Annotated in this window: 53 protein-coding genes and 4 pseudogenes (1 of these 57 cut by a window edge); 32 read left to right on the top strand and 25 right to left on the bottom strand. The window is 63.1% G+C overall.

From position 1 onward, the window contains the following. Both copM and IEX88_RS22615 read left to right on the top strand, forming a co-directional pair. On the top strand, window positions 1-1313 hold the 3' portion of the coding sequence (gene copM, locus IEX88_RS22620; RefSeq protein WP_188854758.1) for a CopM family metallochaperone. 175 nt of this gene lie to the left of the window's left edge; only the last 1313 of its 1488 coding nucleotides appear in the window; its start codon lies off the left edge, out of view; its stop codon occupies window positions 1311-1313. 605 nt (window positions 1314-1918) lie between these two features. Beyond that, window positions 1919-2263, top strand: coding sequence for a DUF6968 family protein (locus IEX88_RS22615; protein ID WP_188854757.1), 345 nt, complete (start codon window positions 1919-1921; stop codon window positions 2261-2263). A gap of 132 nt (window positions 2264-2395) precedes the next feature. On the opposite strand, the gene IEX88_RS22610 is transcribed toward IEX88_RS22615, so the two are convergent. The 6 genes and pseudogenes from IEX88_RS22610 to IEX88_RS22585 all read right to left on the bottom strand — a co-directional run bounded on the left by IEX88_RS22610 (window position 2396) and on the right by IEX88_RS22585 (window position 6508). Next, the gene (locus IEX88_RS22610) at window positions 2396-2710 is read right to left on the bottom strand and encodes a Crp/Fnr family transcriptional regulator (protein WP_210319321.1); all 315 of its coding nucleotides are present in this window, start codon (window positions 2708-2710) and stop codon (window positions 2396-2398) included. 150 nt (window positions 2711-2860) lie between these two features. Beyond that, window positions 2861-3784 (bottom strand): annotated as a pseudogene (locus IEX88_RS22605) (integrase core domain-containing protein). A gap of 213 nt (window positions 3785-3997) precedes the next feature. Further along, window positions 3998-4303 (bottom strand): metal-sulfur cluster assembly factor, encoded by a 306-nt coding sequence (locus tag IEX88_RS22600; RefSeq protein ID WP_188854756.1) that lies wholly within the window; start codon window positions 4301-4303, stop codon window positions 3998-4000. Next, the gene (locus tag IEX88_RS22595; RefSeq protein ID WP_188854755.1) at window positions 4296-4826 is read right to left on the bottom strand and encodes a DUF2249 domain-containing protein; all 531 of its coding nucleotides are present in this window, start codon (window positions 4824-4826) and stop codon (window positions 4296-4298) included. Before IEX88_RS22595 ends, IEX88_RS22600 begins: the two co-directional genes overlap by 8 nt. Next, window positions 4823-6187, bottom strand: coding sequence for a hypothetical protein (locus IEX88_RS22590; protein WP_188854754.1), 1365 nt, complete (start codon window positions 6185-6187; stop codon window positions 4823-4825). The genes IEX88_RS22595 and IEX88_RS22590 overlap by 4 nt, the downstream gene beginning before the upstream one ends. Before the next feature lie 33 nt (window positions 6188-6220). Continuing rightward, entirely contained in the window at window positions 6221-6508 is a 288-nt protein-coding gene (locus tag IEX88_RS22585; RefSeq protein ID WP_188854753.1) for a DUF2249 domain-containing protein, read from the bottom strand. Between the two features lie 227 nt (window positions 6509-6735). On the opposite strand from IEX88_RS22585, the gene hemN reads away from it, so the two are divergent. Next, complete coding sequence (gene hemN, locus IEX88_RS22580; RefSeq protein ID WP_188854752.1) at window positions 6736-8088, top strand: oxygen-independent coproporphyrinogen III oxidase; 1353 nt, start codon at window positions 6736-6738, stop codon at window positions 8086-8088. A gap of 166 nt (window positions 8089-8254) precedes the next feature. Next, complete coding sequence (locus IEX88_RS22575; RefSeq protein ID WP_188854751.1) at window positions 8255-8947, top strand: NnrU family protein; 693 nt, start codon at window positions 8255-8257, stop codon at window positions 8945-8947. Between the two features lie 33 nt (window positions 8948-8980). Here the strand turns inward: IEX88_RS22575 and IEX88_RS22570 are convergent, their stop codons facing one another. Continuing rightward, entirely contained in the window at window positions 8981-9832 is an 852-nt protein-coding gene (locus tag IEX88_RS22570; RefSeq protein ID WP_188854750.1) for a ferritin-like domain-containing protein, read from the bottom strand. Window positions 9833-9998: 166 nt separating this feature from the next. On the opposite strand from IEX88_RS22570, the gene IEX88_RS22565 reads away from it, so the two are divergent. The 9 genes from IEX88_RS22565 (at window position 9999) to IEX88_RS22525 (ending at window position 21078) form a co-directional block, all read left to right on the top strand. Beyond that, window positions 9999-12326 (top strand): NosR/NirI family protein, encoded by a 2328-nt coding sequence (locus tag IEX88_RS22565; RefSeq protein WP_188854749.1) that lies wholly within the window; start codon window positions 9999-10001, stop codon window positions 12324-12326. Next, window positions 12319-14232, top strand: a complete 1914-nt coding sequence (gene nosZ, locus IEX88_RS22560; protein ID WP_188854748.1) for a TAT-dependent nitrous-oxide reductase — start codon at window positions 12319-12321, stop codon at window positions 14230-14232. Before IEX88_RS22565 ends, nosZ begins: the two co-directional genes overlap by 8 nt. Beyond that, window positions 14229-15608 carry a nitrous oxide reductase family maturation protein NosD gene (locus IEX88_RS22555; RefSeq protein ID WP_188854839.1) on the top strand — a complete coding sequence of 460 codons (1380 nt, stop codon included), beginning with the start codon at window positions 14229-14231 and terminating at the stop codon, window positions 15606-15608. Before nosZ ends, IEX88_RS22555 begins: the two co-directional genes overlap by 4 nt. Continuing rightward, a complete protein-coding gene (locus IEX88_RS22550; RefSeq protein ID WP_188854747.1) occupies window positions 15605-16522 on the top strand; it encodes an ABC transporter ATP-binding protein in 918 nt (305 codons plus the stop codon). Before IEX88_RS22555 ends, IEX88_RS22550 begins: the two co-directional genes overlap by 4 nt. Next, window positions 16519-17346 (top strand): ABC transporter permease subunit, encoded by an 828-nt coding sequence (locus IEX88_RS22545; RefSeq protein ID WP_188854746.1) that lies wholly within the window; start codon window positions 16519-16521, stop codon window positions 17344-17346. The genes IEX88_RS22550 and IEX88_RS22545 overlap by 4 nt, the downstream gene beginning before the upstream one ends. Continuing rightward, on the top strand, window positions 17343-17912 hold the full coding sequence (locus IEX88_RS22540) for a nitrous oxide reductase accessory protein NosL (protein ID WP_188854745.1): 570 nt from the start codon (window positions 17343-17345) through the stop codon (window positions 17910-17912). The genes IEX88_RS22545 and IEX88_RS22540 overlap by 4 nt, the downstream gene beginning before the upstream one ends. Then, on the top strand, window positions 17905-18909 hold the full coding sequence (locus IEX88_RS22535; RefSeq protein WP_188854744.1) for an FAD:protein FMN transferase: 1005 nt from the start codon (window positions 17905-17907) through the stop codon (window positions 18907-18909). The genes IEX88_RS22540 and IEX88_RS22535 overlap by 8 nt, the downstream gene beginning before the upstream one ends. Before the next feature lie 294 nt (window positions 18910-19203). After that, window positions 19204-19593 carry a hypothetical protein gene (locus tag IEX88_RS22530; RefSeq protein ID WP_188854743.1) on the top strand — a complete coding sequence of 130 codons (390 nt, stop codon included), beginning with the start codon at window positions 19204-19206 and terminating at the stop codon, window positions 19591-19593. A 117-nt stretch (window positions 19594-19710) separates the two neighbouring features. Beyond that, window positions 19711-21078: a PepSY-associated TM helix domain-containing protein gene (locus IEX88_RS22525; protein ID WP_188854742.1), complete on the top strand. Its 1368-nt coding sequence runs from the start codon at window positions 19711-19713 to the stop codon at window positions 21076-21078. 155 nt (window positions 21079-21233) lie between these two features. On the opposite strand, the gene IEX88_RS22520 is transcribed toward IEX88_RS22525, so the two are convergent. Then, window positions 21234-21659 (bottom strand): DUF309 domain-containing protein, encoded by a 426-nt coding sequence (locus IEX88_RS22520; protein WP_244640442.1) that lies wholly within the window; start codon window positions 21657-21659, stop codon window positions 21234-21236. A gap of 565 nt (window positions 21660-22224) precedes the next feature. Here IEX88_RS22520 and IEX88_RS22515 point away from each other — a divergent pair. Next, a complete protein-coding gene (locus IEX88_RS22515; protein ID WP_188854740.1) occupies window positions 22225-22431 on the top strand; it encodes a hypothetical protein in 207 nt (68 codons plus the stop codon). A gap of 246 nt (window positions 22432-22677) precedes the next feature. On the opposite strand, the gene IEX88_RS22510 is transcribed toward IEX88_RS22515, so the two are convergent. Continuing rightward, on the bottom strand, window positions 22678-23364 hold the full coding sequence (locus IEX88_RS22510; protein ID WP_244640441.1) for a Crp/Fnr family transcriptional regulator: 687 nt from the start codon (window positions 23362-23364) through the stop codon (window positions 22678-22680). Window positions 23365-23607: 243 nt separating this feature from the next. Between IEX88_RS22510 and IEX88_RS22505 the strand changes: the two genes are divergently transcribed. From IEX88_RS22505 to IEX88_RS22465, 9 genes are all read left to right on the top strand, one after another. Beyond that, window positions 23608-23844, top strand: a complete 237-nt coding sequence (locus IEX88_RS22505) for a hypothetical protein (RefSeq protein WP_188854738.1) — start codon at window positions 23608-23610, stop codon at window positions 23842-23844. 186 nt (window positions 23845-24030) lie between these two features. Continuing rightward, window positions 24031-24864, top strand: coding sequence for a Crp/Fnr family transcriptional regulator (locus IEX88_RS22500; RefSeq protein ID WP_188854737.1), 834 nt, complete (start codon window positions 24031-24033; stop codon window positions 24862-24864). A 254-nt stretch (window positions 24865-25118) separates the two neighbouring features. Then, window positions 25119-25571, top strand: a complete 453-nt coding sequence (locus tag IEX88_RS22495; protein ID WP_188854736.1) for a c-type cytochrome — start codon at window positions 25119-25121, stop codon at window positions 25569-25571. A gap of 8 nt (window positions 25572-25579) precedes the next feature. Further along, entirely contained in the window at window positions 25580-26929 is a 1350-nt protein-coding gene (locus IEX88_RS22490; RefSeq protein WP_188854735.1) for a cbb3-type cytochrome c oxidase subunit I, read from the top strand. Window positions 26930-27003: 74 nt separating this feature from the next. Continuing rightward, complete coding sequence (locus IEX88_RS22485; protein WP_210319325.1) at window positions 27004-27729, top strand: CbbQ/NirQ/NorQ/GpvN family protein; 726 nt, start codon at window positions 27004-27006, stop codon at window positions 27727-27729. Window positions 27730-27733: 4 nt separating this feature from the next. Continuing rightward, window positions 27734-29620 carry a nitric oxide reductase activation protein NorD gene (locus IEX88_RS22480; RefSeq protein WP_188854733.1) on the top strand — a complete coding sequence of 629 codons (1887 nt, stop codon included), beginning with the start codon at window positions 27734-27736 and terminating at the stop codon, window positions 29618-29620. Window position 29621: 1 nt separating this feature from the next. Beyond that, on the top strand, window positions 29622-29798 hold the full coding sequence (locus IEX88_RS22475; protein ID WP_188854732.1) for a hypothetical protein: 177 nt from the start codon (window positions 29622-29624) through the stop codon (window positions 29796-29798). Next, window positions 29777-30007: an NnrT protein gene (locus tag IEX88_RS22470; RefSeq protein WP_188854731.1), complete on the top strand. Its 231-nt coding sequence runs from the start codon at window positions 29777-29779 to the stop codon at window positions 30005-30007. The genes IEX88_RS22475 and IEX88_RS22470 overlap by 22 nt, the downstream gene beginning before the upstream one ends. Before the next feature lie 643 nt (window positions 30008-30650). Continuing rightward, the gene (locus tag IEX88_RS22465) at window positions 30651-33998 is read left to right on the top strand and encodes a bifunctional diguanylate cyclase/phosphodiesterase (RefSeq protein ID WP_308423865.1); all 3348 of its coding nucleotides are present in this window, start codon (window positions 30651-30653) and stop codon (window positions 33996-33998) included. Window positions 33999-34335: 337 nt separating this feature from the next. Here the strand turns inward: IEX88_RS22465 and IEX88_RS22460 are convergent, their stop codons facing one another. Next, complete coding sequence (locus IEX88_RS22460) at window positions 34336-34587, bottom strand: response regulator (protein ID WP_188854729.1); 252 nt, start codon at window positions 34585-34587, stop codon at window positions 34336-34338. A 158-nt stretch (window positions 34588-34745) separates the two neighbouring features. Here IEX88_RS22460 and IEX88_RS22455 point away from each other — a divergent pair, with 158 nt between their 5' ends. Beyond that, window positions 34746-36314: a PAS domain-containing sensor histidine kinase gene (locus IEX88_RS22455; protein WP_244640440.1), complete on the top strand. Its 1569-nt coding sequence runs from the start codon at window positions 34746-34748 to the stop codon at window positions 36312-36314. Between the two features lie 780 nt (window positions 36315-37094). Here IEX88_RS22455 and IEX88_RS22450 read toward each other — a convergent pair. Further along, a complete protein-coding gene (locus IEX88_RS22450; RefSeq protein ID WP_188854728.1) occupies window positions 37095-37532 on the bottom strand; it encodes a pseudoazurin in 438 nt (145 codons plus the stop codon). Window positions 37533-37651: 119 nt separating this feature from the next. Beyond that, on the bottom strand, window positions 37652-38350 hold the full coding sequence (locus IEX88_RS22445) for a Crp/Fnr family transcriptional regulator (RefSeq protein ID WP_188854727.1): 699 nt from the start codon (window positions 38348-38350) through the stop codon (window positions 37652-37654). Window positions 38351-38610: 260 nt separating this feature from the next. On the opposite strand from IEX88_RS22445, the gene IEX88_RS22440 reads away from it, so the two are divergent. Next, complete coding sequence (locus IEX88_RS22440) at window positions 38611-39867, top strand: NnrS family protein (protein WP_188854726.1); 1257 nt, start codon at window positions 38611-38613, stop codon at window positions 39865-39867. A gap of 278 nt (window positions 39868-40145) precedes the next feature. Here the strand turns inward: IEX88_RS22440 and IEX88_RS22435 are convergent, their stop codons facing one another. Together IEX88_RS22435 and IEX88_RS22430 are read right to left on the bottom strand one after the other, a co-directional pair. After that, window positions 40146-40763 (bottom strand): TetR/AcrR family transcriptional regulator, encoded by a 618-nt coding sequence (locus tag IEX88_RS22435; protein ID WP_188854725.1) that lies wholly within the window; start codon window positions 40761-40763, stop codon window positions 40146-40148. Between the two features lie 179 nt (window positions 40764-40942). Next, window positions 40943-41143, bottom strand: coding sequence for a hypothetical protein (locus IEX88_RS22430; RefSeq protein ID WP_188854724.1), 201 nt, complete (start codon window positions 41141-41143; stop codon window positions 40943-40945). Between IEX88_RS22430 and IEX88_RS22425 the strand changes: the two genes are divergently transcribed. Together IEX88_RS22425 and IEX88_RS22420 are read left to right on the top strand one after the other, a co-directional pair. Further along, window positions 41137-41487 (top strand): hypothetical protein, encoded by a 351-nt coding sequence (locus tag IEX88_RS22425; RefSeq protein ID WP_188854723.1) that lies wholly within the window; start codon window positions 41137-41139, stop codon window positions 41485-41487. The genes IEX88_RS22430 and IEX88_RS22425 overlap by 7 nt on opposite strands. Further along, a pseudogene (locus tag IEX88_RS22420) lies at window positions 41397-41973 on the top strand (IS5 family transposase); the annotation flags it as partial. The gene IEX88_RS22425 and the pseudogene IEX88_RS22420, both read left to right, overlap by 91 nt. Before the next feature lie 113 nt (window positions 41974-42086). Here the strand turns inward: IEX88_RS22420 and lpxK are convergent. The 5 genes from lpxK to IEX88_RS22395 all read right to left on the bottom strand — a co-directional run bounded on the left by lpxK (window position 42087) and on the right by IEX88_RS22395 (window position 47408). After that, the gene (gene lpxK, locus IEX88_RS22415; RefSeq protein WP_188854721.1) at window positions 42087-43100 is read right to left on the bottom strand and encodes a tetraacyldisaccharide 4'-kinase; all 1014 of its coding nucleotides are present in this window, start codon (window positions 43098-43100) and stop codon (window positions 42087-42089) included. Between the two features lie 100 nt (window positions 43101-43200). Continuing rightward, complete coding sequence (locus IEX88_RS22410; protein WP_188854720.1) at window positions 43201-43830, bottom strand: TfuA-like protein; 630 nt, start codon at window positions 43828-43830, stop codon at window positions 43201-43203. A gap of 341 nt (window positions 43831-44171) precedes the next feature. Then, complete coding sequence (locus IEX88_RS26905) at window positions 44172-44600, bottom strand: DUF1127 domain-containing protein (protein ID WP_244640438.1); 429 nt, start codon at window positions 44598-44600, stop codon at window positions 44172-44174. 1046 nt (window positions 44601-45646) lie between these two features. Then, window positions 45647-46654 carry a bile acid:sodium symporter family protein gene (locus tag IEX88_RS22400; protein ID WP_188854719.1) on the bottom strand — a complete coding sequence of 336 codons (1008 nt, stop codon included), beginning with the start codon at window positions 46652-46654 and terminating at the stop codon, window positions 45647-45649. Window positions 46655-46745: 91 nt separating this feature from the next. Next, on the bottom strand, window positions 46746-47408 hold the full coding sequence (locus IEX88_RS22395; RefSeq protein WP_244640449.1) for a FadR/GntR family transcriptional regulator: 663 nt from the start codon (window positions 47406-47408) through the stop codon (window positions 46746-46748). A gap of 372 nt (window positions 47409-47780) precedes the next feature. Between IEX88_RS22395 and rnk the strand changes: the two genes are divergently transcribed. After that, window positions 47781-48206, top strand: coding sequence for a nucleoside diphosphate kinase regulator (rnk, locus tag IEX88_RS22390; RefSeq protein WP_188854717.1), 426 nt, complete (start codon window positions 47781-47783; stop codon window positions 48204-48206). Window positions 48207-48279: 73 nt separating this feature from the next. Here rnk and IEX88_RS22385 read toward each other — a convergent pair whose 3' ends face one another. Then, a complete protein-coding gene (locus IEX88_RS22385) occupies window positions 48280-48816 on the bottom strand; it encodes a GlcG/HbpS family heme-binding protein (RefSeq protein ID WP_188854716.1) in 537 nt (178 codons plus the stop codon). 126 nt (window positions 48817-48942) lie between these two features. Then, window positions 48943-49353 (bottom strand): hydroxyisourate hydrolase, encoded by a 411-nt coding sequence (uraH, locus tag IEX88_RS22380; protein WP_188854715.1) that lies wholly within the window; start codon window positions 49351-49353, stop codon window positions 48943-48945. Between the two features lie 143 nt (window positions 49354-49496). Between uraH and IEX88_RS22375 the strand changes: the two are divergent. Together IEX88_RS22375 and IEX88_RS22370 are read left to right on the top strand one after the other, a co-directional pair. Then, window positions 49497-50389: pseudogene (locus IEX88_RS22375) on the top strand (LysR family transcriptional regulator). 57 nt (window positions 50390-50446) lie between these two features. Then, entirely contained in the window at window positions 50447-51082 is a 636-nt protein-coding gene (locus IEX88_RS22370) for a nucleoside deaminase (protein WP_244640437.1), read from the top strand. A 188-nt stretch (window positions 51083-51270) separates the two neighbouring features. Here IEX88_RS22370 and IEX88_RS22365 read toward each other — a convergent pair whose 3' ends face one another. The 4 genes from IEX88_RS22365 to IEX88_RS22350 form a co-directional block, all read right to left on the bottom strand. After that, window positions 51271-52221 carry a DMT family transporter gene (locus IEX88_RS22365; protein WP_188854714.1) on the bottom strand — a complete coding sequence of 317 codons (951 nt, stop codon included), beginning with the start codon at window positions 52219-52221 and terminating at the stop codon, window positions 51271-51273. Between the two features lie 104 nt (window positions 52222-52325). After that, complete coding sequence (locus tag IEX88_RS22360; RefSeq protein WP_188854713.1) at window positions 52326-52805, bottom strand: NUDIX hydrolase; 480 nt, start codon at window positions 52803-52805, stop codon at window positions 52326-52328. 94 nt (window positions 52806-52899) lie between these two features. Then, complete coding sequence (locus IEX88_RS22355; protein WP_188854712.1) at window positions 52900-53367, bottom strand: transporter substrate-binding domain-containing protein; 468 nt, start codon at window positions 53365-53367, stop codon at window positions 52900-52902. 122 nt (window positions 53368-53489) lie between these two features. After that, window positions 53490-54044: a GreA/GreB family elongation factor gene (locus tag IEX88_RS22350; protein ID WP_188854711.1), complete on the bottom strand. Its 555-nt coding sequence runs from the start codon at window positions 54042-54044 to the stop codon at window positions 53490-53492. A gap of 667 nt (window positions 54045-54711) precedes the next feature. On the opposite strand from IEX88_RS22350, the gene IEX88_RS22345 reads away from it, so the two are divergent. Further along, window positions 54712-55185: a PTS sugar transporter subunit IIA gene (locus IEX88_RS22345; RefSeq protein WP_188854710.1), complete on the top strand. Its 474-nt coding sequence runs from the start codon at window positions 54712-54714 to the stop codon at window positions 55183-55185. A gap of 586 nt (window positions 55186-55771) precedes the next feature. Further along, window positions 55772-56458, top strand: a pseudogene (gene istA / locus IEX88_RS22340) (IS21 family transposase); the annotation flags it as partial. Between the last annotated feature and the right edge of the window lie 102 nt (window positions 56459-56560).

The raw sequence follows: 56560 nt of genomic DNA, 5'->3' as shown, positions 1-56560 counted from the left end.
AGATCGGCATCACGCTTTCGAACATGTGGTTCTGGATGGGCATCGTACTGGTGCTCGTATTCTTCGTTGCCACGCGAGCCGTCGAGCGCAGCCGCGCCGGCACAAGAATTCTCGACGGAATGGACCGGATCTCCGACCCCCTCTGGAACCGCCTCGATGATTTCGTTCGGGTGGTGGTCGGCGCCTTTTTCGTCGCGATCTTCGCCGTCGGTGGCGTCTACCTGACGCCCGACCTCACGACGCCGTCCGAATGGGTGTCCTGGCTCCAGCTTCTGATCGCTTTCGGCGTCTTTTCGAAGAGGACGATGCCGTTCTCGGCGGCGGGCATCATCCTGCTCTGGGTCCTCGCGCTCCAGGACTACGATCTGTTCCACCTTCTCGACTACCTGGCCCTCGGTGTTGCGGTGGCTGCGTATCTGGTGCTTGCATCGTCCAGCAACCCGGACTGGAACAAGCACCGCTTCGAGGTCCTGCGCTGGGGCGTCGCCATCGCGCTGATGTGGTCGAGCCTCGAGAAGTTCGCCTATCCCGACTGGTTCTACCCGCTCGTCGTCGAGAAGCCGTTCCTGACCTTCGGTCTGCCACGCGACGTCTTCATTCCCATGGCGGGCGTCGCCGAGTTCACGATGGGCTTCGGCCTGCTCTGGACGCCGTTGATCCGACGGCTTTCGGCAATCACGCTGTTCATCATCTTCAACGCCGCCGTATATCCGTTCGGCCGGATCGACATGGTTGGCCATGCACTGATCATGGCGATCATCGTGGTCATCGCCGCGGACCACACGAGGGAGCTGCACTTCCTGCCGACCCTCAAGAAGTCGCTCCGGAGCATTCCGATCGGCCTGGCGACAGCGCTCGTGCTGTTCGGGGGGGCCTATTGGGGGCTTCATCTGGCATTCTACGGGGCCACCGGGCGCACCGCCGTTCCGACGGCAGTGGTTGCCACCCACTCGTTCGACCCGCAGCATCCGCACGCAGCACCAGCTTCGGGAGCCGGTGACGCGCCGGCAACTTCGGGCGCGCACTCCGGCCATGCGGCGATGCCGTCCGCGCCGGGTGTGGCGACGGCTGAATTCGAGGCCACCATGAACAAGATGCACCAGCCGATGATGGACGGCATGCGTCACAAGGATCCCGACGTGGCCTTCGTCCTGAGCATGATTCCTCACCACCAGGGGGCGATCGACATGGCCCGGGTTCAGCTGAAGCACGGGACCGATCCGGAAAATCGTGCCTTCGCGGAACATCTGATCGTCGAGCAGGAGCGCGGGATCGTGCAGATGCGCCAGTGGCTCGCTCGACACGGGCAGTGATCAGCAAGCTTCGCCTTCAAGGCGTTGTGCATGTCGATCCAGATCAACCTCTACAAGGACTAAGTCATGCCGAATGGAGCAACAATCCTGCAGGAGCGCTTGCGTTTGCGTGAGATCGCTCTCTCGCGGTGGGGCAACGAGGGTGGTGCCACAATCCGAGTGTCTCGGAACAAGAGGATCGGGAAACCGGAAGGCGCCGCTCGCGATGACCTCGACGAACCGAGATCCATCACCCCTCAAGCGGCTATATGATCGCCTTGGTTGAGCCCCCACAGTGGTAGCTGGCGCGAATCATCGGGCTCGCCACATTGCCACCGCGCTTGCCAGGAAGGAGCCCCGAGTGCCGCCCCCGCCGAAGTGGGGCTGACGCCGACTCTCCTGACACAGAAGCTTCGACGCCTCGATGAAATCGTCGCCATGGACGATGACGATCGGGGACTCGATTGCTGGCAGCGGAAGCCAGTCTTCGTGTATTGCTGGGAAATGTGACGAGGCATGAGCGCAACTCGTCGACCGATTTAGCGGCGTCAGCTATCTAGGTCGTGAACCCATAAGGTTGTTTGTGCTCCCCTCGCATGGCGGACCACTGTGGCAAGGAGAGGCTGATGGACGAAGCACCCTTTGTAGAGCGCAGGTTCGAACTTGATGGCGGCGAGTTGCTCGTCTGCTTTTACCTCCCTGCCAAGGCGCCCGGTGGGGAGTTTCAGTGCCGTTGGTCGATAGCTTGGCCAGAGCGCGAGGTTCGCGGATACGCTTGCGGTGAGGATGGGGTCCAGGCGCTGATGCTCGCGATGCGAGTCGTTCGTTCCGAGCTTGTCGACAGTGATCCCTACAAAGCTGGGCGGCTCACCTTGTGGGATCAAGCCGATCTTGACCTTCCGCCTACGTGGGGCGCCGGACCGCTCTACGACGTCCCGCCGAACGGGGGTGTGCCGCTCGGACCAGCGTAGGGCTTTTCTCCGCGCCCGCTTCTGATGCAGCGCCGGCATGAGCCGATATGATCTGACCGACTTCGAGTGGCGCGTGATCGAGCCGCTTGGCACCAGGTCGTCGCGCCCGACCATCGGTTCTGTCGATTTGCGTCACCTCAGCAGCGGGCCGTCATGATCCAGATAGCTCTTGTCGAAATCCGCCAGCCGCATCAACCCGTCCAGGTCATGGATCTCGACTTGTCCATTCTGGAAGGTGGCGAGGCCGTCCTCTCGCAGGACGCGGTTGACGTGGACGGCACTCAGTCCCAATGCGTCCGCGAGCAGGTACTGCGACAGAGGGCAGGCGTAACCCTGCGTCGATCCGAGCCCGACCAGCTTCAACCGAGCGCCCAACTCCAGCAGAAAATGCGCCGTGCGCTTCTTGGCATCGCGTCGCCCGATGCCCACGAGGTGCTCGACGAGCATGGCCTCGTCCGGGGAGGCCGCCCACAAGACTGCCGTCGCGAGGCGCGGGGTCTTGCTGAAAGTTTCCAAAATAGATCGATGGCGAGCACAGAGGTGGCTCGGTCTGTCTGAACAGGCTCGTCGACCTTCTAAGTGGATAGTCTGCCGGGGTTATGCCGCTGCGAGAAGCGGCTCGTTGAAGTAAGCGTGGTCGGGTGTTTTCCGGCCCAGGCTCGAGTGCGGGCGTCTGCCGTTGTAGAAGTCGAGGTATCGGCCGATCGATGCCCGAGCATGGCTGACGGTCTCGTAGGCCCGGAGATAGACCTCTTCGTATTTGACGGACTTCCATTGCCGTTCGACGAAGACGTTGTCGCGCCAGGCGCCTTGCCGTCCATGATGATCTTGATCTCGCTTGCCAACAGGACCTTCGTGAAGTCGACGCTGGTGAACTGCGAGCCCCGGTCGGTATTGAAGAGTTCGGGCTTTCCGAAACGGGCTAAGGCCTCCTCCACGGCCTCGATGCAGAAGTCCGCCTGCATCGTGATCGAGAGCCGCCGACTAGTGGCGACATGCAGGCGGCCAAGGTGGTGCCTTCCCCGGCCAGGAGGTCGCGCAGCATGCGGCTGCCGGCGAAGGGATACTCCAGATGCAGTTCGTCGATCCGCCGCATCAGCGCGAGATCGGCAGCCGGGACCGGGCGCGGAAGATAGTAGACGCTGCCCCGGCTGATCCCGAGCTCCCGGGCCTGCCGGGCGACCGGCAGATCATGCCAGCGGTCGATCATCGTCTTGCGCTCGGCAACAGTCCGGCCTTGTCGAGCGCGCCTTCCAAAAAATCGTTGGCCAATGTCAGCTCCCCGATATTGGCATGCAGCGTCTTCACGTCAATCACCGGCGCTGCTGCTGCGGCGCTCGTCTCCGAACCGAAAACGCCAGCAACTCCGTCCAGAAGCTGCGACCGCCACTGCGTGATCTGATTGGGATGCACATCGAACTGCTGCGCCAATTCCGCTAGCGTCTTCTCGCCGCGTACTGCCGCCAATGCCACCTTCGCCTTGAAGGCAGGGCTGTGATTGCGCCTGGGTCTCTTCGTCATCGTCTCTCCTGATCGCGGCCATCCTGGCCGTCTTCAGACAGACAATCCACTCAGCCCGTTGTGCAGATTCGCCGAACCACCTCTATCCGTTCGGTAGCTGCTACGTGAGGCGGCAACGATCGCTGATGACGAGCGGATGCGAGTCCTTTTACGAAAGCCTCGGTGGGCAAATCCTTCTGGCTCGCCGGCTCGCTGGCACGAACCGGAGCACGCTCAGAACCGCGCCGCCGTCTCTGCCACCATCATGTCGGGCGTCCACGGCGGGTCGTACACCAGATCGACAATGACGGACGTCACACCCTCCACCGCCAGGACGCATGCTTCGACGCCGTCCCTCAGGAACTCGGTTGCCGGGCAGCCGTTCATGGTCGTCGTCATCGTCACCCGAACTGCGCCGCCCGGCGCCACGGCGATGGCGTAGATCAGGCCGAGGTCGACGACGTTCTCGCCCAGTTCGGGATCGATCACACTACGAAGGCGATCCTCGATGCGGGCGGCGAGATCCTTCGCGTCAGACATCGGTCCCGTCCCCCGCCGTCCCAATGCGGATCAGCATGCGGAACGTGTCGCCGGCCTCGTCGAAATTGCCGGCCCATTCGTGCCCGCGCTTGATCAGTTCGGGAAACAGGAACAGCGGCTCGCGTGCCAGAAGCACGAACATCACCGTCCCGGGCTGCATCTTTTCGGCCGCCGCCAGGACGCGCACCATCGGTTCCGGCGGGTCAAGATCGACGAGATCGAGTTGGCGCTCCGGCTCTGGCCAAGCCTGCGCTGCGCTGGCATTGCTGGAGATGACGGCGCCATCGGCGGACGGGTTCGGAGTGAAAACCACCTCCCAGTCGCCGCCCGCTATCTCGCGCGGCTGATGGGCGAAGCCGCGATTGGTCATGACGTCAAATAAGGGCGTCGGGCAGAAGGGGGCGTAAAGCCGGAGCTCTTGCCCGGGCTCTAGCCTCCCGACGGCCGCCATGATCGCCTGGAACGGCTCGCCGCCGTTCTTCAACAGGGGGCGGACATCGAGTTCGAGGGGCGGCACCATCATGGCGACCTCCTGGTCGGAAAGGGAGGAAGGAAAAGATGGGGGCGCAGGGCGCCGGCGGGCAGCCGCGAAACAAGGGGGACATGCGCCAGCCGACGGGCACGCGCGAACTCGACGATCAGACCAAGCGTCGCGACCATTTGGCAGAACGCCGAAAGGCGGAAGAGTGTCGGCTGATGCGCTAGCAGCGCGGAGGTTGCGACCGCGACCGCCACAAAGAACAGCATGAACCAGCGCATCGCTCTCGCCTCATCGACTAGGTCGTGGACGCGCGGCGTTGGCACCCGCCCGAGGACCGGACCGTAGCATTCCAGCCAGGTTAGGAAGGGGACGATCTTGTAGAGTTGAGCAAGGCCGAGGCCTGTCAGCCAGCCGAAGACCGCCAGGTAGATTAGCGCCGCGACGCCGGACTCGCTGGGATTCGTGAGCGTAACGAAGCCAAGCGCCGCGATCGTTGCGGCGAGCGCCGCAAAGGCGCCGAGACTGACGCGGCTGTTGAGTTCCATCACCCGCCGCTTGCGCCGGCGGTAAATTCGCAGCACGTCGGCGCCGTAGACAGCCACGGCGGCAACGCCGAGGGCGGCCGCCAGGAGCAGCATCTCCAACGCGCCCGCTTCGAGGAAGACGACGACCGGCGCGGCACCTGCCACGACGGCCAGCGCCATGACGCCGACCCACCAAACGAGATTCTGTGTCGCATGCTCGCTTTCCGGGGAGAGCATGAACATCGCCAGCAGACGATAGCTGACGCCCATGGCGGTGAACGTCATCCAGCCGCCGAGCCCGAGACTGGCGTGAAGAGAGAGGCCGTTCGCCAACAGCGCCGCGGCACCGTCGCCAAGCAACCAGCCCGAATGCGTGAAGGCAAAGCTGGAGCCGAGGGCCGCCGTGCCGGCGAGCGAGGCCAGTCCGACGGCGACGAAGCGTGCTGGCAGGGGCAGCGGCCGTGCCCGCCACAGTGTTGCAGCGAAGATGGCGATCAGCAGGGCAAAGCCGGTGCTGAGGAGCACGGCCCCGGCCGGTAACGCATAGGTCGCTCCTTCGCCTCCACCCGCCAGTGCCTGAAATCCGGATAGCAGGCACAAGAGCCCGGCGACGATCAGCGCCAGCACCGGCAAGGCCAGGCGTCCGCCACTTAGGGGGCGTGCCACCAGGACCGGCACGAACTGCAGCAGGGCGCCGCTCATCAAAAGGCCAAGCCAGCCGATGGCGAGGGTGTGGACGATGACGAGGGTTTCGGGTGCGCGCAGACCTGCTACGGGATAGCCGAAACCCAAAACCATCATCGCCTGTCCCCCCACAAGGAATGCGAGGGCGACGGCGAAGTAGGACATCGTCCAGCGGGAAAGCGTGGCACCCGACACCTCAGATGGCCTCCGCCGGCATCAGCGCGGCCATCAGTGTTCCCCGCAGGTACAGACATGCTCCTCGGAAAGGCCGCCGACGGGACGGCCGATCTCCACCCGCCAGACAACCGGGCCTTCCTCGAGATAATTCCAGGAGAATTGACCGGGATAGCGGGCTTCGAGCTGGTGGTGCAGCGGGCGCGGGGCATGATCGACGACGATGACCAGAGAAGCACCCGGGGTCAGGGCATCGATCCTTCCAAAGATGGTCGAGTGGCGCTCGTGCGGCAGGAGGGTCCGCACATCGATCACAGAATTCAGGATGGCAGTATCGGGCATGGCAGCTCTCATTCTGGCCGCAAGTCGTCATTTCCCGACAGGGCGCGGCCGAAATCGGAGCCGGGAAGACGCGACACTAGGCCAGAGCGTCGCTGGTCAATTTGTGGAAGCGCAAACAGTTCTGCGAACCGCGATTTATGACCATCCTCCACGACTTTTCGCAAAGAGCCGGGCGGAAGCGCGAACTAGGTTGGCGCCATCCAACGCAACAGAGATCTGGACGCTCGATGAAAACGGCTATTCTGGAAAAATACGGCGAGGCGCGGCTACCGCGTTATACCAGCTACCCGACCGCGCCGCGCTTCTCGCCCGAGACGGATGCCTCGACCTATGCCGGATGGCTGCGGGCGACCCCTGCAGATGCCGGCGTCTCGCTCTACCTGCACATCCCCTTCTGCCGCTCGATGTGCTGGTATTGCGGCTGTCACACCCTGATCAGCCAAAAGGACCAGCCGATCCTCGACTATCTCGCCGTCCTCAGCGCTGAGATCCGCCTCGTCGCCGACACCGCCGAGAAGGAGCTCGCCATCGAACACGTGCATTTCGGCGGTGGCACGCCCACTATCATGCAGCCGCGGGAGTTCATCGGCCTGATGGCGCTCCTGCGCGAGCATTTCGCCTTCGCCACCCGCTCCGAAATCGCCGTCGAGATCGATCCCCGCACGCTGTCGGCAGAAATGGCGGCAGCGCTCGGCGACAGCGGCGTGCGGCGCACCAGCCTCGGCGTGCAGAGTTTCGATCCCCGCGTGCAGGCGGCGATCAACCGGGTGCAGAGCGTCGAGCAGACGGCGGATGCCGTCGCCAACCTGCGCGCCGCCGGCACGCCCAACATCAACTTCGACCTGATCTACGGCCTGCCGCACCAGTCCGTCGCTTCCTGCGTCGAAACCGCCGAGCAGGCGATCGCGCTGAAGCCCGATCGTCTGGCGGTGTTCGGCTACGCGCACATCCCCTCCTTCAAGAAGCATCAGCGGATGATCGACGAGGCGGCGCTGGCCGGCAGCCGAGAGCGCGACGAGCAGGCGGAGGCGATCGCGGAGACGCTTGCTGCGGCCGGCTACCGCCGCATCGGCCTCGACCACTATGCGCGCCCCGACGACGCCATGGTCGGCGCGCAGGCGGACGGCACGCTCAAGCGTAATTTCCAGGGCTATACGACGGATTCCTGCGAGACGCTGATCGGACTCGGTGCCTCGGCGATCGGCCGCACCCACCACGGCTATGTGCAGAACGAGGTGCCGCCCGGCGGCTATGCCCGGCGGATCAGTGCCGGCACGCTCGCCACCGTCAAGGGCTACCGGTTGACCGTCGAGGACAGGCTGCGCGCCGCGATCATCGAGCGGCTGATGTGCGATTTCGCGGTGGACGTCACCGGCCTCTGCGGTCGTCACGGGTTCGACCCCGGGCTGCTGCTGGACGGCAATGCGGGGCTCTCGATGTTGCAAGAAGACGGCGTCATCGACATCGACGACGGCGTCATCCACGTGCGCCAGGAGCAACGCTTCGTCATCCGGGCGGTCGCGGCCTGCTTCGACGCCTATCTCGACCATTCCGGACGCACCCACAGCCGGGCGGCGTAGCCGGGGTGGGGCGCCGCCCGCGTCTCCGCTTCGATCCTGGCTGCCGCCTTGCCCGACTTCTGCGTCCCTCGGCGATCAGCCGGTCGAGTGCGACAGTCCGGCGAGCCACCGGGTCTTCTCCTCGGAGTGTCGAATCCGTGGTCGCTCATACCAAAGGGATCAGCCGATGGCGCCGTTTCTTATCGCGCTTGGGGTCTTCCTGGTGCTGCACACCGTACCGGCGATGCCTGGCATCCGCGCCGCACTCGTCACCCGCCTCGGCCGCAAGACCTATCTTGCCATCTATTCGCTGGTGTCGGTGGGTGTGCTGGCCTGGATGTTCCAAGCTGCGCTGGCGATGGACTTCGTCGTCCTGTGGGAGCCTGCCGCGTGGCAGGGATGGATCACCTTGGTAACGGCGCCCGTCGGCCTGTTCCTGGTTCTGGCGGGGCTGTTCAGCATCAACCCGCTGTCCGTGACGGTGCGTTCGGGCTCGGGGGAGCCCGGAGCGATCACGGCTGTGACGCGCCATCCGGTGCTCTGGGGTTTCTGGCTATGGGCGGTCGGTCACATGCTGCCGAACGGGGACCTTCGTTCTCTCGTCCTGTTCGGCAGCCTTGCGCTGTTTGCCGCGGGCGGCATTGCCATGACAGAGCGGCGCGGCCGCAGGCGGCTCGGGCGCGCGTGGGCTCAGCTTGCAGCCAGCACCTCGATCGTGCCGTTCGCCGCCGTCGTTTCGGGCCGCGCCCGACTGAGGGTCGATCTCGTGATGGTTGCCGCCGCCGTCTCCACGGTGCTGACGACGCTGTGGCTGCTGGCGGGCGGCCACAGGGTGATGGTCGGTGCCGATCCTCTGCTCCTGGCCCTGCCGCCGCAATAGCAGTGGCGCACCTGTCTGGCCGCGAAGCAACGGTCAGGCCCGGGGAAAGGCGCGCAGAAACGGCAGGGAGGCAATCAGCTCTCCAGCATAGGCCTGGGCCCGCAGGCGCGGCTCTTCCTGCTTCTCGCGCTCGGCCAGATCGAGATAGCAGTCGAGGAGGAATTCGCTCAGCGAGATGGCTTGCCCGGATACCGGCTCGGGAAGGTTATCGAGAAGCGGTGTGCCGATGAACGGAATGCCTATTATTCGATCCGCCCGAGTCCTCGCCCCGGTCGCCAGCGCGTGAAGCCTTTCGGAGGAGTCAGCCTCAGGCGCCGCAGCCATCTGTGCGAGGTGCTCGGCCAGCCGGGACTCGAGTGCCGGCAGGTCGCCTTTCGTCGCTCGCGGCGAGGATTGACGTTCCGCGTGAAAAGCCAACCGCCGTTCTCGGCGCAGCGTGGCGACATGCCCCAATTCCTCTTTCGCCATCCGCTCCGCCGAGACGCGAATCTCCGGCGTTGGCGCGTGCGCGGCGATGTAGGACCAGAAGACGAAGGCCCGTTCCTCGTTGCGGACGGCCATGGAGAAGGCACGGTAGGCACTCAGGAGCTCTGGCGCCACGACGCCGGCACCCTCATCGTCGAAGGACGCTTCGGGCACCAGAACCGGAATGCCGACGGATTCGCCGCCACTTGCGGAACGCCATCGGTCCACGTTGTCCAGATGGCCCATTTCTTCGGCCACCAACAAGTCGAACACGGCGGCAAGGTCCGGGCGGTTCTCCGCCCGCATCCGCGCGGCCAGCGCCCGATATCCGTCAACCGCGTCCTGTTCCATGGCTCTCGCGAGCGCGATCAACTCCGGCATCGATTTCACCAGCCATGGCTCCAGCGTCGTCGTCGGCATCGTTGTTCCTAAAGCTTGAGAAGCGCGATGGCGAATTTGAGCCGGGCCGCTGCTGGACATCGTCACACACAAACGCTCCGCACTTTGTTCCAGATCAAAGAGGTATCCGGATTCGCACTGTACCTTTCCGCCAGATCGCAACGATCTGTCGAACAGACGGAATTTGATGCCCCGAAATTTGCAGTTCCAGAAACGTCGTTGGCTCCTGTCCTTTCTGGCGGTCGTCTGGATTGCCGTGTCGATGGCATCCCCGGCCTTCGCTGCCGGGCAATTGAACGGCTATTTGGAGAAGGTCACTCCCGGCGAGCTGTTCGAGGGCGCGGACCGTTTCGGTGAGCCCGCGGGTGAGCCGCCGATGGCACCGGTCTACCAGGGTGCCGATATGGTCGGCTATGCCTACCTCAATTCCGACGTCACCAGCTCCGTCGGCTATTCCGGCAAGCCGATCCACATCATCGTCGGCATCGACCCCGGGGGAGTCGTGCGAGGCTTCAAGCTAATCGACCACAAGGAGCCGATCGTCCTGATCGGGATCCCGCAGGCCAAGGTCGTCGCTGCTCTGAATTCAATCATCGACAAGAACATGGCACGCGTCGCTACGGGCGCCGACCGGCCGCCGCAGGTCGACATCGTCAGCGGCGCCACCGTGACCGTGCTGGTCATGGGCGACAGCATCATCCGCTCGGCGGTCAAGCTGATCCGCACGAGCCGGCTGACGGCTGGCACCGACGCCCGAGTTGCCGCGGCCGCCGACATCAAGGCGGTCGACATGTCGAAGACCGACATCCAGGACTGGGAGACGTTGATCGGCGACGGCTCGGTCCGCAGCCTGCGCATGACCGTGGGCGAGGTATCGGACGGTTTCCGACAGGCCGGCCATCCCGAAGCCGCCGACCGGCCGGAAACCCCGCAGGCAGACGATCGCTTCATTGATCTCTACATTGCCCCCGTCAGTGTCCCGGCCATCGGACGGAGCCTCCTCGGCGAGGCGGGTTACGAACGGCTGGCCGGCCGCCTCAAGCCCGGCCAGTCGGCTCTCGTCGTCGCGGGTGATGGGGCCTATTCCTTCAAGGGGTCGGGCTACGTCCGCGGCGGCATCTTCGACCGGATCGAGCTCCTGCAGGACGGCCAGGGCCTACGCTTTCGCGATCGCGACCACACGCGGCTGCCGACGTTGGCGGCCAAGGGGGCGCCGCGGCTTCGGGACATCGCCCTCTTCACCGTGCCGGCCGATTTCGGCTTCGACATCGCAGAGCCCTTCGACCTGCAACTGCTGGTGCAGCGCAGCGTCGATGCACACGACAAGGCGGTCATTCCCTACACGCTCGGCTACAGCCTGCCGCCCGCCTATGTGACGGTTGAAAAGGCTCCGGCCGCCGCCGTTGCGCCGGTCGCCGCTGCCGCGCCGGCCGCGGAAACGGCGCCTGAAGCCTCGCCATCCCAGGCGCTGGTGTCGATGGAAGACCAGGCGCTCTGGATCAGCATCTGGCAGATGAACCGGGTGTCGATCGGCATCACCGTCGCCGCCCTCCTGGTCCTCACGGGGATCTTCTTCTTCCAGGATTGGCTGGTCAAACGACCCGTCCTGTTCGGCTGGATCCGCCGCGGCTACCTGCTCTTCACGCTCGTCTGGCTCGGCTGGTACGCCAACGCCCAGCTCTCGGTCGTCAACGTCCTGACCTTCGTCAACTCGCTCATCAACGGCTTCAATTGGGAGTTCTTCCTGGCGGCGCCGCTGATCTTCATTCTCTGGGCGGCGGTCGCGGCCGGCCTGCTGTTCTGGGGCCGCGGCCCGTTCTGCGGCTGGCTCTGTCCCTTCGGCGCCCTGCAGGAGCTGACCAACAACGTCGCGCAGTGGCTGAAGGTGCCGCAGATCCGCCTGCCCTGGGGGCTGCACGAGCGCCTGTGGCCGATCAAATACGTGATCTTCCTCGGCCTGTTCGGCCTGTCCTTCTATTCGGTCGCGCTGGCCGAGGTGTTTTCCGAGGTCGAGCCGTTCAAGACGGCGATCGTGCTCAAGTTCGCCCGGGAATGGCCGTTCGTCCTCTTCGCCCTGACCCTTCTGACCGCGGGCCTCTTCGTAGAGCGCTTCTACTGCCGCTACCTCTGCCCGCTCGGCGCCGCGCTCGCCATTCCCGGCCGCATCCGCATGTTCGAATGGCTGAAGCGCTATCCCGAATGCGGCACGCCCTGCCAGCGCTGCGCCAAGGAGTGCCCGGTGCAGTCGATCCATCCGGAAGGGCAGATCAACGTCAACGAGTGCATCTACTGCATGCACTGCCAAGAGCTCTACCACGACGATCACCGCTGTCCGCACATGATCCAGGTGCGTCTCAAGCGCGAGAAATTCACGGCTCTGTCCACGCCCGTGCCGGCACGGGCGGCAGCGCCGAAAACCCTCATCACCCACAACGGTGCGCCCCTCAAATCCGCCGACTCGGCGGCCGGCGACCCGGCGGTGATGCGACCCACCAAGGAGAGAGACCATGTCTGAAGAAAACCAGAGCCGCCTGAACAGACGTCAGATGCTGGGGTCCACGGCGTTCGTGGCCGCAGCCGGTGCGGCCAGCGTCGGCGGAGTCCTTAGCGTCTCCGGGGGCGCGGTGACAGAGGCACGGGCCGCCACGGGGGCTGCCGACTACGAGGTCAAGCCCGGCGAGCTCGACGAGTACTACACGTTCTTTTCCAGCGGCCAGTGCGGAGAGGTCCGCGTCGTTGGCGTGCCGTCGATGCGCGAACTGATGCGGATTCCGGTCTTCAACCGCTGCAGCGCGACCGGCTGGGGCCAGACGAACGAGAGCCGCAAGATCATGACCGAGGGTCTCCTGCCAGAGACCATCGAATTCCTCGCCGACAAGGGCGGCGTCTACACCAACGGCGACCTGCACCATCCGCACCTGTCGTTCACCGACGGCACCTATGACGGCCGCTATCTCTACGCCAACGACAAGGCAAACACCCGCGTCTGCCGCATCCGCCTCGACGTTATGAAATGCGACAAGATCACCGAACTGCCCAATCAGCACACCGTGCACGGCCTGCGCGTGCAGAAGTATCCCCGGACCGGCTATGTCTTCGCCAATGGCGAGGACGGCGTTCCGCTGCCCAATGACGGCAAGATCCTCGATGATCCCAAGCAGTACCACGCGATCTTCACCGCCCTCGACGGCGACACGATGAAGGTCGCCTGGCAGGTCATCGTCGACGGCAACCTCGACAACGTTGATGCCGACTACCAGGGCAAGTACGCCTTCGCCACCTGCTACAACTCCGAGGGCGGCATCAATCTGGCCGAGATGATGGCGAGCGAGCAGGATTGGATGGTGATCTTCGATCTGAAACGGATCGAGGAGGGCGTCAAGAAAGGCGACTTCCAGACAATGGGCGGCGTGCCTGTTCTCGACGGTCGCAAAGGCTCTCCGTACACGCGCTACGTCCCGGTCTCCAACAGCCCGCATGGCTGCAACACCGCGCCCGACGGCATCCATGTCGTCGTCGCCGGCAAGCTGTCGCCGACAGTGACCGTGTTCGACGTTCGCAAGTTCGACGACCTCTTCGCCGACAAGATCCAGCCGCGCGACACCATCGTTGCCGAGCCGGAGATCGGCCTCGGGCCGCTGCACACCGCCTATGACGGTCGCGGCAACGCCTACACGACGCTGTTCATCGACAGCCAGATCTGCAAGTGGAACATCGACGACGCCGTCCGGGCCTTCGCCGGCGAGAAAGTGGATCCGATCCGCCAGAAGATCGACGTCCACTACCAGCCGGGCCACAACCACACCTCCATGGGCCAGACCAAGGAGGCCGATGGCAAATGGCTGATCTCGCTGAACAAGTTCTCCAAGGACCGCTATCTCAACGTCGGCCCGCTGAAGCCGGAGAGCGATCAGCTCATCGACATTTCCGGCGACCAGATGGTGGTGGTGCACGACAACCCGACCTTCGCCGAGCCGCATGACGCCACCATCGTCCATGCCTCGAAGGTCAACCCAGTCAGCCTCTGGAGCCGCGACGATCCCTTCTTCGCCGATGCGGTCGAGCAGGCCAAGAAGGACAATATCGATCTCTTGGTCGACTCGGAAGTGATCCGTGACGGAAACAAGGTGCGGGTCTACATGACGTCGGCAGCACCCGCCTTCGGCCTGGACAGCTTCACGGTCAAGCAGGGCGAGGAGGTGACGGTGTACGTCACCAATATCGACGAGGTCGAGGACCTGACGCACGGCTTTGCCATCGTCAACTACGGCATCAACATGGAAGTGGCGCCGCAGGCAACCGCGTCGGTCACCTTTAAGGCGACCAAGGCTGGCGTGTACTGGTACTACTGCTCGTGGTTCTGCCATGCCATGCACATGGAAATGAAGGGCCGCATGCTCGTCGAGCCGCAGTCCGTATGATCCACCTGCGTCTGGCAGCACTCAGGTTTGGAATGGTCGCCCTCGTGGCGGCCATTCCGGCAACGGCGGCCGCCGCCGACCGCAGCGTCGCTGCGGCCGAGGGCGGCCTGCTGCAGACCATCCTCGACGCCGCTGCGCCCGGCGATACCATCACTCTGGAAGCCGGCTCCTACGCCGCGCCGATCACGCTCGACACGGCGGTCAAACTCAAGGGAATGCCGGGTGCCGCCATCGTCGGGAACGGCCGTGGCAGCGTCGTCACCATCAACGCTCCCGGTGCGGGTGTCAGTCATCTCACCATATCCGGCTCGGGGACCGACCTTGCAGCGCTGGATTCCGGTGTGTTGGTGAACAAGACCGCCACCGGCGCCGCCGTCGAAGAGAACGTGATCACCGGAAATCTATTCGGAATCTATCTGCACGGCGCGGTCGACTCCCTGGCCCGTGCCAACCGCATTACCGGACTGACGGACGGCCCCCGAAGTGCGGCGGGCAACGGAGTCACGGTCTGGAACGCGCCGGGTGCAAAGGTGCTCGACAACGACATCCGCTTCGGGCGCGACGGCATCGCAACCATGGCCAGCAGGCGCAACGTGTTCCGCGGCAACCACTTCCGCGACCTGCGCTTCGGCATCCACTACATGTACACCAACGACAGCGAGGTCGCCGACAACGTTTCGATTGGCAACGCAGTCGGCTTCGCAATCATGTTCTCCAATCGGCTGAAGATCACCGGAAACCGCTCAGACGGTGACCGCGATCACGGCCTTCTTCTGAACTCGGCCAACGGCTCGACCATCACAGGCAACAGCGTGATCGGCCTGATGCAGCCGGTCGATCGCTGGCTGACGGCCGCCGCAGGCGATCCCGACGTGCCAAAGGCCGAGGAGATGGCGGGGAGCCCGGGCGAGATCGGCGGACTGCGTATCGGTCCGGAGAAGTGCGTCTTCATCTACAATGCCAACAAGAACCGCTTTTCCGAGAACCGGTTCGAGAACTGCGCAATCGGCATTCACTTCACCGCCGGATCGGAAGGCAATGCCATGGCCGGCAACGCCTTCATCAACAACCGCAACCAAGTCAAATATGTCGGTACGCGCAACATGGACTGGTCGGCGGAAGGTCGAGGCAATTTCTGGAGCGACAATCCGGCCTTCGACCTGAACGGCGATGGCGTCGGAGACAGCCCCTACCGCCCGAACGATCTGATGGACCGGGTGCTGTGGACCTCGCCGCAGGCCAAGGTCCTGACCAGCAGTCCGGCAGTTCAGGTCATCCGTTGGGCGCAGGCTCAGTTTCCCGCTCTCCTGCCGGGCGGCGTCGTCGACAGCCACCCGCTGATGGCGCCGCCCCGCGAGAGAGACCCAAGGCCATGATGACGACCGTCAGCATCACCGGCGCCAGCAAGCGCTACGGCAAAGTCGAGGCCGTGAAAGACGTCTCCCTCACCCTCAACGAGGGTGAAGTCGTCGCCCTCGTCGGCCACAACGGCGCGGGCAAGACCACGCTGATCAAGCTGATGCTGGGCCTGATCCGCCCGAGCGAAGGCCGTGTCCGCGTGCTCGGCGAGGATCCGGCGACGGGCGATTTCGCCGTCCGCCAGCGGCTCGGCTATTTGCCGGAAAGCGTGTCCTTCCACATGGCGCTGACCGGGCGCGAAACCCTGGCCTTCTACGCCCGGCTGAAGCGGGTGGACATTGCCGGCGGCGCCGACCTGTTCGAGCGCGTCGGGCTGGCGGCGGAGGCTGTTGACCGGCCGGTGCGAACCTATTCCAAGGGCATGCGCCAGCGCCTCGGCCTTGCACAGGCGCTTCTGGGTCACCCGCGGGTGCTGCTGCTCGACGAGCCGACCAGCGGACTCGATCCGGCCCTGCGCCGGCATTTCTACGACCTGGTCACCGAGCTGCGCGCCGGCGGAACCACAGTGCTTCTGTCCTCCCACGCTTTGACCGAGCTCGAGGACCGCACCGACCGCGTCGTCATCGTCACGGGTGGGAGCAAGATCGCCGACGGCACGCTTGCCGATCTGCGCGGCATCGCAAACCTGCCGACCCGCGTCAGCGTTCGGCTGGCGGGGGAGGGCGTGGCGCCGGACTGGAGACAAGACAACGTCCGGTGGAAGCTTGCCCCCGACGGCACGATGGAGGCCGACGTCGCGGCCGACCGCAAGATCGCGCTGCTGCACGAGATCACCGCCGATCCCTCGGCGCTGTCGAGCCTCGCCATCACCGAGCCGACGCTGGACGATCTCTATGCACATTTCCTGACCCGAGAGCTGGCCCGGCCATGATGAACATCTGGATCATGGCGCGCAAGGAAATCCAAGAAGGTCTGCGCAATCGCTGGGTGCTGGCGACGACGCTGCTTCTGGCGACGCTGGCACTGACGCTGTCCTTTCTCGGCAGTGCGCCGACCGGCAATGTCGGCGTCGACCAACTGGATATCGTCATCGTCAGCCTGTCCAGCCTCACCATCTTCCTGGTGCCGCTGATCGCGCTCCTGCTCTCGCACGACGCCATCGTCGGCGAGTGGGAGCGCGGCACACTGCTCCTGCTGCTCAGCTATCCGCTCGGCCGCCGCCAGGTTGTCTTTGGGAAGTTCCTCGGCCATCTGATCATCCTGTCATTCGCCACCCTGTTCGGGTACGGCGCGGCGGCGCTGGCGCTGGCCGTGACGGGAACGGCGATCAGCGGTGCCAGCCTTGCGGCCTTCGCCGCCATGATCGCCTCCTCGGTGCTGCTGGGCGCCGTATTCCTCGCCATCGGCTATCTCGTCAGCACCATCGCCGCAGAGCGCAGCACCGCCGGCGGCATCGCCATCGGCATCTGGCTGTTCTTCGTGCTGATCTACGACATGGCGCTTCTCGGCGCTCTTGTCGCGGCACAGGGCCAGGCTCTGCCGGACGGCCTTCTGGATCTGTTGCTGCTCGCCAATCCGACCGATGCCTATCGGCTCCTGAATCTCGGATCCGGCGGCGCCAGCAGCCTTTCCGGCATCGGTGGCCTTGCCGGCAACACCGCGCTCAGCCCGCCGGTCCTGCTCGCGGCACTGGCCGTCTGGGTCATCGCGCCGCTGGCGCTGGCCACCACGATTTTCTCAAGGAGAGAGCTATGACCCGCGCCGGATGGGCCGCCATGCTGCTTGCTGCCCTGCTTGTCACGGGCTGCCAAGGAGAAGAACAAGCGAGCATGCCCGCGCCCTACGCGCTGACGGCCGAGGCCATGGGGCGATACTGCGGCATGGATGTGCTGGAACACGCTGGTCCCAAAGGGCAGGTGATCCTCGACAAGAGCCCGGAGCCGATCTGGTTTTCCTCGGCCCGCGACACCATCGCCTTCACCATGCTGCCGGAAGAGCCCAAGAACATCGCCGCCATCTACGTGTCCGATATGGGCAAGGCGCCGAGTTGGGAGAAACCCGGCGCCGAGAACTTCATCGACGCCCGCACCGCCTTCTATGTCATCGGCAGCTCGTTGCGCGGCGGCATGGGCGTGCAGGAAGCGGTGCCGTTTTCCAGCAAGGACGACGCCGAGGCTTTCGCGGCCAAGAACAGCGGGCAGGTGGTCGGATTTGGCGAGATGCCCGAGAGCTACATTCTGGGCAGCGACACCGCCCCGATGGGCCACGGTGCCGATGCCGATTCAATGGACCACGTCATGAAAGGGCCGGATCATGGTTGAGCGCATCGATCGCCGCCGGGCTATCTCCATCATGGCCGCCGCTGTCGGGCTGCCGCTCCTCGGCCCTGCCGGAATGGGGAATGCCACTGAGGCGCCCGTCGTTTGGTCCGGACAGGCTCTCGGCGCGCCCGCGACCCTCATCCTCAATCTCGAAGACAGGACCAAGGCAGAGCGGTTGATCCGGCAGGTGGTCGCCGAGGTCGCACGGCTGGAGGACGTCTTCAGCCTCTACCGCAGCCATTCGTCGCTGAGCATCCTGAACCGAGATGGCGCGATCGCCGCCCCGCCGGCCGACCTCGTAGCCCTCTTGGAAGCCAGCCGCACCTTCTACGAGGCCAGCGGCGGCCTGTTCGATCCAACGATCCAGCCGCTCTTCTCCCTCTACGCCCGGCACTTTTCCGCAACCGCTGCCGATCCGGCGGGGCCTGCTGCGGCGGCGTTGCAGGTTGTGCTGACGCAGGTCGGCTTCGACGGCGTCCTGTTCGACAGCGACCGGGTCGCCTTTGCGCGGCCGGGAATGGCGCTGACCCTGAATGGCATCGCGCAGGGCTATGTCACCGACCGGATCGTCGATCTCTTATGTAGCGAAGGTATCACCAGTTGCCTTGTCAACATGGGTGAAAATCGTGCCATCGGTGCCAGGCGTGACGGCGGCGGCTGGAGGATTGGGCTGGCGTCCACGGAAATGGCAACGTCGCCCGATAGGGTCGTAACGATCACGGACAGGGCCGTCGCCACGTCGAGCGCCGCCGGCTTCCACTTCGACGCGGGTCAGCGTTTTGGCCACATTCTTCACCCGCGGCATGGGGCGAGGCCGGAACGGTTCGCCCGGATGACCGTGGTGGCCGACGACGCCGTAACTGCGGACGCCCTGTCGACAGCCTTCAGCTTGATGACTGAGCTCGAGATCGGAAAACATGTCCATCTGTGGCCAGAGATCAGCATCGATCTTGTCGATCTCTCCGGCGCCTCGGTCAGTCTCGGTCGACGCCTCTGAGTTCCGGACTGCAGTCGGGGGTTGGAAAGCCTCGACGGCCATCCACAATCCCAGGAGGCGGTCAGTCTTGATGCAACAGTCGGTGACACCCGGGCGGGCAATATTCGCGTTCGGCCAGACAGGGACATGGACGACATGGTGCGCGGTTGCCGAGGAGCGGGAGGGAAGCATGCGTGTGACCGGCGGTGGCGCCTATAGCCTCGGCAACAGAACGGCTGGCCGTCTTCCGATTGCCGGCGAGCCAGGGGCGGTTGCCTCCTCGACCTTGCGCGTTCTTCATGCGATGCAGCTTGCATGAAATTCTGGCGAGAGATCACGAACGACAGGCTCTCGGGAGGCGTGCTGTGCGCGCTGATCGTGCTGTCCTTCGCCTTTCAGATCGCGATCTCCGGGCGGGCCGCCGCGGCAATGATCGCTCCCGATCCCGAGACAATCCTCTGCTCCGCCTCGATTGATGGCACGCATCGCCCGGCGGAAAGCGACCAATCCAAGCGCTGTCCCTGCAGCGAACTCTGCGCGGCGGGCCTGCATCTCCAGGCTGGCCCCGGCCCTTCTGACGCAACCGGCATTCCGATCCGCTTTGCGGCGCGGATCGAGGAAACCGTCGACTGTGCGGCAGCGCTGGCGGCCCGTCCGATCGACCGACGCTATGATGCCCGGGGGCCGCCTCTTTCCTTGTCTTGACGAGATTTGCGGGGGGCCATGCCCCTCATCGTTCAGTTGAGGAACGGCCGGTGCCGCCTCCATGAATCCCGAGGGAGCATGCCGCGCCGGACCGTCCAGTGCAAAAGGCTGCTCCCTATGACCGACATGACCGCATCGGTGCCGGCGCGCAGTTCCGCGCTCGCCGTGGATACCTATCGCGCCATCTGGCGCTGGCACTTCTACGCCGGTCTCATCGCCGTTCCCTTCATGATCCTGCTGGCCGTGACGGGGTCCCTCTATCTCTTCCGCGACGAGATCGACGGGACCGTCTTCGCCCATCGCAACGTCGTCGAGGCACAGGCCGCGGCGCCACTTCCGGCGAGCCGACTCGTCGAGGAGGCGCAGGCAGCGCTTCCCGGTTCGACGCTCTCTGCCTACCGCGAGCCATCCGGGCCGACGGCGTCCGCCAGGATCGGCCTCGAGACCCAGGTCGGGACGGTCTATGCCTTCGTGAATCCCTATACGGGCACGGTTCTCGGCACTGTTGCCAAAACCGACGAGTTCAACGAGGTGGTCCGCCAGCTTCACAGCCTCAGCTATTTCGGCCCCTATGCGAACAGGGTCATCGAGGCGATGGCGGGCTTTGCCATCATCCTAGTCGTGTCGGGCCTCTATCTCTGGTGGCCGCGGCGCCAGTCCGGCGGCGTCGTCACCGTGCGCGGCACGCCGTCGAAGCGCGTCTTCTGGCGCGACACGCATGCGGTGACCGGTGCCTTTGCCGGCGTTCTCATTGCGTTCCTCGCGCTGTCGGGCCTTCCCTGGTCGAGTTTCTGGGGAGCGAAGCTTACCGAAATCGCCACCGCTACCGGGACCGGCTATCCCGCCGCCCTGTGGGACAACGTCCCGACCTCCGCTCGGCACGCCGAGCATGTCATGGAGACGGTGGGTTGGACGATGGAGGCGTCGCCGATGCCGATGTCGCATGACATGGCGATGGCGCCCATTGGGCTTGACCGGGCAGTCGCGATTGCACGGGAAAGGGCCATGGCGCCGCGGTTCGAAGTTACGCCGCCTGCCGATGCGACGGGCGTGTACAGCGCCGCCGTGTTTCCGGACGACCTCGCCAAGTTCCGGACGATCCACGTCGACCAATACTCCGGCGAGGTCATCGTGGACATCAGCTATGCCGACTACGGCTCGCTCTCCAAGCTGACGGAACTCGGCATCAATATCCACATGGGCCAGGAGTTCGGCCTCGCCAACCAACTCCTGATGCTGGCGACATGCCTTGCCATCATCCTGTCTTCGGTTGCTGCGGTCGTGATGTGGCTGAAGCGCCGCCCTTCCGGCCGCATGGGCGTCCCGCCCTATCCGACGAGCCGGCGCGTCTACGCCGCGCTCTGGGCGATGGCCCTGGTCTCCGGGGTGCTGTTCCCGCTATCGGGACTGCTGATCGTCGCCATGATCGCGTTGGACGTTCTCGTCATCCGCCGTGTCGGCCCGCTGCGACGGGTATTTTCTTAAGTTCTTCGCCCTGGCGCCCCTGTCGACGGAGTGGCGAAGGCGGTCGCTAGGATCGCCTGAAGACGGGTGCGGCTCGGCGACCCAGCCGAAGCACGCCTCGCCGGGAGAGACGATCCTCGGCCAAGGCCAGGCCGGGCTTTTCGCCGGTGCGCCGGTCAAGTGCGCCCCTCGTCTGGCACCAGCCGAAATCCAAAGACGGGTTTCGGTAGGCTGCCTGTCGCTGCCCCTGCGACTCTCGTCCATCCCACCGCTGTCTCAGCAAGGTCCGCCAGCACGGGCAGCGACATGCCGATCGCACCGCGAAACTCCCGATCCTGCAGACCTGTCACCCGTCTAAACAGTGATGCCGCCCGTCCCGCGTGACGACGGGCGGGCGTGGGCTTCCCTTCGCGGATCTTCACGCCGGCCGCCGCCAGCAGGATCAGGCCCTTGAAAAACAGGAGATGGGGAGTGCTTTGCTTGGCTGCGAGCCAGAGAGGCTCCCACGCTTCGTGGGCCTCCCAGTAATAGCCATGATTGAAGAGGTCGACACCCCATCGATAGGACTCCGAGCTCAGGGCCGCCTCGATCGGGACGCTCATGGGTGGCTCTTGGGCCAGATAGCTATGGCCCCGGGGGTCGCGCACCGGGTGCGGGTGCCGGCCGGGCAGGTAGGCGTAGCGGGGAAAATTCTTTCCGGGGATCAACCGGAAGTCGGAAGCTTGGTCAGGAGCCATTCGGAAAGCCGATCGGGACGGATTGGACGCCGGACGCCCAGGCGACACTGGCAGTGACAAAGCCGTAGCCACCCCGTGACAACGAGAAATCGTCGACGACGGAGACGCCGTATCTTGCCCGGAAATACAAGGTCCGTCTTGTGCGGTTTGGACTGAGTGATAGCGCAATTTCGACGATCCGAGACAATGGAGTATTTCCGGCGTGAGGATCTCCGATCTCGCTCCTTCCGTGGGCTCAGGGTCTCCTGCATGGCAGGGATATACAGACACGATCGCCCTTTCACTAACCGAAGAGGCGGAAGCACAACCCGTCCACTACGTCCCTAACGGCACTGGTTTTTTTGAGGATAGATCAATGCCTGATTCCAGCTAGCCCCGCCATTTGCCTGAGGCTGACCCAAGTGTGGTGTCGGATCTCGAAGCCGATAGCATGCCTCTCGCCCCCGCAATGGACGATGCATCTGCCGACATGTCGGAGATCGCGAAGGCCGAACTCGTTCTCCTTCGGGCCCGGGTGATCGCCCTCGAGCATGTACTGATTGCCGTCTTGGCGGAAGGTTCGGATCGTCAGCGTCAGGCCACCTTGGACGTGGCGGACACCATCACGCCAAATCCGGTTCGACACAGCATGCCCTGACGATCCGGGCCGCGCAGCACATGACCAGTCTGGTGGATCGCGCTCTTCATGCCCGAGCGGCGCAACGGCCCGTGGGAACCTGAACGGCGGAACGACGCTTGCGCGGGAAATTGGCGGGCCTCTGACCAACCCGGGCGCAACGCGGCACTGAAGGGGACACTGGTCGGCGAGCCGCGACTGCCGGATGACAGTGTAGGCGCCGGCCCGCCGCGCCCCGACCTCGCGTCTCGGCGATTTGCTGCAGCGTCATTTGAGCAGCGGACCGTCGTGATCGAGATAGCTCTTGTCGAAGTCTGCCAGCACCATCAACCTGTCGATATCGTGGATGACGACATGTCCGTTCTGGAAGGTTACCAGGCCATCCTCTCGCAGTTCGCGCAGGACCCGGTTGACGTGGACGGCGCTCAACCCCAATGCGTCTGCCAGCATGTACTGCGACAGAGGGCAGGCGTAACCTTGGGCCGATCCCAGTCCGACCAGCTTCAACCGTGAGCCCAGCTCCAGCAGAAAATGCGCCGTGCGCTCCTTGGCGTCCCGTCGCCCGATGCCCACAAGGTGCTCCACGACCATGGCCTCGTCTCGTGAGGCCGCCCACAGAACTGCCGTCGCGAGGCGCGGGGTCCTGCTGAAGGTATCCAGCAGATCGATGGCCAGCACTTCCGATGCCTCGACCTTGGTGACAGGTTCGATGTTGTGGTCCGCGGTGCGGAACAGAACGGACCGAAGCCCCAAGAAATCTCCGGGGATCTGAAAATCGACGATCTGGCGCGCACCACCTGACAAGAGCTTATACGAGCAAACCCAGCCAGATGCGAGAATGTAGGCCGACTGGTTGACCTGGCCTTGATGCACCATGTCACGCCCCGGAGGAAACAACTTGCGGCGCGCGTGCAGCCGGTCCAGCGCCGACATCTCGTCGTTGCTCAGGGCCACGAAGGCTCCGAGTTTGAGAGCCAGTGGGCTGTTAAGGGCAGTCAATGGCGGTGCTCCTTCGACGTCTAGCCTCCCCGGGCGGATGCGTCCGGAAGTCGGCGCCAGAACGACGCAGAATGGACGACGCGGCCGAAAACGCTGATCTGCGTCAGTGCACGATAGCACAGACGTGCGAGGGTCGCTCTAGCGCTGGATTGAAAGCCGCGTTTCACCCGTCCGTATCAGCCGAAAGGAACCCGCCAGATGTCTCAGTTGACCGACGTGCCCGGGACCGCAGCGCTTGCGATCTGCGAGTCTCTGCTCTTGGCACTGAACGACCGCAAAGTTCTCCCGGAGCGAGAGATCGTCGGGATTCTGAGCGATGCAGCCGCGGCCCATTCGAACGATACGGGGGAGGACGGCAAGGCTGAACTTCACCGGGCCGTTGCCTTGCTCATTAACGGCATTCTGGCCGGCGGGAATTCTGTCCGACGCAAATAGCCCTTGTCTGTTTTCGAGGCGGACGGGCGGCTTTGCGTGAGGGCGACAGTTCGCTTGCACGCCCGAAGTTCGGATCACGCGCATGTCGAGAATAATCCTTCGTCCTGATCTGCGTCATCTCCTGCCGCCGGCCCATGACGTATCAGAGACACCAGCGACGTTGTGCTGCACCGAACGGAAGCCCCGATGAGATTGCTGGATATCGCCGAACTGGGCCGTACGCCGCCTTTTGTCCATCTCGACCAGCGGCAATTGCTAGAGACTCTGGATCTGTCCGAGGTCAGGCGCTTGCGCGGCGGCGCTGTCGTATTCGACGAAGGGCAGCCGATCCGACGATTCCATCTCCTTCTGTCCGGCAGCATCCGCTTTGTAAGGCTGACGGCCGACGGCAGCCAGATCATCGTCCTGCACATTCCAGCCGGCCAGCTATTCGGCATCGGGACAGCCCTTGGCCAGATCACCCATCAGGTCACAGCCATCACGGCCGACGATTCCGTCGTCCTGTCCTGGCCCAACCCTCTCTGGCTGACGTTCTCCGGCGCCTATCTCGGTTTTGCGGCGGAAGCGCTTCGCACTTTCGGCAACCGGGCCGACGAGATGAGCGACCGGCTCGTCGAGTTGTCCACGAAGCTGGTCGAACAGCGCATCGCCTGCGCCCTGCTGCGAATGATCGGCCAATCGGGACGTACGGTCGCCGGCGGCGTCGAGATCGGATTTCCGATCACCAGGCAGAACGTCGCCGACATGACCGGCACCACGCTCCACACCGTCAGCCGACTGCTGAGCGACTGGGAAAAGCGCGGTCTGGTGCAAAGCAGGCGCTGTCGCATCGTGGTGACTGATGCCGCCCGGCTGTCCGTGATGGGCGGGTCCACGGCCAGCATCGGAGCCAAGGAACCAGAACGGCGCGATGGGTATCGCAAGCCTTGCTTCGACGCCGTCCCCATCAGGGCGCGCGTTGTCATGCGGACACCCGTCACGTCCCGTGGGTATCCGTCCCAGGCACGAGTCGCTACGTAGTCCTCTGACGTCCGAAGCAGAAAAGGCATCGGAGGAGGCCGGAGGATACGGCTATCCGCCCGTCGAGCAGGGATGTCACGCGCTCCGATCAGGCCCGGGCTCCGAAGAAAGCCGGTGGGCCGTACCTGCCATGGCTTACATTCCGTCCTGAAGGCCTTGACCCCATACGTCCGCGTCTTTGCGTTTTAACAAAGTCTAACCCGGAGGCACCGCCTAGGGTAATTTGATCCGTAACAATCGCCTGGACCGTCTTAATGTCAGAAATACTTACGAAGTCCCGGGCCAGGAACATATTCTATGGCGGCTCGATTTTCTTCATCGTCGTGTTCATCGGGATGACGATCCACTCCCACCAATACGTGGTGAATGTTTCGACAGCCGGGATGCCGCTGACGAAAGAGGTGGTCCTCGGCAAGCATGTCTGGGAGCGCCATAGCTGTATCAACTGTCACACGCTGCATGGCGAAGGCGCCTATTTCGCCCCGGAGCTTGGCAACGTGATGACCCGGTGGGGCGTGACGGACGATCCGGAGGCCGCCTACGAGGTGCTGACAGGCTGGATGGAAGCGCAGCCCAGCGGCATCGAAGGCCGCCGCCAGATGCCGCAGTTCAATCTCACTCCCGAAGAAATACGCGGTCTCGCCGAGTTCTTGCGCTGGGCCGATCAAACGGACACCCAGGGCTGGCCCCCCACGAACGCCGGATAGAGAAGACCATGAAATATCAATCACAAAAAGTGGCCTATGCCTATTTCCTGGTGGCGATGGGGCTCTTCGGCATCCAGGTCGCGGGCGGTTTGCTGGCAGGCTGGATCTACATTTCGCCCAATACCTTGTCCGAGGTCTTGCCGTTCAACATCATTCGCATGATCCACACCAACGCGCTGATCGTCTGGCTTTTGCTTGGCTTCTTCGGTGCGGCCTATTTCTTGGTGCCCGAAGAATCGGAGAGGGAAATCTGGTCGGTGAAGCTTGCCTATCTTCAACTGATCATTCTCGTCGTAGGCACGCTCGGGGCTGTCATCGGCTACCTCGTCGGTATCCACGGCGGACGGGAATTCCTCGAGCAGCCGCTCTGGGTCAAGGGCGGCATCCTTGTCGCGGCGGTGATCTTTCTCATCAACATCTCGATGACGGTCCTCGCCGGGCGCAAGACCGCGATTACGGGCGTACTCTTGACCGGGCTGTGGCTGCTCTCGCTGCTGTGGATCTTCGCCTTCATCAACCCCGACAATCTCAGCTTGGACAAGATGTACTGGTGGTTCGTCGTCCACCTCTGGGTCGAGGGAACCTGGGAACTGGTGATGGCCGCAATCCTGGCCTTCCTGATGCTAAAGCTGACTGGCGTCGATCGAGAGGTCGTCGAGAAGTGGCTCTACGTCATCGTCGCGACGGCACTGTTTTCGGGCATTCTGGGAACCGGGCATCACTTCTACTGGATCGGCCTGCCGAGCTACTGGCAGTGGACGGGCTCGATCTTCTCCGCCTTCGAGGTCGTGCCGTTCTTCGCGATGATGTCCTTCGCCTTCATCATGGTCTGGAAGGGCAGGCGCAACCACCCCAACAAGGCGGCGCTCCTGTGGGCGCTCGGCTCGGCGACGGTGGCCTTCTTCGGCGCGGGGGTCTGGGGATTCCTGCACACCTTTCACGGGGTGAACTTCTACACCCACGGCACCCAAATTACGGCGGCGCACGGCCATCTGTCCTTCTACGGCGCCTATGTGGCGATGAACCTGGCGATCATCACCTATGCGATGCCGCTGCTGCGGGGCCGTGCGCCCTACAACCAGGTGCTGAACATGATCTCATTCTGGCTGATGACCGGCGGCATGGCGTTCATGACATTCGTCCTGACCTTCGCCGGCACGATCCAGACCCACATGCAGCGGATCGTCGGGGACAGCTTCATGGACGTGCAGGATCAGCTCAGCCTGTTTTACGTCATGCGGTTCGGGGCAGGCATCGCCGTGGTGCTTGGCGCCGTATTGTTCATCTACAGCCAGGTGGTCGTGCGCCGCGAGATCATTGCGCCCAACACCTCGCCGCTCCTGGGAGAAGCAGCGTGAGCGCGCTGTCCCAAGAGGCGCAGAGCGCGCTTCCCTTCTATCGTCCGATCGCGCACGAATGTTCGTTGTTCGAGATGGCTCACGCCAAAGGCCTGCCCCTTCTCCTGAAGGGGCCGACCGGCTGCGGCAAGACGCGATTCGTCGAGCACATGGCGGCGCGTGTCGGACGGTCCCTCTACACCGTCGCCTGCCATGACGATCTGTCCGCAGCCGATCTGATCGGTCGATATCTCCTGCGCGGCGGCGCGACCGAATGGATCGATGGTCCCCTGACCCGCGCCGTGCGGGAAGGAGCCATCTGTTATCTCGACGAGGTCATCGAAGCGCGCAAGGACGTGACGGTCGTTCTGCACCCTCTGACGGACAACCGCCGCACCCTGATGATCGACCGCACCGGCGAGGAACTGGTCGCCCCGCCGGGCTTCATGCTGGTCGCCAGCTACAACCCGGGCTACCAGAACATCCTCAAGCGACTGAAGCCCTCGACCCGGCAGCGCTTCCTTTCGATCACCTTCGGTTTTCCCGATCCTGCGACCGAGACTGCGGTTGTGGTGCGCGAAAGCGGGCTCGATGAGGGGCGGGTTGCACCTTTGGTGCGCCTTGCCGGGCACATCCGTCTTCTGTCCGGCATGGACCTGGAGGAGGGGGTGTCGACCCGTCTCCTGATCTACGCCGCGACCCTGATCGCCGGCGGAATGCCGATCGAACGCGCGCTGCAGGCCGCCGTCGTCGAGCCGCTGACGGACGAGCCCGAGGTGGCGCAGGCGCTGCGCGACGTGATCGCCAGCGTCTACGGATAGACAAATGGCCCTCCACCCAATGGACCTGATGGATCCCGAGGAGACCGTGGGCAACCTGTGGCACGGCGTCGCCTTGCGCCTTGCGCCCACGATCGACCATGTGGCGAGCGTCGTGACGCTCGAATCCATGCGGCCGAGCATAGCCTTGCTGTTTCGTGCGCTCGGCGGCGCGCCGGGGACGGAGATCACGGCCAGTCCCGCCACGGCCTCCCGCCATCGACGCGGCGTCGGGGCGCAACTCGCCGACTCGCGGATCCTGGAGCATGTCGGCAGTTTCGATGGCGCGATGCTGCGCCTGCCGCCGACCATGGCGGCGTTTCCGACCGTGGCGATGAACCGCGCTGCCTATCTCTGGCTGGCGGCTCTTGCGGCCTGTGCGAAGCCAGTTCCAGCCCGTGTGGACCTGCTGGCGGCCGATCTTGCCCATCTGGCCGCGATGGATCGCGCGACCGCCTCTGCACTGACGCTCTGTCCCGGCCTGCGCGAATCTCATGCGGCGATGTGCGCCCATCTGTTGACGGCCTGGGGCGGTCTGGCCGGGTCGGTATCTGAACGCGACGTGGCGAGCCGTGCCAGGGCGGTCTTGGCAGGCAGGCCGCCGCCGTCAGCCGCGCCGGTCTGCCTGCCGGCTCCGTGCGGCTATGCCCCGCTCCTGCCGCTGCCGATCTGGCTCCGCCTCGAAGTATCCAGCCGCGGAGACGGTGCCAGTCCGGCCGAGGATGCGATCGGCGCCCCGCCCGGTCTTTCGACCGCCACGCGCAAGCGAGGCGAGCGGAAGGACAACGAGCAGGCCAACCGTACCGACAGCTTCATCATGCATCGGTTTGAATCGATTCTGTCGTGGGTCGAGAGCATGGGCCTTAACCGCGCCACCGACGATGACGACCTGGATAACGCCCAAAAGGCTGCCGAAGATCAGGACAACATCACGCTCAGCAAGCACCACAAGCGCGCCGCGACCCGACTGCGCCTGCATCTGGATCTGGCGCCACAGGACGCAGAGCACGAACGTCTGTCGGCCCGCTTCACCTATCCTGAATGGAATTACCGATCACGCGCCTACATGCCGGACCACTGCGTCGTGCTAGAGGCCGATGCCAAACCCGGTACCGAATTCAAGCCTGATCCCCGCCTGATGGCGCGCGTCCGTCGCCAGTTCGAAACGCTGCATCCCAGACGCGTCCTGTTGCCCCGACAGGTGGACGGCCTGGAACTGGATCTCGACGCCTTGATCGAGGCGCAGGTCTCCCTTCGCGTCACGGGCCAGGGCAGCGACCGCATCTACCGCGACTTGCGCCATGTCGAGCGCGACCTGTCGGTGGCAATCTTGATGGATTGTTCGCGGTCCACCGAATCGGTGGTCGGCCTTCGCAGCATCATCGACACCATGCGGGAGGCCATGGCGGCCCTTGCTGGCGGCATCGACGCTGCAGGCGACCGGCTGGGGATCTGGGGCTTTTCATCGCTGAAGCGCGAACGGGTCTTCCTGACCCGCTGCAAGGGCTTTGACGGGCGCATGACGCCCGACGTCACCTCGCGCATCGGCGGTCTTCCGCCTGGCCACTACACCCGCCTCGGGACAGCCATCCGGCATGTCTCGGCCCAACTGGCGAAGGAAACATCTGCGCGCAAGCTGTTGCTGGTGCTGACGGATGGAAAGCCCAACGACCTCGATCACTACGAGGGCATCCACGGCATCGAAGACAGCCACATGGCCGTTCACGAGGCCCGTCGTTCGGGTCTGGCCGTCCACGGCGTAATTGTGGATGCCGACGGGCAGGATTGGTTCGCTCGCATATTCGGGCGTGGTGGCTTCACGCTGCTGCCCGACCCCGCAAGGCTGGGCCGCGCTCTACCGGATATCTACCGTTCGCTGACACAGGAGACCTGACATGCGCCTTCCCCTCTGCCTCGCTTTTTTGTTCACACCAGCCGTTGCCGTGGCCGAGGCCTTCCAGCGCCCAGTTCCCCAGCCACAGACGGCTGAGGCCGAACTCTCCTACTTGGTCGCCTCGATCCTGATGCTCGTCTCGCTGGTCGCGGTGCAATGGCTCGTCAGCCGCCGATGACGTTGTTGCGGTTGGCGCTGATCCTCTACCCGTTCGGAGCCGGGGCGATGGCCGTCAATCTGTTCTTTGCCTCGCTGATCGGATCCTGGGTTGGCTGGCCCGTTCTGACGCCCGTACAGTCCGTCCTTGGCGGTGCGGTTTTGGGCGTCCCTGCGACATGGGCCTTTGCTTCCCATATCAAGAAGCTGATGGCTGCAGCCGACCGGTAGCTTCTCTCTGGAGGCGCCGGATGATCTAACGACTCTCCCATCTTGTGTTCCAAGGAAACTTGGGATCTCGCCGGAACGATTATGGCGACAAGGCGACTGCGACGCAGTAGACACTGCGGGCTTCCGGACCGAGCTTGGTGCCGACGAGGTGCGACGCCTCGTGGACGCAGACGCGACGGGAGAGGGCGTCTGATTGCCGGGTTTCGGGTGGGTCCTTCTCAAGGTCCGCTACGCTCATGGATTCGCGCCTCCGCCGCGGGCCGCCGGGCATCCTGTACGAGCAGCTCGATGTCGGCACCGGTCGCGCCCTCCATCCGCTCCGACACCGGACCGAGGTCCTCCGCCGACATTCGCCTCCCAAGTGGTGCCGAAGGATTCCCACACGCGCCGCCGCGTCCGCGTGGGACATCATGATCACCCGGTCCAGCCGGCCGGGACGTGGCAAACCTGCGGCGCGACGAGAACGCAGGTATCGCGTCCATCGAAACACCCTGGACGACCAGCCCAGTCGAGGATCAGATCAGCCGCCTGAAACAAGCGGCCAAGTGCGGCCGAGTTGGCATCGAACGGCCCTCGCGCGGTCCCCTTGACGCTCTTGTAACGCTATTTTAGCGAGTATCTGTCATCCTGACGTCCAGCGGAAATGGAAGTCATGCTTCACCCGAACACGCGCGACATCACAGAAGAGCAGCGCCTCGCCGAGCTTGAGGCGCTAGGTATCGCTGACATCGGGCCGTCCGCGTCCCTCGACCGTATCTGCGATCTTGCCCGGCACGTCTTCGCGGTACCGTTCGCCTACATCTCGATCCTCGACCGGGATACGCAATGGCCGAAGGCACAATGCGGCGTCAGCCTTGATGCGCTGCCGCGTCGGGAAACGCTGTGTGACCACGCCATCCGCAGCGACGAGGTTTTGGTTGTTCCGGACACACTGAAGGACGAGCGCTTTTCCTCGAGTCCGCTTGTGGCAGGCGATCCCCGCATCCGTTTCTACGCTGGCGCGCCGCTCCTTGCCGCGCCGGGCGTACGACTGGGCGCGCTCTGCGTCGCCGACACCATTCCACGCGAATTCTCGCAGGACCGGGTAGGAATCCTCCTCCGGCTCGCGGAAGCGGCCATGGCGGAGTTGCGGCGTCATCGTGCGGACGTGCAGGCGGTGGCGGAGCGCGAGGAGTTGAAGCAGATCAACACCCGAACGGCGGACAGGGAAGACGAACTGCTGAAGCAGCGGACGCTTCTCTCCCATGCTGAAACCATCAGCACGTCAGGAAGCTGGGAAGTCGATCGCGCGAACGGGCTTCTAACCTGGTCTGATGGAATGTACCGCCTTCTCGGTGCCGAACCGGATGCCGGGCACGATCCGGCGGAGCTGTTCCGGCGGAGCGTCATTCCGGAGGATCTTCACTTGCTCGAGGACGGGCTTCTCGCTGTCAGCGAAGGTCGGCCGTTCTCGCACGAAATCCGGGTGATCGATGCTCGCGGCCGCGTTCGTCACCTGTCGAGCAGAGGCGGCCCGATCCAGAACGTCGCGGGGCGTCTTTCGCGAATGGTCGGCATTCTATGCGACGTCTCTGAGTCAAAGGCCATAGAGGCCGCGCTCCGCGACAGCGAGGACCACCATCGCCACGCCGTCGAGCTCAGCCCCCAGATCCCTTGGATCGCAGACGGCGACGGGCTGATCACCGAAGCGGGGCCGCGCTGGGTCGAACTCACCGGAATGACGCAGGCTGCAACCCTTGGCCATGGATGGCGTGACGCTCTTCATCCCGACGATCTCGCGCCAACGACCGAGAAGTGGGTGCACGCGCTGAAGGAGCGCACACCCCTCGACACTGAATACCGCGTCAGGCTCCTTTCGGGTTCGTTTCGCTGGTTTCGCGCCTACGCCGCGCCCCGGCTTGCACCTGACGGCTCGGTGAAACGCTGGTACGGTTCGCTCGAAAACATCCATGATCGGAAACTCGCGGAAGAGACGTTGCGTCAAAGCGTGGCTTTCGCGCGCAGCGTGCTCGACGGCAGCCCGGACTTCGTCGCGGTTCTGGACCTCGAGGGACGCGTGCGCTCCCTCGGTTGGCAGGCGAGGCAGAGGCTAGGTCCGGAAGTGGCAACCCGGGTCCTGGGTCGTCACTGGGCCAACGGCTGGCCGAAATCCCATCGGGTCGTAGTAGAGCAAGCAATCGCTAGCGCTCGCGCGGGTGTGGGACATCGCTTCTCCTGCCATTGTCCGGAACGGGACGGGGCGGATGCATGGTGGGATGTTTCGGTCGATCCGGTTCGTGATGCCGATGGGAAGACCACTCATATCCTGGCGATCTCCCGCGACGTCTCCGATCAAGAACGGATGCGGCTGGAGGTGGAGGCCGCCCGCGCCCAGCTCGCAGAGGTGCTGGAGAGCACGACCGACAACGTGATCGTGGTCGACCGGAACTTCCACGTCACCTACATGAACCCCCAGGCCAAGGCTTTCGTGGGCGGGACGAGCACGCTCGAAGTCGGAGGCTGCCTGTGGGATGCCTATCCCGAGTACCTCGCTGCGAACCAACGGTTTGAGGCTGTCCTCCAGCGCGGCGAGGCGGCGAAGTTCGAGATGTTCGCAAGCCGGGCTGGCATCTGGCTGGAGATCCATGCCTTTCCGAATGGGAACGGTGGCATATCGCTTTTCTTCCGGGACATCACCGAGGCGCGCCAGGCTCGGGAGGAGATTGTCCATCTTGCCCATCATGATCCGCTGACGGGCCTGTCGAACCGCCTGAGCTTCAGCGGCGTGCTGGAGGATGCTCTCGCCCGGCAAAACCACGGGCTCGCCGTCCTCCTGCTCGACCTCGACCTTTTCAAGGAGGTCAACGACACCTTGGGGCATCCGGTCGGCGACGTCATCCTGCAAAGAGTCGCAGCGCGTCTCCGCGAGACAGTGGGCGACGCCGGCCATCTCGCCCGTCTCGGGGGCGATGAATTCGCCGTCGCCATGACGGCACAAGATGCGGAAGCGGTGTTGGCGCTGGGCGAGCGCATGGTCGCCTGCCTGGAACCTCCTTTCGACATCGATGGTCAAGTGATCCGCATCAGCGCGAGCGTCGGAGTCTCGATCGCGGCGGCCGGGTGCAACTCCGCGGACGAGCTCTTCAAAGCCTCTGACATTGCGTTATACCGCGCGAAAGCAGTTGGCGGCGGTTCCGTATGCCTGTTCGAGGAGGCGATGCTGGAGCGAATCCGGTTCCGGCAGGCGATAAAGCACGACCTCGGTCTGGCACTGGAACGGGGAGAGCTGCACCTCGTCTACCAGCCGCTCCTGGATCTCGGGTCCAACCGCGTGAGTGGTTTCGAGGCCTTGCTGCGCTGGGACCATGAGGACAGGGGCACAGTGTCTCCGGCGGAGTTCATCCCGATCGCCGAGGAGAAGGGCCTCATCGTGCCCATCGGGAACTGGGTATTGGAGACGGCGTGCCAGGAGGCGGCGGGGTGGCCGGAGGCCTCCTCGGTTGCCGTCAACGTGTCGGCCGTCCAGTTCCGAAGCGACAGTCTCCCGCTAATGGTGGCGGGCGCATTGAACCGTTCCGGGCTCTTGCCTCACCGCCTCGAGTTGGAGATCACCGAATCGGTGCTTCTTCACGACAGCGAGCACAACATGGCCATCCTGCACGCCTTGAAGAAACTCGGCGTCCGAATCGTACTTGACGACTTCGGAACCGGGTTCTCCTCACTCTCGTACCTGCGCCTCTTCCCGTTCGACAAGCTGAAGCTCGACCGCTGTTTCGTTAGCGACATCGGGCGTTCCGTGTCCTCGGAGGCGATCATCCGGGCAACGGGAGAGATGGGTCGGGCGCTGTCGATGGTCACGACGGCTGAGGGTGTTGAGACTATGGAGCAGCTCGAGTGGCTGCGGGCAAACGGTTGGGCGCAAGTGCAAGGGTACCTCGTCGGACGCCCATCAAAGGTGCCGTCCACCTCGATTCCTGACATAGGGACAGCCACGGTCGCGGAATCTGTCTGACGGAACTTCATGTAGAGCCTCATCTGGTGATCGGTGATGTGGCAGCCGGGCACGCGGGGTCCTCTCGATCGAGAAGAACACACCGCAGGCCATGCCGACCGCGATCGCCAGAGGGGCATCAAATACCCGCCCGCCGTTGTCGTGACTTCGTTCGGGCTACGCCCTCCCTCCGTCACGACAACGGCGGCTGCTTCTCATCTTGATTGTCGCCCTTTCCCATCCTGATTGTCGCGCCGCACCGCCGGGACCACGGAAGAGAGCGAAAGGCGGCACGACATGGCAGCGATCCCCCAAACGGAAACCGTCATTCCCGCAGCCAAACTGCATCAGATGTGAGTCAGACCCAGATTTGAACGCCGTTTGACACGTAGAAGCCGTCCCTCGTCTCTCGGTAGCAGTTCCCCGTCGAGTAGATGAAGGGCACTCCGTGGCTCACCAGCGAGTCCGCGACGTCGCAGCTATCGAAGCGCTGAAGGTTCACGTCGAGCATCGCGCCGTCGAAGGTTCGTGTCTCGATCTCGAGCAGCGCCTTCTCGACCGTGCCGGCGGACGTCACGTGGCGACATCTGAGATCGTCCAGCATGTCCATGTTCGCGTCTTGCTCCCCGGCCACCCATGCCCTAGCGTCCACAGACGCGACGGATTGTAGATCGCGAAGCTTCATGCCCATCGCCGAATGCCGGCTACACAGACAGGGCCGCGCACCGCCGTGCTGGCCCAGTTTCCTGCCACCTGGGAGCTAGACGAGTGAGTGAGCCGCCGGACCCCGACGAGGCGCGCGAAGAGGCTCGGGAAGTCGGCTTCGGAACCACTGGAGCCGCTCCTCGGCAAGACGCGGATCGCTGGAGCATGATAGCCCAGTCCATCGGTGACGCAATAATCGGGGAGACGCTTGACGGGACGGTCACCGACTGGAACCGCGGAGCGGAGAGGATTTTCGGTTACTCGGCTGCGGAGGCGATCGGCAGGCACATCTCGATGCTGTTCCCGACCGGGATGAAAGGCGAGCCGCAGACGATCCTGGACCGGATCGCTATCGGAGACAGTGTCGAACTCTACGTGGCCAAGCGACAACGCAAGGACGGGAGCCTCATTGATGTTTCGCTCTCCGACTCTCCTGTTTATGACCGGGCCGGCTGCTTGGTCGGAGCAGCGAAGGTTGCGCGTGACGTCACCGCCACCATGGACGCGCAGGCGAAGCTTGAGGAAAGCGAGGCCCGTTTGCGGTCCGTCCTCGCGACAGTACCGGAAGCCATGGTCCTGATTGACGAGCATGGCTTCATCGAGTCGTTTAGCGCCACCGCCGAACAGCTTTTTGGCTATACCGCCACCGATGCCGTCGGCATGAACGTCGGCAGTATCCTGCCGGAATCCTACAGCCAGCAACGCGACGGCAACATTGGCCACTTCTTAAGTTCGGGGGAGCGGCACATCATCGGCATCGGCCGGAAGGTCGAGGGCCGCAGGCGGGACGGTTCGATCTTCCCGATGCAACTCACTGTGGGTGAACTGCATGCTGGGGGAAAACGGTTCTTCACCGGCTTCATCCGGGACATGACCGAGCACGACGAGGCACAGAGAAGGCTCGGGCAGTTGCAGGACGAGCTCATCCACATGTCGCGCCTGACTGCGTTGGGCGAGATGGCGACGACCCTAGCCCACGAGTTGAACCAGCCGCTGACCGCGGCCGCCAACTACCTCAGCGGCGCGCGACGCCTTTTGGCTGACGGCTCACCCGAGCATCTTGCCATAGTTCGCGACGCGATCGAAAAGGCTAGCAAGCAGGTCTTGCGCGGTGGTGAGATCATCCGCCGTCTGCGGGAGTTCGTCGCTCGAGGCGAGACCGAGAGGCAAACTGAGAAGCTCGGAGAGTTGATCCGTGAAGCTTGCGCGCTGGGGCTCGTTGGAGCTGGAGAGAGCGGCGTTGAGGTCCGGTACTCGTTCAATTCGGAAGTCGACGTGGTGTTGGTGGACAGGGTCCAGATCCAGCAGGTACTCCTGAACCTCGTTCGGAACGCCATCGAGGCAATGCAGGGATCGGCGATTCGGCGGCTGACAATTGAAACCCGCCGCGTCGACCGAGAGACCATTGAGGTTGCGGTAGCCGACACGGGAACGGGCATCGCGTCGGATGTCGTTCCGAGGCTCTTTCAGCCTTTTGTCACTTCCAAAAAACGGGGTTTGGGAGTCGGCCTCTCCATCTCCCGAACCATCGTAGAAGCGCATGGCGGCAGCCTATGGGCAGAGCCGGTGGAAGGTGGCGGCACGATTTTCAGGATGACGCTGTTCACCGGTGAGGACGGCGAGGGCGATTGAAGGGCCATAAGGTTGTCGAGGGCGAGGGCGTGCCCAGATCGTCCGTCTTGGTTGCCTGCTCGAACAGGTACCGCCGCGCTTGGTCGCAGGTGGCGTACACAGGGTGACGAAGCGCTCGCTTACAAGGGTGTGGAAGAAGTGCGATGACGATGTTGAACCTCGTGTACAGGTTCTTCTCCTCGAGTTTCCGGCGGTCGTCCGTCAGCGTCGTCGGGCCGATCCCTACCTGTTCGGCCAACAGAGGCCGGCCGCGCTGAGGTCGCAGGGGGGCCGGGACGATTTCCTCTCGCGAGCCTCCGGCGTCGGCGGGCTTTTCGCGGATCGAGGAGGTGACGTCCATGCACCGAGCTGCCGACACGCCCTCGATTCGTCGAGCTCGCACGGCACCGAGATCCAGGGCACCCTTCTCGTTGCTCCGGACGGGATCGGGGCTCCCCGCGGGCTGTGTTACGGTCAAGCCGGTGCTCGACCGCGCACGTAGGTCGGCGGACGTATCGTTACGCATGAATTCCACCGCACCGGACGGGGCCTCGCCCCGCGTCCATTACCTCCGAGGAGGGCTCGCGGTCATCGTATAGACAGGAGGGAAGCGGCGATGTGGGGAGCCAAGGCGTCGAGAATACGCGGGCAGATCAGCGGAGGTGCATGTCCGTGTTGCGCCTGCGCCCGTTGCGGTTCCGCTTTGATTTAGCCGTTGTCACAAGTCACGAGACGATGTTTGGCGAACGCAAAACGCCCCCAGAGCGGGGACGTAAGGCAATTTCAGGTACGGTGGAACTACTACAGCGCTGAAAGAGCCCCAAGGACCCGTTCGCTTGCTTTCTTCGGGTATTTCGCTGACTTAATCTCTTCGAGATTGACGGCCGGATCGCCGACGACGATGACCGCGGCCATGCCCATCGAGTAATGCGGAGTGCACTTGACGACGTAGGTGCCCGGCACGGTGAACGTCACCTTGATCGCCTCGTTGACTTTACCCTTGAACGCCTCGGCGCCGTCCGGAAACATGTCCTTCACGCTTTCCGCATTGTGGCTCTTGTCGGTCGGAATGAAGGTTACGGTGTCACCCGCACTGACCTTGGTCAGCACCGGCTCGAAGACCATGATGCCGTCGGCGCCCTTGTTCAGCATATGGACTTCAAGATCGGCGGCGAGAGCAGGGGCGGTCAGGCATGCAAGCAGCGCTAGACTCGTGAGAAATTTTGAAGCGATGGCCATTTTCATTCTCCTTGGGGACAGACATCCTGTCCGATCGTCGCCAGAGAGATAGGCGTGGTAGCCGCGCCGGTCCTTGAGAAAACGCAAGGATCCGCTTTTTCATCCACATGCTCAATCTGTTAGTCCCGATAGCCCTCCGCCAATCGCGATAGCCCTTCAGGATCCAGGACTAGCAATTTCTGCCGCCCCCCCTCCACCAGCCCTTTCCCCTCCCAGGCACTGAGAATGCGCGAAACCGTGTGCAGCGTCGTTCCGGTCATTTCGGCAATGTCTTGGCGGGAGATCTGGAAATCGATGCGGATGCCGTTCTTCTCCGTCTTGCCCGCCTGCTTGATGAGCCTCAGGACGGCATGCGCGACGCGTCGCTCGACCTCTTCGGTCGACATTTCCCGGATGCGCGTATGGGCTTCTTCGAGCCGCTGCCCAATCGTCTGCATGGCACCGATTGCCAATGCCGGATTCTGCTCGAGGAAAACTGCCCACATGTCAGTGGGCCAGACGAGCACGATGCTTTCGGCGGCCGCGATCGCTGTGCCGGGGTAGTCGATGCGCTGTAGAGCTCTTGCGAAGCCGAACAGATCGCCGGGATGCACTACGCGAACGATGATCTGCTGGCCGTCGGCCGTGACCTGCATCACCTTCAGGCGACCGTGCAGAAGCAGGTAGAAGTGTGTCGCCGGGGCACCCTGCTCGAATACCGCTTCTCCCCGCGGAACTCGGCGGGATGCGGCAGAGCTCAGCAGCGCGTCCAGGTCGGCGTCGCTCGTCTTGTTGAACAGGGTGAGTGATCTGACAAGTGTCCGGTCAATTCCCGCCACGGCTTATCCTCGAACGGTGAAACAGGTGCCGTTGCATCAGCATTCCCGCGCAGGCGCAAGGTGCGATCGCTTCAGACCGTCGCCGCCATGCGAGGTGAAGGCACCAGATGCCAGAACGTTGGTGGGCCGCCACCGGACCTGGCGTCCGAGGAGCCAGCCTCACCCCGGGTCGTTTCCGGGAAGATGCGTCTACTTGCGGTTTCGCAAAGAGGCCCGGGCGCACAGGCTGTAGTCGGGTAAGCGTGAGGAGACACAAGTCGATGCAGAACGAGCCAAGGATCACCCAGCTCCCGGAGTCTCCGCCTAGGCGAATAAGCCGGGCCATCCCGCGTGGGCTGGCTATTACCGGGCCAATCCTGTTTTCCTACGGCTTTCGGCCCTTCTTTCTCGCTGGCGGATCCTGGGCCGTCATCGCGATGCTGCTGTGGATCGCCGCGCTGGCGTTCGGCTGGCCGATCGGCGGCGACTATGGCGCGGCTGCCTGGCACGCCCATGAAATGCTGTTCGGCTTCACACCGGCGGTCCTTGCCGGCTTCCTGCTGACGGCGGTTCCCAACTGGACCGGTCGACTGCCGGTTTCGGGCCCGCCACTGATGGTGCTGGTGGCGATCTGGGCGATTGGCCGACTGGCGATGCTGTCTCCGGCCTTGATCGGCGTCACCGCGGCGGCTGTCGTCGATGCGCTGTTTCTACCCTCGCTGCTGTTCATCTGCGCCCGCGAAGTGGTCGCCGGTCGCAAATGGAGCGATCTGAAGGTCATCACGGGTCTCGCGGCGCTGTCGCTTGCCAATATCCTGTTTCACCACGCCGTCATCGGCCAGGACCATTCCGGTGCCTTCAACCGTCTGGGAATATCCGCTTACGTCATGCTGATCACCATCATCGGCGGCCGCATCATCCCGAGCTTTACCCGCAACTGGATGAAGAAGTTCGGCCACAAGACCTTTCCGGTGCCGCACAACCGCTTCGACGAGATCGCCATTGCCGCCGGATTGGTGGCGCTGGGCGCCTGGGTCGTGCGACCGGAGCATCCGGCGACGGCCGTCCTGGCAACGACTGCGGGTCTCCTGCACGCGATCCGTCTCTACCGCTGGCGCGGCTGGAGGACATGGCCGGAAAAGCTTCTGCTGATCCTGCACCTGGCCTATGCCTTCGTCGCCCTCGGCCTGTTCGGAATCGCCCTCGGCACCCTGGGTGTGATCGATGAGTTCTCGGTGCTGCATCTCCTGTCGGTCGGAGCTGTTGCCTCCATGATGATCGCGGTGATGAGCCGCGTCAGCCGCGGCCATACGGGGCGCGTGCTGACAGCCTCGCTGATGACGGCCGCCTCTTATGCCGCCATCCTGCTCGCCGCGGTGCTGCGGCTCCTGGCTAATGTCCTGCCGGATTTCTATGGTCCGCTGATCGTCGCCGCCGGCCTATCGTGGATCCTCGCCTTCTCCCTGTTTTGCTGGGAATGCGGTCCGATGTTGGTCAACGTGCGACGCGTCGCCCATGGGGACGGCGCGTCGAGCTGAACGGGCCCTGCGATGTATGCGGGTCGCGGTCTCCACGAGAATCCGGAATCACGTGGCAATTCCACCGATCACGGACAGTGAGTGATACACAATCCGAGACCGGGAAAGGGATGACAGGACAGGGTGACATGCAGTCGGGCTGCTCTTCTGGGAGGGCGATGGCCATAGTTGCCATCGGCACTCGTCGCAGGCTTCCTGCTTTTCAGCAAGCCGTGCAGACACAGCCTAAGGAGTACCCTGGAGTTTGAAGGCGGTAGTCTGCTCGGCTCGGTGCCATCTCAAGTCGGGCGCTCCTCCAGACTTCCCTTGATCAATGACGAAAAGACTCCGGTGGCTGCGGCCCTGTCGAGTTTGCCGCGCACCAGCGCCGCCGAAAGCGCCTCGCCGGCCCCGACGAGGCCGATGCAACGCCGCTCCAACTCCCGTAATGGCAGAGCACTGTTGGGCTTCAGGACCGACACGAACATCTGGACTGAGTGGTCCAGCAGTTCCTGGAGCACCGCCGCTTTTTCTTCGCTGCCGGCAAGGGCAGCGCCGACGGAATGGAACGCGTTGGTCATGTCGGCTGCACAGTCGATGTAGGCCGCGGCCAGGGTGGCCGCCGTCTCCTCGAAACTCCGCTCGCCCGTGGCCATTGCGTCCCGAAACGCATCAACCCGCTCCGTGTCGATCCATCGGTAAAGTTCGATGAGAAGGCCCGATCGGGTCCCGAAGTGATCGTAGGCTACCGGCTTGGAGACGCCGGCGGACGCCGCGAGATGTCCGAGCGTCAGTCGATCCGCACCCTCCGCTCGGACAATGCGAAGCGCCGTGTCCAGCAACTGGCGTCGCCGCTCCGCGCCCGAGAGCCTACGGCGGGGCTTCGACCTGCTTCCGTCGTTGATCTCGATCTTCATCCGGTCGCCGCCTGTTGCGCAATCTACTAAAAGTAAGTTATGTGGCTTAAGCCTACCTTCTGTAAGTTTAGGTGAGGACAGGAGGAATGCCAATGTCATCAGATCCGATCCTTCTGATGGGGGGCTCCGGCGCCATCGGGCGCTTGACCGCGCGAACGTTGCGGACGAGCTACCCCGATCTACCGCTGCTGATCGGCAGTCGAGATCTCGCGAAGAGCCGGGAAGCGGCTGCCGACTTGAGCCAGGCGGAAGGCGTCCTGCTCGACCCGGCCGCCGACGATCTTGGCCTCGGCGAGCGTCCGGTTCGTGCCGTCGCCGTCTTCTATTCGGACGATCGCCTCGCCGGTCTCCGTTTTGCGCAGGCCCGGGGTGTGTGCCACATCTCAGCATTTCCTCGGGCGTCTACGAGATTGCACCCGAGATCGCGAGCTTCATGCTCAAACCCACGGCGGCACCTATCGTTCTCGGCTACGAGTGGTTGGTCGGTGCGACGACTGTTTCTACCCTTGAGGCAGCTAAAGCGTTTGATAGGATCGAGGACATCGTCATCGGGGCACTCGTCGACGAAGAGGATGGTGGCGGTCCGGCCGTCGCCGCCGACTTCGAGCGCTTGCACAGGATGCTGCCGGCCTCTACAACCGCTTCAGCCGGTGGCGGGCCGCCGGTGTCTGGGACCGCCTGCTGGAAGGCGTATCAAAGGCCTATGACGGCGACATCGTTATGATCGACAGTTCCTGCGTTCGCGTCCACCGGCACGGTGCCGGCGCTAAAAAGGGGGCTCTGCCGATCCTTGCATGGACGCTCCCGTGGCGGCCTGACGACAAAGATCCATGCCCTCGTCGATGCCGAGGGCCGTCCGTTGCGGATCGAACTCACGGCCGAACAAGCCGGCGACGCGCCGATCGCAACCCGACTGCTTGAGGCGGTCGTGCCGGGAGCCACCGTCCTCGCCGACAAGGCCTACGACACCGACGGGATCCGCGCCTTCCTTAGTGATGGTGGCGCCTGGCCCAACATCCCGCCACGCTCGACCCGCAAAGCGACCTTCAGCTTCTCCCGTTGGGTCTACCGGCAGCGCAACCTCATCGAGCGCTTCTTCAATCGCCTCAAGCAGATGCGAGGAATTGCAACGCGTTACGATCGACGCGCCGACAACTTCCTTGAAGCCATCAAGCTCGCAGCCGTCCGTATCTGGATCAATGCGAAATGAGTCCACTTCCTAAGTGGCCTACCGGCTCGCATCTCACGGAAAACGACAGCTCCGCCTTTTTCGCAGCGGCGCCAAGCCGATGAAGCCGATCCAGGCCGAAGCGATGCTCCACATCACTTACGATGATTTGCCTGGGTATTTCCGATGACATTTGATGCAAGGCCTGGCTGTCCGAAAGCGAGGCCTACATCAAGCACCTCCACGACTGAAGCTAGACGGCAACCGTATTTCTTCGTCTGGTCGATCCGGACGGCATCCTTACGCGTCGTGACCAGCGATAGTTTGGCATGTTCCGCTGCTTCCAGAAGCCGCCTCATCTCGGTTTCGGTGAAAGAGTGGTGGTCGGGAAAGTCGCGGGTCACGACGACATCGGCTCCGATGCCGCACAACGAGCGATAAAACTTTCCAGGATTTGCAATACCAGCGAAAGCGAGTACTCGTCGGCCTCGAAAGTGTTCCGGATCGTGCGGCCTCAGTGTTGCTTTGAACACCGGCATGTCAGCAGATGCGTTCTGCTCAATTGCCCGAATATCGACAGAGCCCTCGCCAATCAGCAGCACTGCGTTGGCGAGCTGGACTTGTTGGGAGATCTGGGCGCGGAGCGGGCCTGCCGGAAAAACCATGCCATTACCGAAACCTCGATCAGCATCGATGACAAGAAGGGCGTAATCAAACGCAATCCCGGCGCTCTGAAAGCCATCGTCCATGATAATGAAGTCGACCCCCGTTTCTATCAGGAATTTTGCGGCAAGCCTGCGATCGTCTGCCACTACGGTTGGTGCCACGGCAGCGAGCAATAACGCCTCATCTCCGACCAACGCGGCACTATGATGCTGCTCGACTAACACCGGTCCTAAGTGAGAGCCGCCATAGCCGCATGAAAGAAAGCCGGGTTTTAGCCCCAGTTGCTGCGCGGCATGGCCAAGAGCAAGAGCCGTAGGCGTTTTTCCACCGCCGCCAACAGTGAAATTGCCGATACAGAGTACCGGCACTCCGACCCTGGCGCGTTTGCCGTTGCTGAGGCGCCAGCATGCTATGGCATTGTAGGCCAAAGCAATTGGGGAAAAAAGCGCTGCCTGCCATCCCAGCGAATGCCACCAGAAGGCGGGAGGCTTGAAAGCAATCATTTGGAACTCCGAATGGCCCATGACCTCCGAGAGAAGGAAGACTTATGCAATGAACCTCCGCTGCGCACGATATGCGCCGGCAATGGTTCAGCGCTATCATTCAGAGGTTGGATAGATGGCGCAGGAGCTGACGGGCGTCGTCTGCTTTCACGTCGAACATTGCCGCAATTGGAACAGCATTCCACCTTTCCTGCTCCGTGGCGCTCCGCATGCGGCTTTCAATCGCGCTGGCAGTTCGCTTACAAAGAGGCAGTCCCGAGAGGTCTTTGATCAGGGTCCTCGTCTGCTTCGGAGACAAGTCGCCCAGCGCAAGAGCAGCCCCGATCAAGGGGATCGTCAACGAGATATTGTCATGATCATGATACACGATTTTGATTAAATCCTCTCGATCGCCGACGTAATCTTGAAGAAAGGCAAATACTCTCCCGACCCCGACAACACCTTCGCCCTCAAGCTCAACCGCCAAAAGCGCGCCGGTGCTTGCCGCACCGAAAACACGCACACCTCGGCTTAATGCCTGCCGCGCTTCTTCAATAGGCAGACGGCAGTGAGGATCGAGGATGCCATCAATGACACCAACTGAAGTGCCAGTGTTCATTCGTTCCAGATCGCCAGCGCGCAGCGGCGGCTGATAATTGGCGTCCAGGATCTCGCGAGCTTCATCGAGAGGCAAACTTGGCCCTAGAAAGACAGTTGGCTGCATGTGCATTCGCAGGATGATCCTTTTCATTGAGTAGGCCTGTTCTGAAATCCGAATTAAGCCACCAGGAAAACTGTGCCCTGCCTTGGCTGCACGCCAGCATGCTGTTGGCACCGGATTTTCGTTGTCGCGTCGGCGGGCTTGGAGGCCCGCCAACGTCGCTTCAGGGAATCCACGCAACTGCGGCCGAAATCATCGAATCCGTCGGGTCCCCGTTGCAACTGGACACGAGCCACCCTGACCTAGCCTTGGCACAGGTTTGCTTGGCGCGTTTTGCGCCAGCATAATATCTTGCGATGAGACAATATTCATTTCGAAAAGGGCCGCAGGAAGGGCCGCTGATAATCATGCCTCATTTTCTCAAGGCGATTTCAGCGGATGAAGCCTGGCGTCCGTCTGGTGCCTGCACCTGCGACGGTAGAGTCGCTAGGCACACCGGGACGACCTCCGGCAATTCTCGGAATTTCGTTCCTGGCGATGCCGATGTCTTCCAGCAGCCTGTCATCGAGCATCTCCAGTGCCCTAATGGTGGCCCTCCTCTGCCAACGATGGGAAACTTGGGCGAAGAATGACGAGACGACCGTCCAACGAGACGGGCGCGGGGTATTGAAGAGGATGGAGTTCAGCGGCCGCTGGTGGATGGACATTTTGTTCTCACAACACGGATCAGCCTTTCCGCATGCACTTAGAAGGCGGACCAGGCTGTCACAGGGAATGATGGCCAGCTTCACCAGATACGGATCACCGCGGGAGCTGTGGCCAGGCTTGGACTGACAATACCCCGAGACGGCGAACACCATGTTCCGTCGCTCGGGGCTACGAGCAGTGCAGCAAAGGGCCTGTGAGGACCAGATATCGGCAGGTAGTTATGGTCATGAAGGAAATATAGCACAATCTACATATAAAGCAAATTTATTTACACAGCAATTGTTTATCAAATGCTAACTAATGTACGAAAGAACTGTTGCCACTCAATAGTAAAATGTGAGTATAGCAAGAGAATGTGGTTGCATGCAAAGGCAGCCTAACGACAGATTATAAGCCATGTAGTAGTGCGGTCACCGAGGCTCAAGCTGCTTCCCTCTGGATGTCGACAGTCTCCGTACGCGCCGACGCCTTCACTCCGAGGAAATGTTAAGCGGCTGCGGGGCAGCCGACGGGTACCGGTCGCGGTGTCCCGGAGGCCGCGGCCATGATCGGGCGAAGAGTCGGTCGGGTAGGCGGAGACGACCTGATTACCGTCAAGGCGTGCTTTTCACGCGCCGCCGCTTCTAGCTGGTACCGGACACCTTAGAATTCGAACTTCGATGCCATCGTGGTTTACCAATGCGATATGCTTTTACCTTCGGCGAGACCCAGATGGCCGAGCTCGTGGGCGAAAGCGCGTTCATGCTGCGACAAGGCCGTGCACGGTCTGAACGTATAACTCTGATCTTCGGTTTGCCGTATCGCGGCGTCCTGAAAGCCATGCAGGCCTCCCGTCGATATGCTGCCGCCGCTCTTCAGCGCTTGCGGGGCACCTTTCGCACAATGAATGAATGTCGCCGTCTCCGGAGAATAGGCCGCAATGCGGACCAAATTCCGAAATCCACGACCGGCGCGCGACGCAACCGAATCGTGGGTCAGTATCCCGCGATAGGAATATCCCGATTTACGTGGAGGGGGGAGAGGCAGATCAACATTGGCGTCAGGTGGGATGTCGCAGACATAATGTCAAGGATGTCGATGCCCCTCGGGGAAACGTGACGCCGTCGAGGGCAAAGAGAGTGAAGATCGCCGCGAGGACGAGAGGGTCGACTAGCTGCACCCACGGCTCTGCTCTTGGAGAACCGCTTCTCCAATGTTTCTATGTTACCGTGGGCGCACTCCGTTTCTCGGCCTCGGCGTGCCGCCTTTCTTCGCCGGCCCCACGAGCATATCGTCCGGCCAGGACGGCCCCGACGACGATCTGGATCTGATTGTAGAGCATGATGGGGAGAACGATCATGCCGAAGCCGCTTGTCCCGGCAAACAGTACCTGGGCCAACGGCAGACCAGAGGCGAGGCTTTTCTTCGAGCCGCAGAAGACGGCGGCAATCTCGTCGGCTCTGGAAAACCCCAGATGCCGCGAGCCGAACATCGTGAACGCCATGACAAACGTGAGAATCGCGACGCATAACAGGACGGCGGCCCCGAGCGCCGCCGGCGGAAGGCTTCTCCACAAGCCCTCGGCGACGGACCGCGAGAATGCGCCGTAGATCACGACGACGATGACGAGCTGGTCGTACTGGTGCAGCCGCCTGTGATGCCGACCCACGAACCCGGCCAGCCACGGCCTGGCGAGCTGTCCTGCAATGAACGGCAGCAGTAGTCCGAGGCAGATGTCCCTCAGAGAACCCAAGGGATCCATGGTTGCAGACTCCTGCATCAGGCCCATGACGAGAAGCGGGGTCAGCAGCAGGCCGAAGACGTTCGATCCCGCCGAGTTGCATATCGCTGCCGGAACATTTCCTCGGGCCATTGCGGTGAAGGCGATGGAGGAGGAGACGGCGGACGGCAGAACGGCGAGGTACACGAACCCTAATATCAGGTCTGCCGGCAACCAGCCCCTTGGCAACAGGGTCAGAGGATAGACGATCGCCGGGAACACAAGGAACGTCGTCGCCAAAATGAAGACATGCAGCCGCCAATGACGCAGTCCGGCAAGGACCGCCTGCGGCGACAGGGCTGCCCCGTGTCCGAAGAACAGCCCTGCGACCCCGATCGTCCCTGCCCAGGAGACAGCCAGGGCGCCGCTCCCATGCGCGGGTGCAAAGGTGGCGAGCACGATGGCACCCATCATCGTCGGGATGAAAGGGTCGAAACGGAACCGCATTGAAAACTCCGGGTTGGCTGGTTACCGACCCGTGGAGCGACTTTACATTGGTACGTGAATTGGCCCGGAAGGGGAGCTTCGGCCCGCTCGGTTAGTCGACGACCATGACTTCTCGGACGGCCCGCAGGTGCGCATCCATCGCCCGGTAGGCACGTTCTGGATCCCGCGCCTCCATGGCGTCGAGAATTGCGGCGTGCATCCGGCCTTGCTGCTCCGTGTATTCCTTCCCGCGGTCGCGCCGGAACGTCAGGTCGTGTTCGCGCTGCCAGCGCACGCGCGAGCGAACGGCAGAGAGGACGCCGAGGAACGCGATCGCCAGCGGGTTTCCGGTAGAGCGTGCAATGCCCGTGTGGAACGCGTTGTCCGCCACCTCGTACATCTGCCAGTCAGTCGCCCGCAGGGTCCGCTCCGCATATTCCCGCAGCCGGGCAAGGTCCCCGTCGCTTGCCTTCTCAGCGGCGGCGGCGGCGATGCCCGGCTCGAGAAGGAGGCGTGCGTCGATGATGTCGGCAGGCGACGCCATCTCGGCGAGGACCATCGGCGGGATGCGCTCGTGCGAGGGCCGTTGGCCGACGAAGGTGCCCTGACCGACATGCCGCCATATATGTCCCTCCAGCTCGAGGACGCGCAGGGCGGCGCGCAGCGTCTCGCGGCTGCACCCCAACCGCTCGGCAAGCATGCGCTCTGGCTCCAACTTCTGCTGGGGGCCGTGTCCGCATTCGACCAAGTGTCGGCGAAGACGCGCTAACACCATCTCCCTTGAGACCCGGCAAGCCATCGAACTCTCCGTATCAATGCGTGGAGCGTTCGGCATAACGCCCTGGGGACCAGCGGGAAAGGCGACGGCGCCCGTCTCCGGCGAGAGTCTGATTCTTGACAGGCCCCCGCGAAGGCACGATGTTCCGGTCATGACGATGATCGATCTCCGCAAGGGGCTCAGCGTCTGGGTCACTCCCGCCGCACCGCGTTAACCCCGCCTTCGGATCGCCCCACGTCCGAAGCGACGGGGCACATCTTCATCCATCCTCCTATCTTATCCCGCCCCGTCAAAGCACGAGGTCGGAACATCTGAGCGCTACACTCGACGCCATGCCGCGTAGGAGCACAGCGTTCGCAAGGAGCACCTATGCGCCACCAGCAGAACGGCAGCCGTCTGCCCCGAATATCGATTACGGAAAAAGACCATGCGAGCCTCTCGATGCTTGCCAACGCCGCCCTCGAGCGGTCGCCGAAGGTGGCGGAGGAACTGCTGAACGAGCTCGACCGCGCCCGCGTCGTCTCCGAACGGGCGGCAAGGCCGAACGTCGTGCGCATGGGGTCGGGCCTGACGTACCGCGCCGACGACGGCACCGAGCGGACCGTGACCCTTGTCTACCCGGCGGAAGCCGACATCTCGCAGGGACGCGTGTCGATCATGACACCCGTCGGTGCGGCGCTCATCGGCCTCTCGGAGGGGCAGTCCATCGTGTGGAATACGAGGGCTGGCAAGAAGCAGACGTTGACCGTTCTGGCCGTCACCGCTCCAGGCGACCAGCTCGCCCGGACTGGATGAGGCGTCTTCGAGCGGCCCGCGACGTGGAAGCCCTCGTCTGCTGTCTTGAGGTCTAGTCCTGAAGGCAGCGCGGCTACTTCGGCCCCAACCCAGTAAGGGCCTTCTCGACGCCCTGCTTTGCGCAGGACTCGTCATTGGCGGATCCTCCAGCCCCCGCCACCCCGACCGCACCGATAACCTCGCCGTCGACGACAATCGGAACCCCACCGCCTAAGAGCAGCAGTTCGCTGACGGTGTTCAGGTTTTGCGACGCGGGATCGTTGCGCGCCTTTTCGGTGAGATCTGCGGTAACACTCTTGGTCGACAGGGCCGTGAACGCTTTGCGCTGTGCGGCGATGGTGTTGTGGGGCCCTACGTTGTCGCCGCGTTGCAAGGCGACGAGATTCCCGCCGCGGTCGATGATGGCGACCACGGCTCTTTGACCTATGGCTGAGCAGGCATCCAAAGCGGCACTCGCGAGACTATTGGACAGCATCAGCGAGATGGTATTTTGCTGGATCACCCCGTCGTTCACTGAGGGCTTGTCCTGAGCGACCGATCCGGTGCTCGTGGCGGCAAGAGCGACGGCGACAATGAGGAATTTGGCGGGCACTGGTTTTCCTTCGAGCATTGCGACTTCAGACGTGTCCGGTCGCCCCGCGCACTACGCGTCGGCTTGCAGAGTTGGTCACGGCACTGGGGGGGGGGCTTCGGGGGGCTGGCGACGCCTGGCTGGAGGCGTCGCCGAGATGATGGCTTAGCTACCGCGATAAGTCGTGTAACCGTAAGGACTGAGAAGCAGCGGGATGTGATAATGCTGAGCGGTATCCTCGATCGTGAAGGGGATCGTGATTTCCGGGAAGAAGGTGTCATGACCAATCTTCCTGTAATAATCTCCGGTCTTGAAATCGACGCGGTAGTCGCCCTTCTGGAATGTCTGGTCGGTCGGAAAGAGGCTTGAGATCCGTCCGCTTTTTTCCGTGACCGCCTTGGCGATCTCCGTCCATCCACTGCCGTCCCTCTTCTCCAGGACGACCTCGACGCCTGCGGCAGGCTTGCCGTCCTCGGTACTCAGAACGTGAACGCTGATCGGGTTCTTCTGTTCTTCGGCATGGGCCGCGACCACGGGCGTCAACGCGAAAGCAGCGGCGATAAGAAGGTTTCTCATGAGATTTCCTCGTGCAATGGACGATCGCTGACCCGGACATTCCGTTCAGGCCCGACGTCGCAATCGATGAGGAATACCTAGTGGCGTGATCCGCTTCCCATTAGACAAGGGAAATGCCAAGCACCTTCAAAAGGAATTTGAAGATCTCTTATCTGGAAAGCGTCGCCACTTTTGTGCGTATCTACGAGCTCGGCAGCATGTCGTCGGCCGCCCGTGATCAGCGCATCTCGCTGTCAGACTTTTCCAGAGAACGACACGCAAGCTGAGCCCGACGGAGCAGGGAGACATATTCTACAGAGGGGCTCTGCAAGTTCTGGCGGCGGTCAACGAGGCGGAGGCGGGCGTGAGCGCGATCACGAAAGATCCCCGCGGAATGCTTCACGTGGGTGCTCCGCTTGGGCTGGGACGTCGACTGATCGCGCCCAGCATTCCGGATTTTACTGACCTGTATCCGAACCTCAGCGTGCGGTTGCGCCTCAGCGACCATCCGATGGACCTGACCGCCGAAGGGCTGAACGTCGCCTTCATACTCGAGCGTCCGGAGAGTTCGGATCTGACGATCCGCCCGATCGCAAGATGTCGGCGCGTTCTCTGCGCCAGCCCGGAATACCTCGAGACGCACGGCCACCCGTCATCGGGACGAGATCTCGAATCCGGCGAACACAACTGCCTCAATCTCCGGTTCCCGGGTGCGACGGAGTTTCGATGGGAATTGGAGACTGAAACAGGCACGGTAAAGTATGCGGTTACGGGGCGTTTCGAAAGCGACGACGGCGACGTCCTGACCGACTGGGCCTTATCCGGCAAGGGCATCACCTTGAAGCCCGTCTTCGAGATCGCTGAGGATTTGAAGGCAGGGCGGCTTGTCACCGTTCTCGACGCCATGCCCCCGTTGCCCGTTCAAATAGCTTGCGTCTACACGCATCGCCGCCACCAGGATCCCAAGACCCGAATGTTTATGGATTTCTTCGCGGCAAGGGTCGAAAGCGCACTCGCCGCTATAGACAGGGCAACCTATCCATCCCAGCACCCGTAGAATGGCGGAGAGCGAGGCACTCCTATCGGCCGACAACGTCAAGCGGCTGGAACGGCAATGCAGTGGAGCCAGCAATTTCAAAAGCGTTTCGTCGACGACCTGGTCATCGATCGCAATGGCGAGCCGCTCGAGTGTTGCCAAGCGAAGGAAGTCTTATATAGCGTTCGTCCGGCGTCGACAGTGTGCGGTAGGGTGTACCCGATCATGATAGACAACGATGACCGAAGGCACCTCGAACGCTGTGTCCGGCTTGCGGCCGACGCTTTCGAGGCAGGAAACGAACCGTTCGGTTCCCTTCTCGTCTCCGAAGATGGCACGGTGCTTCTCGAGGCCGCCAACGAAGTCGGAGGCGGTGATGCAACACAGCATCCGGAGTTCGCAATCGCTCGATGGGCGGCCGAACGCCTGAAGCCCGAAGAGCGCGTTGCGGCCACTGTCTACACGTCGGGCGAACATTGTCCCATGTGTTCGGCTGCCCACGCCTGGGTTGGTCTCGGGCGGATCGTCTACGCCTCCTCCTCCGCCCAGCTCATGCAGTGGCAGTCGGAACTCGGGGCAAAGCCCTCTCCCGTGCGGTCGCTTTCGATCGGGGACGTCGCCATTGGCGTTCGGGTCGACGGCCCGGTGGCGGAACTGGCGGAAAGGGTGCGTGAGCTGCACGTGCGCGCCGCCGAAAGACGGTCCCGGACCTGATCGCGGTGGCAAGGTGACATTTGTCAGCCGAACCGATCGAAGGCGCTCATTATTCCTGCAATCGATCCGAGGTCATGGCGTATCGCGACCCGAATGGCTGAATGACCGGACGGTTTCTCGACCTCATCCACAAAGTGCTCGAGATTCCCACGTGCTCGTCGTGATCGAGCGAAAGGCTGTCTTGATGGTCAGGATGCGGAAGCCACGTCCGCCGAACGTGCCACGACACGCTCCCGATGGATTACGTAGAGCCCGGAGGCAACGATGGTCGCGATCCCGGTCCAGGTCATGCCGCCTGGGAAATCGCCGAAGAACAGGAAACCGAAGAGCGTCGCGGTGACTATCTCCAGGTAGTTCAACGGCGCCAAAGTAGAGGACGGCGCGAAGGAGAGCGCATAGGTCATCGCCATGTGGCTCACCGTCGCCGCGACGCCAACGGCGAGGCAGGCCAGCCAGATCATTCCGCCCGGCAGAACGAAGCGGATGGGTTCGATGTCGGCGACCGTCCCAAGGGCGAGAAGCGGAAGGCAGATGAAGCTGGCGGCGAGAGCGGTGTGAAGCTGCATCGAGACAGGATGTTGCTCTCGGCTGAGATGACGCGTCACGAGCATGTAAAGCGCAAAGCAGACGGCGCAGCCCACGGGCAAGAGGGCCGTTGCACCGAAGCGGGCAAAGGACGGCTGGATTACCAGCACCGTGCCGAGGAACGCCACGACCGAAGCCGCAATGCGCCGCGCCCCGACCTGTTCGTCTAGGAGAAACCGTCCCAAAAGAAGGAGGATGAAGGGGGACACGAAGGCGATGGCCAGCGCGTCGGCGATAGGCATGACCCTGACGGCGGCCACGAAGCAGAAGGTCGAGCCGATGTTGGCCGAGGCCCGCAACAGTGTCAGTCGTGCGATCCGCATGTTCAGTCTGGCGGGTAGCCGCATCAGGAGGACGATCGGCGCCATCAGGGCGGCCTGAACGAGGAAGCGGGCGAGGGTCACCGTACCCGCCGAAACACTTTGGACCGCAATCTTGGAAGCCACGTCGATCAGGGGGGCGACGACGCAGAAAACGAGCATCAGGACGATGCCGAGGAGAATCCTGTCGTCGGATGGTTGGTGGCTTGTTGCTGTTGCAGATGTTCGGCTCATACGCTCGGGCTATCCTGCATGGTCAGCTGCGTCCAGCCGGCGTGTCAAATCTTTGACGACGGCATATTCAAAATGTTGATCCGGACGTTCCGGATCGCAGGGGGTCAGGTACTGACGAACCTGCGGACGGACTCGTCGAACGGCAGGCACTTCAGGAGAGACTTCAGTTCAAGCTCCGAGACGCGTTCGGCAGCCTCGGCAGCTTCGAACCATCTCCTCTCCCGTTGGTCCTTCTCCTTCCAACTTCTCAGTTCACGCTCGACACGCATGATATACACATGAACACGCGTCAGGCGGGATGCGGTGCTCGACAGCTTCCAGTAACTGTAGGCGCCGATCGGGGACGCGAACGCGCTGCCGCGGATACCGGCTTCTTCGCGGGCCTCGATCTCTGCCGCCCGGTTGTCGCTGATCCCTTTCATGGTCCAACCCTTCGGGGCTATCCAGCGGCGCGTTTCCCTCGACGTGACCAGGAGAACCTCCATCGAACCGTCTTCAGTCACTCGGGCCGGAATGGCCGCCACCTGATAGCGCCCGGCGTGGCCGTCGCGGAGAGGGATGCCCGCGGTCTTGTCGTCGCTCATGCTTGTCTCCTGTGTGAAGCGCAGGGCTTTGGTGCTCCATACCGAGTTGCGCGCCAACGATGTCCGTCGTTGTCCCGGACGCAGACGTCTGGCATCAGTGCACCACCCCCAGTTCGCCGATGAAGCGGTTCACCTCCAATTGCCACCCGATCTCCCCCATACGGAGGGCGAACACGCGTCCTTCGTGTGCTGGTCCGAGCGGCATGCGTCCAACTGGATGGCTGAGGGCCGTACGGCTCGACAGGACCGTGGAGGTCGCCAAGCCGCCCACCAAGAGGTCGACCTCGCCGTTGTCCAGAGCATAGAGAAGCTGGTCCACGGAGCCCCGCACCCATTGGGGTTCGGCGGAGAACCTGGACGCCAGCCCCATCGCGATGTCGATGTCCGCCCCGGCCGGTGTTTCACCCCGAAAGCTGGCGAATGAAGAGCCCTCCAGCACGCCGATCACGAGCGTCCCGCTCCGAACCCTTTCCGTGGTGGCGGCGGGATCCTCCGGAAAGCCGCAGCCGCCGAGGAAAACGGCTGCGTACAGCAGGACGTGGCGTAGCGGTTTAGTTGGCATGTTCAGCTATGTCCGGAAAGGTTTCTGCCTGCCGCATCGGGTCGACGGGACAAGCAGCGCAAGGGAGCCAGCGGCAGGGGTTGCCCTGCCGCCAGTGGAACCGCGGCGATGTTCGCAGCGTGTCAGGCCGCCGACGGACCAGGATCGTCGTCGTTCATGAAGCCGGGGAAGCGTGCGCGGGACTGATGGCGCGACGCGAAATCGACGAGGGACTGCCCCGGAACCGGGCGCATGTTCCGTCGCATGTAGGAGGGGAAGGGCCCCCGAACTGCGTCACGGGAGGCGATTGCCTCCCCGTGGTTACGAACCTCGTCGAGGTGCAAGACGCGCAACGAGCCGTCCGCGTCGAAGAACGACGCCGTCTCTCCTTCCGTCATGCCCAGAAGCGCAAGGCCCAACGGCGTACTGACCGACGCCTCGCCATCGGGGGCTTCGTCCTTCGTGCCGTCCACCAAGCGTTTCACCGCGATTTCACCATCGCCGAAGCGGTAGGCGGCGAGACTGCCGATCACCGCGACGTTCGGGGGAACGTCCGAGGGGAAAGTGATGATCGCGTTGGCGAGCTTACGGCGTATCAGGCCTGCAAGATTGTCGCCTGTGCTGATTGCCCTATTCAAAAGGCATTCCAGTGTCGTGTGATCCTTGGAACTCAGTAAATGTCTCTTCTCGGCATACATTGGGTCCTCCATGGGACGCATCCGCGTCCTCGTCAGCTTCATCATCCTTGACAGTGACGTGGCCCGGAGAAGCGACGGCGCGAATGGCGGCGCCCTACTCCGGGAGCAAGAATCCCTTAACGAGACGACCTGCCCGATGGGAATTGCGATGGAAATGCATGCCACCACTCCTGGTGAAATCCGACGCAATGGTTTGCGAACGGCATAGCGCCTCACGAGGCGTGGCTACGCCGCCACGGATGTTCGAGGCAAATCTTGCGAAGGTTAAATGAAGGAAACGTCGCCAACCCCAAGATCGGCAGCAACGGCGGCCGATCTTGGGCTACGATCCTGCGACCAGGAAACCGTGGTCGCCGCGCACAAATGAGAATTCGGCCGACATCTTCATGAAGCTGATGTCGGCTTTTCTTCCGACGTTGTCAAGCCTGCTACCGGAGGCGGCTCCTACTTGATTTTTTGGTTTGGCTTTCCTTTGTTAAGGGCATGTGCATCCAACAACCCTCCCATCGACGCATTACGGTTCACTTCGCGTCAGACGAGTGACCCGATCTCACCTTCGAAGGTGAGATCGGCTGCATCGCATCACAATCAGGGAAACGGATGCCGGCGATGCCGGCACATATCCGGGCTGTCCGCGATCCGCGACAGCCCAAGTGTGGAGGCGTCGATGCACGTCGCTGATATTCTTTCACCGGAAGACATCACGCTCGGTCTCGGGGCCATGTCTCCGAAAGACCTCCTGGGGCAGCTTGCCCGCAGGCTGGAACCTCGGGCGCAGATCGCTTCGGCTGCGATCTACCGTGCCCTGCACAAGCGAGAGCTGATCGGACCGACGAGCGTCAAGGGCGTCATGCTTCCACATGCTCCGATGGATAATCTCCTACGGCCGGTCGCGACCTTCTCCCAACTTAGTCGACCTCTGGATTACCACGCTCACGATGGCGAAGACGTGCACCTCGTCTTTGCCCTCCTTTGGCCGGCTGACGACATGCGCGGCCTCCTGCAAGGACTTAGATGCATCTGTCAGTCGCTGCGGGAACAGGCGGTGCGTGAGCGTCTTCGTCGGGCACGAACGAAGGAGGAGATTTTCAGCATACTGGAAGGAGCGGACATTGCGGCAGATGGTCGATTGCTGGATTAATGCGAGTCGAGAAAGGGGCTCGCCGCGGCGCACAGGTTGTTCAGCTGGAGGCACCGCGACACTGGAACCGGGCTGCGCCGACATCGATGTGGCACATGGCGCGAACGAGATTCTGGATCCATGCCTCGTTGCGCTTAAGATGCCGAACGAGCAGTTGCATCGCGCTGACTCTTCGCCGAAACTGAGAGCGAGACGTCTTAGACGCGAGGGATGTTCGTGTCCGAGGACGCAGCTTCATATGCCGACAGGGGACGCCGACCGACGCCAAGGAAATGGGTGCGAGCTAGTTTCGCCCTCGTCTCAGGCGGTGCCTTCCGGTTGGGCGCGACAGCTTTCGGCGCAACTGCGGTAGCCGGCTTGGCCTTGCGGGAGACACTCAATCGAACGACTCCTGCTTGATCCGTGTATTTGATCGCCGGCCCGACATACCCGATGCCGAAACGGGCGGCATTGGAGCGCTCAAGCGCTCACATGTGTTGATTTCCACTGAGAGCTGACCCAGGCAGCCTCGGTTTTTCCATCGAGAACTGACCCATGTTTGAACTCGCCCCACGCCATTGGTGCGGGGGACATCGGAGTGATCGACATGGAGTTATTGAGTGTCATTCGACGCTGGCGCCATCGAGACGATTTCTCGATCAGGGAGATCTCCCGGCGCAGCGGTCTTTCCCGGAATACGGTCCGTAAGTACCTGCGCGCCGACAGCGTCGAGCCGCAGTTCACGGCTCCGGACCGACCGAGCAAGCTGGATTCCTACGCCGACAAACTCTCGGCGATGCTGCGTGTCGAGACGGGCAAGTCCCGCAAGCAGAAGCGCACGATCAAGCAGTTGCATGCCGATCTGGCCGTTCTCGGCTATGGGGGCTCCTATAACCGCGTTGCCGCCTTTGCCCGGGATTGGAAGGCGGCCCGGCAGCGCGAGCAGCAGACCACTGGCCGCGGCACCTTCGTGCCCCTGGCCTTCGTGCCAGGCGAGGCCTTCCAGTTCGATTGGTCCGAGGACTGGGCGATCATCGCCGGCGAGCGAACCAAATTGCAGGTCGCCCACGTCAAGCTGTCCTACAGCCGCGCCTTTACGCCAAGGGCCTACCCGATCCAGACTTACGAGATGCTGTTCGACGCCCACAATTAGGCCTTCCGCGTTCTCGGCGGCGTTCCGAGGCGAGGTATCTACGACAACATGAAGACGGCCGTCGACAAGGTGGGCCGCGACAAGCAGCGCCAGGTCATCATCCTCTTCTCGGCCATGGTCAGCCACTTCCTGTTCGAGGCTGTGCACGGCGGTGACAAACCAGGCCACAGGAGCGCCGGCATAACGCCGAGTGCGGCGGAGTAAAATCCGGCCAGTGGTTAGGCTGTTCTCTTTTGCAGAGGG

This window comes from Aureimonas glaciei (assembly GCF_014643375.1).
GTDB lineage: Bacteria > Pseudomonadota > Alphaproteobacteria > Rhizobiales > Rhizobiaceae > Plantimonas > Plantimonas glaciei.
This window is presented reverse-complemented; position numbering and strand designations above follow the sequence as displayed.

Coding starts and splice junctions, on each gene's coding strand:
- IEX88_RS22540 (WP_188854745.1), top strand. CDS start 17,343: ATGACCCGCGCCGGATGGGCCGCCATGCTGCTTGCTGCCCTGCTTGTC.
- IEX88_RS22400 (WP_188854719.1), bottom strand. CDS start 46,654: ATGCGGTTCCGTTTCGACCCTTTCATCCCGACGATGATGGGTGCCATC.
- IEX88_RS22530 (WP_188854743.1), top strand. CDS start 19,204: ATGAAATTCTGGCGAGAGATCACGAACGACAGGCTCTCGGGAGGCGTG.
- IEX88_RS22450 (WP_188854728.1), bottom strand. CDS start 37,532: ATGGCCATCGCTTCAAAATTTCTCACGAGTCTAGCGCTGCTTGCATGC.
- IEX88_RS22525 (WP_188854742.1), top strand. CDS start 19,711: ATGACCGACATGACCGCATCGGTGCCGGCGCGCAGTTCCGCGCTCGCC.
- IEX88_RS22595 (WP_188854755.1), bottom strand. CDS start 4,826: ATGATGGTGCCGCCCCTCGAACTCGATGTCCGCCCCCTGTTGAAGAAC.
- IEX88_RS22505 (WP_188854738.1), top strand. CDS start 23,608: ATGTCTCAGTTGACCGACGTGCCCGGGACCGCAGCGCTTGCGATCTGC.
- IEX88_RS22360 (WP_188854713.1), bottom strand. CDS start 52,805: ATGAGCGACGACAAGACCGCGGGCATCCCTCTCCGCGACGGCCACGCC.
- IEX88_RS22460 (WP_188854729.1), bottom strand. CDS start 34,587: ATGGACATGCTGGACGATCTCAGATGTCGCCACGTGACGTCCGCCGGC.
- IEX88_RS22535 (WP_188854744.1), top strand. CDS start 17,905: ATGGTTGAGCGCATCGATCGCCGCCGGGCTATCTCCATCATGGCCGCC.
- IEX88_RS22440 (WP_188854726.1), top strand. CDS start 38,611: ATGCAGAACGAGCCAAGGATCACCCAGCTCCCGGAGTCTCCGCCTAGG.
- IEX88_RS22395 (WP_244640449.1), bottom strand. CDS start 47,408: ATGGTGTTAGCGCGTCTTCGCCGACACTTGGTCGAATGCGGACACGGC.
- IEX88_RS22485 (WP_210319325.1), top strand. CDS start 27,004: ATGGCTCACGCCAAAGGCCTGCCCCTTCTCCTGAAGGGGCCGACCGGC.
- IEX88_RS22365 (WP_188854714.1), bottom strand. CDS start 52,221: ATGAGCCGAACATCTGCAACAGCAACAAGCCACCAACCATCCGACGAC.
- nosZ (WP_188854748.1), top strand. CDS start 12,319: ATGTCTGAAGAAAACCAGAGCCGCCTGAACAGACGTCAGATGCTGGGG.
- IEX88_RS22435 (WP_188854725.1), bottom strand. CDS start 40,763: ATGAAGATCGAGATCAACGACGGAAGCAGGTCGAAGCCCCGCCGTAGG.
- lpxK (WP_188854721.1), bottom strand. CDS start 43,100: ATGATTGCTTTCAAGCCTCCCGCCTTCTGGTGGCATTCGCTGGGATGG.
- IEX88_RS22615 (WP_188854757.1), top strand. CDS start 1,919: ATGGACGAAGCACCCTTTGTAGAGCGCAGGTTCGAACTTGATGGCGGC.
- IEX88_RS22585 (WP_188854753.1), bottom strand. CDS start 6,508: ATGCCCGATACTGCCATCCTGAATTCTGTGATCGATGTGCGGACCCTC.
- IEX88_RS22475 (WP_188854732.1), top strand. CDS start 29,622: ATGCGCCTTCCCCTCTGCCTCGCTTTTTTGTTCACACCAGCCGTTGCC.
- IEX88_RS22575 (WP_188854751.1), top strand. CDS start 8,255: ATGGCGCCGTTTCTTATCGCGCTTGGGGTCTTCCTGGTGCTGCACACC.
- IEX88_RS22600 (WP_188854756.1), bottom strand. CDS start 4,303: ATGTCTGACGCGAAGGATCTCGCCGCCCGCATCGAGGATCGCCTTCGT.
- IEX88_RS22610 (WP_210319321.1), bottom strand. CDS start 2,710: ATGCTCGTCGAGCACCTCGTGGGCATCGGGCGACGCGATGCCAAGAAG.
- IEX88_RS22520 (WP_244640442.1), bottom strand. CDS start 21,659: ATGAGCGTCCCGATCGAGGCGGCCCTGAGCTCGGAGTCCTATCGATGG.
- rnk (WP_188854717.1), top strand. CDS start 47,781: ATGCGCCACCAGCAGAACGGCAGCCGTCTGCCCCGAATATCGATTACG.
- IEX88_RS22470 (WP_188854731.1), top strand. CDS start 29,777: ATGGCTCGTCAGCCGCCGATGACGTTGTTGCGGTTGGCGCTGATCCTC.
- uraH (WP_188854715.1), bottom strand. CDS start 49,353: ATGAGAAACCTTCTTATCGCCGCTGCTTTCGCGTTGACGCCCGTGGTC.
- IEX88_RS22355 (WP_188854712.1), bottom strand. CDS start 53,367: ATGCCAACTAAACCGCTACGCCACGTCCTGCTGTACGCAGCCGTTTTC.
- IEX88_RS22490 (WP_188854735.1), top strand. CDS start 25,580: ATGAAATATCAATCACAAAAAGTGGCCTATGCCTATTTCCTGGTGGCG.
- IEX88_RS22385 (WP_188854716.1), bottom strand. CDS start 48,816: ATGCTCGAAGGAAAACCAGTGCCCGCCAAATTCCTCATTGTCGCCGTC.
- IEX88_RS22350 (WP_188854711.1), bottom strand. CDS start 54,044: ATGTATGCCGAGAAGAGACATTTACTGAGTTCCAAGGATCACACGACA.
- IEX88_RS22465 (WP_308423865.1), top strand. CDS start 30,651: ATGGAAGTCATGCTTCACCCGAACACGCGCGACATCACAGAAGAGCAG.
- IEX88_RS22410 (WP_188854720.1), bottom strand. CDS start 43,830: ATGAAAAGGATCATCCTGCGAATGCACATGCAGCCAACTGTCTTTCTA.
- IEX88_RS22515 (WP_188854740.1), top strand. CDS start 22,225: ATGCCTCTCGCCCCCGCAATGGACGATGCATCTGCCGACATGTCGGAG.
- IEX88_RS22500 (WP_188854737.1), top strand. CDS start 24,031: ATGAGATTGCTGGATATCGCCGAACTGGGCCGTACGCCGCCTTTTGTC.
- hemN (WP_188854752.1), top strand. CDS start 6,736: ATGAAAACGGCTATTCTGGAAAAATACGGCGAGGCGCGGCTACCGCGT.
- IEX88_RS22565 (WP_188854749.1), top strand. CDS start 9,999: ATGCCCCGAAATTTGCAGTTCCAGAAACGTCGTTGGCTCCTGTCCTTT.
- IEX88_RS22480 (WP_188854733.1), top strand. CDS start 27,734: ATGGCCCTCCACCCAATGGACCTGATGGATCCCGAGGAGACCGTGGGC.
- IEX88_RS22550 (WP_188854747.1), top strand. CDS start 15,605: ATGATGACGACCGTCAGCATCACCGGCGCCAGCAAGCGCTACGGCAAA.
- IEX88_RS22545 (WP_188854746.1), top strand. CDS start 16,519: ATGATGAACATCTGGATCATGGCGCGCAAGGAAATCCAAGAAGGTCTG.
- IEX88_RS22370 (WP_244640437.1), top strand. CDS start 50,447: ATGCAGTGGAGCCAGCAATTTCAAAAGCGTTTCGTCGACGACCTGGTC.
- IEX88_RS22495 (WP_188854736.1), top strand. CDS start 25,119: ATGTCAGAAATACTTACGAAGTCCCGGGCCAGGAACATATTCTATGGC.
- IEX88_RS22555 (WP_188854839.1), top strand. CDS start 14,229: ATGATCCACCTGCGTCTGGCAGCACTCAGGTTTGGAATGGTCGCCCTC.
- IEX88_RS22570 (WP_188854750.1), bottom strand. CDS start 9,832: ATGCCGACGACGACGCTGGAGCCATGGCTGGTGAAATCGATGCCGGAG.
- IEX88_RS26905 (WP_244640438.1), bottom strand. CDS start 44,600: ATGGTGTTCGCCGTCTCGGGGTATTGTCAGTCCAAGCCTGGCCACAGC.
- IEX88_RS22345 (WP_188854710.1), top strand. CDS start 54,712: ATGCACGTCGCTGATATTCTTTCACCGGAAGACATCACGCTCGGTCTC.